The sequence below is a fragment of the Gluconacetobacter asukensis genome (genome assembly GCF_014174375.1).
Classification (GTDB): domain Bacteria; phylum Pseudomonadota; class Alphaproteobacteria; order Acetobacterales; family Acetobacteraceae; genus Gluconacetobacter; species Gluconacetobacter asukensis.
The window spans coordinates 1-55325 of record NZ_JABEQE010000019.1 but is presented as its reverse complement, the minus strand read 5'-3'; the positions used below and the strand labels follow the sequence as shown (position 1 = coordinate 55325).

58 protein-coding genes, 1 tRNA gene and 1 pseudogene (1 of these 60 running past the window's edge) are annotated in these 55325 nt (G+C 63.9%); 28 read left to right on the top strand and 32 right to left on the bottom strand.

Annotated elements, in window-relative coordinates; translation table 11 throughout:
• The 5 genes and pseudogenes from HLH35_RS16765 to HLH35_RS16745 all read left to right on the top strand — a co-directional run.
• A pseudogene (locus tag HLH35_RS16765) lies at positions 1 to 444 on the top strand (retropepsin-like aspartic protease) (its annotated part extends 453 nt beyond the left edge of the window); the annotation flags it as partial.
• A gap of 265 nt (positions 445 to 709) precedes the next feature.
• Positions 710 to 898, top strand: coding sequence for a hypothetical protein (locus tag HLH35_RS16760; protein WP_182980229.1), 189 nt, complete (start codon positions 710 to 712; stop codon positions 896 to 898).
• Between the two features lie 74 nt (positions 899 to 972).
• Positions 973 to 1605, top strand: coding sequence for a YitT family protein (locus tag HLH35_RS16755; RefSeq protein ID WP_246385177.1), 633 nt, complete (start codon positions 973 to 975; stop codon positions 1603 to 1605).
• A gap of 204 nt (positions 1606 to 1809) precedes the next feature.
• Positions 1810 to 2052, top strand: a complete 243-nt coding sequence (locus HLH35_RS16750; protein ID WP_182980228.1) for a type II toxin-antitoxin system Phd/YefM family antitoxin — start codon at positions 1810 to 1812, stop codon at positions 2050 to 2052.
• Positions 2049 to 2474 carry a type II toxin-antitoxin system VapC family toxin gene (locus HLH35_RS16745; RefSeq protein WP_182980227.1) on the top strand — a complete coding sequence of 142 codons (426 nt, stop codon included), beginning with the start codon at positions 2049 to 2051 and terminating at the stop codon, positions 2472 to 2474. Before HLH35_RS16750 ends, HLH35_RS16745 begins: the two co-directional genes overlap by 4 nt.
• 112 nt (positions 2475 to 2586) lie before the next feature.
• Here the strand turns inward: HLH35_RS16745 and HLH35_RS16740 are convergent, their stop codons facing one another.
• The 4 genes from HLH35_RS16740 to HLH35_RS16725 all read right to left on the bottom strand — a co-directional run bounded on the left by HLH35_RS16740 (position 2587) and on the right by HLH35_RS16725 (position 7922).
• The gene (locus tag HLH35_RS16740; RefSeq protein WP_182980226.1) at positions 2587 to 3222 is read right to left on the bottom strand and encodes a hypothetical protein; all 636 of its coding nucleotides are present in this window, start codon (positions 3220 to 3222) and stop codon (positions 2587 to 2589) included.
• A gap of 243 nt (positions 3223 to 3465) precedes the next feature.
• Entirely contained in the window at positions 3466 to 5892 is a 2427-nt protein-coding gene (locus HLH35_RS16735) for a TonB-dependent receptor (RefSeq protein WP_182980225.1), read from the bottom strand.
• A 289-nt stretch (positions 5893 to 6181) separates the two neighbouring features.
• Positions 6182 to 6898 carry an MgtC/SapB family protein gene (locus HLH35_RS16730; RefSeq protein WP_182980224.1) on the bottom strand — a complete coding sequence of 239 codons (717 nt, stop codon included), beginning with the start codon at positions 6896 to 6898 and terminating at the stop codon, positions 6182 to 6184.
• Positions 6899 to 6923: 25 nt separating this feature from the next.
• Positions 6924 to 7922 carry a sulfite exporter TauE/SafE family protein gene (locus HLH35_RS16725; RefSeq protein WP_182980223.1) on the bottom strand — a complete coding sequence of 333 codons (999 nt, stop codon included), beginning with the start codon at positions 7920 to 7922 and terminating at the stop codon, positions 6924 to 6926.
• A gap of 386 nt (positions 7923 to 8308) precedes the next feature.
• Here HLH35_RS16725 and HLH35_RS16720 point away from each other — a divergent pair, with 386 nt between their 5' ends.
• Together HLH35_RS16720 and HLH35_RS16715 are read left to right on the top strand one after the other, a co-directional pair.
• On the top strand, positions 8309 to 8668 hold the full coding sequence (locus HLH35_RS16720) for an antitoxin Xre-like helix-turn-helix domain-containing protein (RefSeq protein WP_338029381.1): 360 nt from the start codon (positions 8309 to 8311) through the stop codon (positions 8666 to 8668).
• Positions 8665 to 9357, top strand: a complete 693-nt coding sequence (locus HLH35_RS16715) for an RES family NAD+ phosphorylase (protein ID WP_182980221.1) — start codon at positions 8665 to 8667, stop codon at positions 9355 to 9357. Before HLH35_RS16720 ends, HLH35_RS16715 begins: the two co-directional genes overlap by 4 nt.
• 141 nt (positions 9358 to 9498) lie before the next feature.
• On the opposite strand, the gene HLH35_RS16710 is transcribed toward HLH35_RS16715, so the two are convergent.
• The 4 genes from HLH35_RS16710 to HLH35_RS16695 form a co-directional block, all read right to left on the bottom strand.
• Positions 9499 to 10230: a pirin family protein gene (locus HLH35_RS16710; RefSeq protein ID WP_182980220.1), complete on the bottom strand. Its 732-nt coding sequence runs from the start codon at positions 10228 to 10230 to the stop codon at positions 9499 to 9501.
• Positions 10231 to 10414: 184 nt separating this feature from the next.
• Positions 10415 to 11959: an efflux transporter outer membrane subunit gene (locus HLH35_RS16705; protein ID WP_246385183.1), complete on the bottom strand. Its 1545-nt coding sequence runs from the start codon at positions 11957 to 11959 to the stop codon at positions 10415 to 10417.
• 13 nt (positions 11960 to 11972) lie between these two features.
• Positions 11973 to 13049 carry an HlyD family secretion protein gene (locus tag HLH35_RS16700; RefSeq protein WP_182980218.1) on the bottom strand — a complete coding sequence of 359 codons (1077 nt, stop codon included), beginning with the start codon at positions 13047 to 13049 and terminating at the stop codon, positions 11973 to 11975.
• 19 nt (positions 13050 to 13068) lie between these two features.
• Complete coding sequence (locus HLH35_RS16695) at positions 13069 to 14745, bottom strand: MFS transporter (RefSeq protein WP_220790741.1); 1677 nt, start codon at positions 14743 to 14745, stop codon at positions 13069 to 13071.
• 27 nt (positions 14746 to 14772) lie between these two features.
• On the opposite strand from HLH35_RS16695, the gene HLH35_RS16690 reads away from it, so the two are divergent.
• Together HLH35_RS16690 and HLH35_RS16685 are read left to right on the top strand one after the other, a co-directional pair.
• A complete protein-coding gene (locus tag HLH35_RS16690) occupies positions 14773 to 14934 on the top strand; it encodes a hypothetical protein (RefSeq protein ID WP_182980216.1) in 162 nt (53 codons plus the stop codon).
• Complete coding sequence (locus HLH35_RS16685; RefSeq protein ID WP_182980215.1) at positions 14885 to 15805, top strand: LysR family transcriptional regulator; 921 nt, start codon at positions 14885 to 14887, stop codon at positions 15803 to 15805. The genes HLH35_RS16690 and HLH35_RS16685 overlap by 50 nt, the downstream gene beginning before the upstream one ends.
• Before the next feature lie 53 nt (positions 15806 to 15858).
• On the opposite strand, the gene HLH35_RS16680 is transcribed toward HLH35_RS16685, so the two are convergent.
• From HLH35_RS16680 to HLH35_RS16665, 4 genes are all read right to left on the bottom strand, one after another.
• Positions 15859 to 16587, bottom strand: a complete 729-nt coding sequence (locus HLH35_RS16680) for a GntR family transcriptional regulator (protein ID WP_220790736.1) — start codon at positions 16585 to 16587, stop codon at positions 15859 to 15861.
• Between the two features lie 241 nt (positions 16588 to 16828).
• Positions 16829 to 17392 (bottom strand): Rid family hydrolase, encoded by a 564-nt coding sequence (locus HLH35_RS16675; protein WP_338029380.1) that lies wholly within the window; start codon positions 17390 to 17392, stop codon positions 16829 to 16831.
• A gap of 37 nt (positions 17393 to 17429) precedes the next feature.
• The gene (locus tag HLH35_RS16670) at positions 17430 to 18188 is read right to left on the bottom strand and encodes an SDR family NAD(P)-dependent oxidoreductase (protein ID WP_182980251.1); all 759 of its coding nucleotides are present in this window, start codon (positions 18186 to 18188) and stop codon (positions 17430 to 17432) included.
• A gap of 116 nt (positions 18189 to 18304) precedes the next feature.
• Positions 18305 to 19399 (bottom strand): LLM class flavin-dependent oxidoreductase, encoded by a 1095-nt coding sequence (locus HLH35_RS16665; RefSeq protein WP_182980214.1) that lies wholly within the window; start codon positions 19397 to 19399, stop codon positions 18305 to 18307.
• 503 nt (positions 19400 to 19902) lie between these two features.
• On the opposite strand from HLH35_RS16665, the gene HLH35_RS16660 reads away from it, so the two are divergent.
• The 6 genes from HLH35_RS16660 to HLH35_RS16635 all read left to right on the top strand — a co-directional run bounded on the left by HLH35_RS16660 (position 19903) and on the right by HLH35_RS16635 (position 26355).
• Positions 19903 to 20730: a transporter substrate-binding domain-containing protein gene (locus HLH35_RS16660; protein ID WP_182980213.1), complete on the top strand. Its 828-nt coding sequence runs from the start codon at positions 19903 to 19905 to the stop codon at positions 20728 to 20730.
• A 54-nt stretch (positions 20731 to 20784) separates the two neighbouring features.
• Positions 20785 to 21450 (top strand): amino acid ABC transporter permease, encoded by a 666-nt coding sequence (locus HLH35_RS16655; protein ID WP_182980212.1) that lies wholly within the window; start codon positions 20785 to 20787, stop codon positions 21448 to 21450.
• Positions 21451 to 21452: 2 nt separating this feature from the next.
• Positions 21453 to 22109 carry an amino acid ABC transporter permease gene (locus tag HLH35_RS16650; protein ID WP_182980211.1) on the top strand — a complete coding sequence of 219 codons (657 nt, stop codon included), beginning with the start codon at positions 21453 to 21455 and terminating at the stop codon, positions 22107 to 22109.
• On the top strand, positions 22106 to 22834 hold the full coding sequence (locus HLH35_RS16645) for an ATP-binding cassette domain-containing protein (protein WP_182980210.1): 729 nt from the start codon (positions 22106 to 22108) through the stop codon (positions 22832 to 22834). The genes HLH35_RS16650 and HLH35_RS16645 overlap by 4 nt, the downstream gene beginning before the upstream one ends.
• A 360-nt stretch (positions 22835 to 23194) precedes the next feature.
• A complete protein-coding gene (locus HLH35_RS16640; protein WP_246385175.1) occupies positions 23195 to 25786 on the top strand; it encodes a TonB-dependent receptor plug domain-containing protein in 2592 nt (863 codons plus the stop codon).
• Positions 25786 to 26355 (top strand): flavin reductase family protein, encoded by a 570-nt coding sequence (locus HLH35_RS16635; protein ID WP_182980209.1) that lies wholly within the window; start codon positions 25786 to 25788, stop codon positions 26353 to 26355. Before HLH35_RS16640 ends, HLH35_RS16635 begins: the two co-directional genes overlap by 1 nt.
• A 253-nt stretch (positions 26356 to 26608) precedes the next feature.
• On the opposite strand, the gene HLH35_RS16630 is transcribed toward HLH35_RS16635, so the two are convergent.
• From HLH35_RS16630 to HLH35_RS16620, 3 genes are all read right to left on the bottom strand, one after another.
• Positions 26609 to 26953, bottom strand: coding sequence for an acyl-CoA thioesterase (locus HLH35_RS16630; RefSeq protein ID WP_182980249.1), 345 nt, complete (start codon positions 26951 to 26953; stop codon positions 26609 to 26611).
• A 107-nt stretch (positions 26954 to 27060) separates the two neighbouring features.
• Positions 27061 to 28518: an AMP nucleosidase gene (locus HLH35_RS16625; RefSeq protein ID WP_182980208.1), complete on the bottom strand. Its 1458-nt coding sequence runs from the start codon at positions 28516 to 28518 to the stop codon at positions 27061 to 27063.
• Positions 28519 to 28570: 52 nt separating this feature from the next.
• Entirely contained in the window at positions 28571 to 29716 is a 1146-nt protein-coding gene (locus tag HLH35_RS16620) for an energy transducer TonB (RefSeq protein ID WP_182980207.1), read from the bottom strand.
• Between the two features lie 182 nt (positions 29717 to 29898).
• Here HLH35_RS16620 and HLH35_RS16615 point away from each other — a divergent pair, with 182 nt between their 5' ends.
• Positions 29899 to 30543: a DNA-3-methyladenine glycosylase family protein gene (locus tag HLH35_RS16615; protein WP_182980206.1), complete on the top strand. Its 645-nt coding sequence runs from the start codon at positions 29899 to 29901 to the stop codon at positions 30541 to 30543.
• A 165-nt stretch (positions 30544 to 30708) separates the two neighbouring features.
• Here the strand turns inward: HLH35_RS16615 and HLH35_RS16610 are convergent, their stop codons facing one another.
• Positions 30709 to 31500, bottom strand: coding sequence for an alpha/beta fold hydrolase (locus HLH35_RS16610; protein ID WP_182980248.1), 792 nt, complete (start codon positions 31498 to 31500; stop codon positions 30709 to 30711).
• A 75-nt stretch (positions 31501 to 31575) separates the two neighbouring features.
• The gene (locus HLH35_RS16605) at positions 31576 to 32562 is read right to left on the bottom strand and encodes an NAD(P)H-quinone oxidoreductase (protein WP_182980247.1); all 987 of its coding nucleotides are present in this window, start codon (positions 32560 to 32562) and stop codon (positions 31576 to 31578) included.
• A 183-nt stretch (positions 32563 to 32745) separates the two neighbouring features.
• On the opposite strand from HLH35_RS16605, the gene HLH35_RS16600 reads away from it, so the two are divergent.
• Complete coding sequence (locus tag HLH35_RS16600) at positions 32746 to 34596, top strand: chloride channel protein (RefSeq protein ID WP_408870136.1); 1851 nt, start codon at positions 32746 to 32748, stop codon at positions 34594 to 34596.
• 195 nt (positions 34597 to 34791) lie between these two features.
• Here the strand turns inward: HLH35_RS16600 and glnA are convergent, their stop codons facing one another.
• Entirely contained in the window at positions 34792 to 36252 is a 1461-nt protein-coding gene (gene glnA, locus HLH35_RS16595) for a type I glutamate--ammonia ligase (RefSeq protein WP_182980205.1), read from the bottom strand.
• Between the two features lie 144 nt (positions 36253 to 36396).
• Entirely contained in the window at positions 36397 to 36735 is a 339-nt protein-coding gene (locus HLH35_RS16590; protein ID WP_182949944.1) for a P-II family nitrogen regulator, read from the bottom strand.
• 221 nt (positions 36736 to 36956) lie between these two features.
• Between HLH35_RS16590 and HLH35_RS16585 the strand changes: the two genes are divergently transcribed.
• The 4 genes from HLH35_RS16585 (at position 36957) to HLH35_RS16570 (ending at position 39217) form a co-directional block, all read left to right on the top strand.
• The gene (locus HLH35_RS16585) at positions 36957 to 38129 is read left to right on the top strand and encodes an aminotransferase (RefSeq protein WP_182980204.1); all 1173 of its coding nucleotides are present in this window, start codon (positions 36957 to 36959) and stop codon (positions 38127 to 38129) included.
• 96 nt (positions 38130 to 38225) lie between these two features.
• Positions 38226 to 38301 (top strand) — tRNA-His (locus HLH35_RS16580).
• Positions 38302 to 38480: 179 nt separating this feature from the next.
• On the top strand, positions 38481 to 38888 hold the full coding sequence (locus HLH35_RS16575; protein WP_246385174.1) for a type II toxin-antitoxin system RelE/ParE family toxin: 408 nt from the start codon (positions 38481 to 38483) through the stop codon (positions 38886 to 38888).
• A 5-nt stretch (positions 38889 to 38893) separates the two neighbouring features.
• A complete protein-coding gene (locus HLH35_RS16570) occupies positions 38894 to 39217 on the top strand; it encodes a helix-turn-helix domain-containing protein (RefSeq protein WP_182980203.1) in 324 nt (107 codons plus the stop codon).
• A gap of 190 nt (positions 39218 to 39407) precedes the next feature.
• Here the strand turns inward: HLH35_RS16570 and HLH35_RS16565 are convergent, their stop codons facing one another.
• Complete coding sequence (locus HLH35_RS16565) at positions 39408 to 40283, bottom strand: NAD(P)H-binding protein (RefSeq protein WP_182980202.1); 876 nt, start codon at positions 40281 to 40283, stop codon at positions 39408 to 39410.
• Complete coding sequence (locus tag HLH35_RS16560) at positions 40280 to 41623, bottom strand: hypothetical protein (RefSeq protein WP_182980201.1); 1344 nt, start codon at positions 41621 to 41623, stop codon at positions 40280 to 40282. Before HLH35_RS16560 ends, HLH35_RS16565 begins: the two co-directional genes overlap by 4 nt.
• A gap of 215 nt (positions 41624 to 41838) precedes the next feature.
• Between HLH35_RS16560 and rplM the strand changes: the two genes are divergently transcribed.
• The 5 genes from rplM to HLH35_RS16535 all read left to right on the top strand — a co-directional run bounded on the left by rplM (position 41839) and on the right by HLH35_RS16535 (position 45085).
• Positions 41839 to 42321 carry a 50S ribosomal protein L13 gene (gene rplM / locus HLH35_RS16555; RefSeq protein ID WP_182966751.1) on the top strand — a complete coding sequence of 161 codons (483 nt, stop codon included), beginning with the start codon at positions 41839 to 41841 and terminating at the stop codon, positions 42319 to 42321.
• A gap of 4 nt (positions 42322 to 42325) precedes the next feature.
• Complete coding sequence (rpsI, locus tag HLH35_RS16550; RefSeq protein ID WP_182949950.1) at positions 42326 to 42826, top strand: 30S ribosomal protein S9; 501 nt, start codon at positions 42326 to 42328, stop codon at positions 42824 to 42826.
• A 217-nt stretch (positions 42827 to 43043) separates the two neighbouring features.
• A complete protein-coding gene (locus HLH35_RS16545) occupies positions 43044 to 44267 on the top strand; it encodes an MFS transporter (RefSeq protein WP_182980200.1) in 1224 nt (407 codons plus the stop codon).
• A 254-nt stretch (positions 44268 to 44521) separates the two neighbouring features.
• Positions 44522 to 44800, top strand: coding sequence for a CopG family ribbon-helix-helix protein (locus HLH35_RS16540; RefSeq protein WP_182980199.1), 279 nt, complete (start codon positions 44522 to 44524; stop codon positions 44798 to 44800).
• The gene (locus HLH35_RS16535) at positions 44801 to 45085 is read left to right on the top strand and encodes a type II toxin-antitoxin system RelE/ParE family toxin (protein ID WP_182980198.1); all 285 of its coding nucleotides are present in this window, start codon (positions 44801 to 44803) and stop codon (positions 45083 to 45085) included.
• A 133-nt stretch (positions 45086 to 45218) separates the two neighbouring features.
• Here HLH35_RS16535 and HLH35_RS16530 read toward each other — a convergent pair whose 3' ends face one another.
• Both HLH35_RS16530 and HLH35_RS16525 read right to left on the bottom strand, forming a co-directional pair.
• The gene (locus HLH35_RS16530; protein WP_182980197.1) at positions 45219 to 45725 is read right to left on the bottom strand and encodes a lipocalin-like domain-containing protein; all 507 of its coding nucleotides are present in this window, start codon (positions 45723 to 45725) and stop codon (positions 45219 to 45221) included.
• Positions 45726 to 45747: 22 nt separating this feature from the next.
• Entirely contained in the window at positions 45748 to 46707 is a 960-nt protein-coding gene (locus HLH35_RS16525; RefSeq protein ID WP_182980196.1) for a quinone oxidoreductase family protein, read from the bottom strand.
• A gap of 17 nt (positions 46708 to 46724) precedes the next feature.
• Between HLH35_RS16525 and HLH35_RS16520 the strand changes: the two genes are divergently transcribed.
• On the top strand, positions 46725 to 47690 hold the full coding sequence (locus HLH35_RS16520) for a LysR substrate-binding domain-containing protein (protein WP_246385178.1): 966 nt from the start codon (positions 46725 to 46727) through the stop codon (positions 47688 to 47690).
• A gap of 19 nt (positions 47691 to 47709) precedes the next feature.
• On the opposite strand, the gene HLH35_RS16515 is transcribed toward HLH35_RS16520, so the two are convergent.
• The 4 genes from HLH35_RS16515 to HLH35_RS16500 form a co-directional block, all read right to left on the bottom strand.
• On the bottom strand, positions 47710 to 48597 hold the full coding sequence (locus HLH35_RS16515) for an aminotransferase class I/II-fold pyridoxal phosphate-dependent enzyme (protein WP_182980195.1): 888 nt from the start codon (positions 48595 to 48597) through the stop codon (positions 47710 to 47712).
• Positions 48598 to 49043: 446 nt separating this feature from the next.
• Positions 49044 to 49310, bottom strand: a complete 267-nt coding sequence (locus HLH35_RS16510) for a 2OG-Fe(II) oxygenase (protein WP_246385173.1) — start codon at positions 49308 to 49310, stop codon at positions 49044 to 49046.
• Positions 49300 to 49908, bottom strand: coding sequence for an FMN-dependent NADH-azoreductase (locus tag HLH35_RS16505; protein ID WP_182980193.1), 609 nt, complete (start codon positions 49906 to 49908; stop codon positions 49300 to 49302). The genes HLH35_RS16510 and HLH35_RS16505 overlap by 11 nt, the downstream gene beginning before the upstream one ends.
• Positions 49909 to 49912: 4 nt before the next feature.
• Positions 49913 to 50350: a nuclear transport factor 2 family protein gene (locus HLH35_RS16500; protein WP_182980192.1), complete on the bottom strand. Its 438-nt coding sequence runs from the start codon at positions 50348 to 50350 to the stop codon at positions 49913 to 49915.
• A gap of 115 nt (positions 50351 to 50465) precedes the next feature.
• Between HLH35_RS16500 and HLH35_RS16495 the strand changes: the two genes are divergently transcribed.
• Positions 50466 to 50861: a winged helix-turn-helix transcriptional regulator gene (locus tag HLH35_RS16495; RefSeq protein ID WP_182980191.1), complete on the top strand. Its 396-nt coding sequence runs from the start codon at positions 50466 to 50468 to the stop codon at positions 50859 to 50861.
• A 37-nt stretch (positions 50862 to 50898) separates the two neighbouring features.
• Here HLH35_RS16495 and HLH35_RS16490 read toward each other — a convergent pair whose 3' ends face one another.
• The 5 genes from HLH35_RS16490 to ada form a co-directional block, all read right to left on the bottom strand.
• Positions 50899 to 52194 (bottom strand): arsenic transporter, encoded by a 1296-nt coding sequence (locus tag HLH35_RS16490; RefSeq protein WP_275944256.1) that lies wholly within the window; start codon positions 52192 to 52194, stop codon positions 50899 to 50901.
• A complete protein-coding gene (gene arsC / locus HLH35_RS16485) occupies positions 52194 to 52616 on the bottom strand; it encodes an arsenate reductase (glutaredoxin) (protein WP_182980190.1) in 423 nt (140 codons plus the stop codon). The genes HLH35_RS16490 and arsC overlap by 1 nt, the downstream gene beginning before the upstream one ends.
• Positions 52613 to 52966, bottom strand: coding sequence for an ArsR/SmtB family transcription factor (locus tag HLH35_RS16480; protein ID WP_182980189.1), 354 nt, complete (start codon positions 52964 to 52966; stop codon positions 52613 to 52615). Before HLH35_RS16480 ends, arsC begins: the two co-directional genes overlap by 4 nt.
• A 215-nt stretch (positions 52967 to 53181) precedes the next feature.
• The gene (locus tag HLH35_RS16475) at positions 53182 to 53886 is read right to left on the bottom strand and encodes a 2OG-Fe(II) oxygenase (protein ID WP_182980188.1); all 705 of its coding nucleotides are present in this window, start codon (positions 53884 to 53886) and stop codon (positions 53182 to 53184) included.
• Positions 53886 to 55073 (bottom strand): bifunctional DNA-binding transcriptional regulator/O6-methylguanine-DNA methyltransferase Ada, encoded by a 1188-nt coding sequence (gene ada, locus HLH35_RS16470; RefSeq protein WP_408870135.1) that lies wholly within the window; start codon positions 55071 to 55073, stop codon positions 53886 to 53888. Before ada ends, HLH35_RS16475 begins: the two co-directional genes overlap by 1 nt.
• Between the last annotated feature and the right edge of the window lie 252 nt (positions 55074 to 55325).

Sequence of the window (55325 nt, the reverse complement as noted above, 5' to 3'; positions counted from 1 at the left end):
GGCCAGCCGGTGCTGGGCGTGGTGGGCTACGATATCCTGGGCAATTACGACGTGCTGATGGATTTCCCCGGCCAGACCGTCACCCTGTTCAAGGAAACCGGGGCCGCCGCCTGTCCACCCTTGCCGGCGCTGGTGGGCGCGCACGCCTATACCGCCCTGCTGATGCCCAACCCGTTGGGCATGGCCGTCACGGTCCAGGTTGCGATCGACGGCGCGCCGATCGGCATGCAGGTCGAACCCGGCTCCAACGCCTCGATCGTGCGCGCGGCCGATGCCGCCGATATCGGGGTAGGGGAGGCAGCATTGGCCGACGACCCGCGCTCGCGCACCGAGGCCGGAAACGCCATCATCGGCCATCGGCACCGCTTCACCCATCCCGTCATCGGCACCTGGCACGGCGACACGCTGGCCGCCGATGTCACCGACGCGCAGTTCAATATCCTGGGCATGGATTTCTTCCGCGGGCGCCGGGTGCTGTTCGCATTCCCCACCCGCATGTTCTATTTTTCCGATGTCCAGCCGGATGCCGGCCCCCCGGCCTCGGCCGCCCTCAGCCTCGCCCAGTCGCGCCTGGCCGATGTCGAGGTGCAGGAGCAGGACGATACACCACCCGCACCACCCCCCGCCGCCACGCCCGGCCCCTGACCGGGGCCCGGAAACTTCGGCGGCCGAAGACGTTGTATCCTCACGAAAAACAAGGGGATTTCGTATGCGTTTGTTCGCCCGCGCCGCACTTGCCACCGCCCTGTGCTGCGTCGTCCTGACCGGGTGCAAGAAGAAGCCCGAGACACTGGGCCAGAAGATCGACAATCTGGGCAACAAGGTGCAGGACACCGTGGACCCGCCGAAGGGACCGGCCGAAAAACTGGGCCGCGAGATCGATCGCGCCACGCATTGAGGGCTGCCGTGCGGCCGCCCTTTACAGGCCGAAGCGGGCTTTCTAGGAAAAGCCCCTTCCCCTGATCCTGACCCATGGCCGCCATGCCCAGCCCGTCCTCCCGCGAGTCCACCGCCCTCCGCCACTCTTTGTTCGAGGACGCCTACGCGCTCGTGATCGGCTGCTCGCTGATCGTGCTGGGCCTGGCCTGCCTGCATCGCGCCGGGCTGGTCACCGGCGGCGTGGCCGGGGTGGCGCTGCTGCTTTCCTACGTCCTGCCGCTCTCGGCGGGCACATTGTTCACGCTGATCAACATCCCCTTCCTCATCTTCGCCAGCCGCACGATGGGCTGGGCCTTCACGGTCAAGACCTTCCTCGTCAGCAGCAGCGTCACCCTGTTCGCCCTGCTGTTCCCCCACATCATGACACTCGGCTTCATCGCCCCCCTCTGGGCCGCCTTCTTCGGCGGCACCGTCATCGGCATGGGCATCCTCTCCCTCGCCCGCCACCAGGCCGGCGTCGGCGGCACCGGCGTCGTCACTTTGTGGCTCTACAAGAACCGGGGCTGGAACGTCGGCAAGGTCCAACTCGCGATCGACTGCCTCATCCTGGCGATGTCGACCCTCAAGATCGACCTCCCCCATGTCGGCCTGTCCGCCATCAGCGCCATCGCCATCAGCGGCGTCGTCGCCACCTTCCACCGCCCGGGCCGCTATACCGGCTATTGAAAACATGACCGGACCGGCGGGTTTCTCGGGGCGTTGCCCCGAACCCCACCAAAGGCCGGCGGCCTTTGGAAACCGGCTTTTCTTAAGGCAGTTTGATGGGGGCAGACATTGATTTGACGGGTTTGCGCTTCACTATCAAATCTTGATGCGCCGAAAAGGCCGCCCGTGCTATCAAGTGACCAGTTTAATGGTCAGGAGCGGGCGATGCAGACTGTGAATCTGGTGGACGCCAAGGCCCATCTGAGCCGCCTGGTCGAGCAGGCGATGGAGGGCGAGCCCGTCCGCATCAAGCGTCGTGGCAAGGTCGTTGCACAGATCACCAGGGTCGTGCCCGACCGCAAACCTGTTGATCTGAATGCTTTACGCTCATTGACGGAAAACATGACCCGGCAAGCCGAGTCAGCCGCTGAAACAGTGCGGACCATGCGTGACGAAGCACGCTATTGAGCCTCTATATTGACACATCGGTGCTGGTCGCAGCGTTGACCAACGAGTCACAGACCGCCCGTATGCAATCGTGGCTCGCGGGACAGGCGCCGGAGGATTTGTTCATCAGTGACTGGGTCTTTACGGAGTTTTCCTCGGCACTGTCGATAAAGCTGCGAACCGGCCAGATCACGGTGACGGACCGCGCGAATGCTCTGGCATTGTTTACGCGCCTTTCCACCGAAAGCTTCGAGACACTGCCCATAACAGGCCAGCAATTCAGGACGGCAGCCCGGTTTTCAGACCAATATGCTCTGGGCCTGCGGGCAGGGGATGCACTGCATCTCGCCATCTGCGCGGACCACGGAACGACACTCTGCACCCTGGACCGCCGCCTTGCGGAGGCTGGACCGCATATTGGTGTCAGGACGGAGTTACTGTAGTTCGTCGGCCGCTTGGCCGGAATCTTCCAAATGCGCTGGGTATAAAGCTCCTGCGCCGATACTTTCGGGCATCGGCAACGCTTCTGGCTCTTCCATACATGGGGAAGTCAAATCAAGGATAGGCAGGGTCACTATCCAGAAAAGATTGGATGACAGGGCTCCAGTAATCGGATTTTTTTCCTTGGCGCGTCCAGGAAGACGGATGATGAACGGCAAGGCAGTCGACGGAAAAAGATAATGCGTCAGACGCATAAAAATAGGTATCTGCCTTTTTCCCATCAGGGCACATCATTGTTACGCCTGGCCCATGCCGGGAAACCGCTGGAATATCGTTGGTATATTTCGTCCATGCTCTTTTGGAAAAGAGTAGAAATTTTCTCGGTTTGAGCAGGGACAGAATGACAGGCAGGGCCAGTTCACCTGCGCGAAACATATCGGGAGAGGCTTGCTGAAGCGCTTCACCAGCATGCCGGACAACCGCCCCCTGGCAGAAATTGGCAAAGGCAAACTGACCCCAGAACTGCCCCGCTGGCGTGTTTGCGGACGTGGCACCTAGTACAGCGTCCTTTACCTTATCAAAGAATGACGACGGCAATGTTCCATTTATTGCCTCCTGAACAGCGCGGGTGGTCAAATCAATGGAGTATTCATCTCCCATGTCACAATGATGGCTTTCCCCCATGATTAAAACTCTGTTTTCTCTATACAGCGGCCCGATCCACGGAAGCCTTACAGGCCGATCAATCAAGGGGATATTCTCCAGAAGTGGCAAGACATAGTGCCGGAACACTATATTCCACGTCGGATAATATTCTGTTTTTCTGAAAGGAAACTTAAAAGAAGACGAACCGACCCGTCCTCAAACGGCACACTTGCCAAACGAATGGGGGTGAAGGGGGCCACGCCCCCTTCCGGGTACAGGGCAGAGCCCTGCGCACTACGCCACGACTGAAAATCGTACCGGCCCCCCACAGGAGGGCCGGCCGGATCATCAGAAAGCAGTCGAGACAGTGCCCGTCATGGTAAAGCGCGGCTCGACCATGAAGGAGTTGCCGTAGCCCAGCGTGGGCGCCGCGCTGCCGCTATAGACATAGTGGCTGTTCAGATCGCTGCCGCGATACACCACGCCCATCGCCCCGGTGCGAACGATCGAGCCGGTCAGGTTCGTGAAGTTCAGGCGGAAGGTCGGCGATTTCGCGAACAGGAACGCCGGGAAGTGATAGCCCAGCGACAGCGTGTCCGTCACATAACCCGGCATGCGCTGGTCGCCGGCGATGCTGACCGATTGCGGGCCGGTGTAATGCACGCTGCCATTGGCGAAAAAGCCCTTGTAGGTATAGGTCAGGCCGAAATTCGCCATGATGTGCGGTGCCATCACCGCCTGCGTGCCCTTGGAATGGATCAGCGTGTTGGTATACGGGTCCATCACGTTGCTGTCCTGCGTCGCGTGCAGGTACTCGAACGACGCATAGGGGCTGAAGCCGTGGATGGAACGGCCCGAAATCATCGCGTCGAAGCCGCGCATCGTCTGGCTGCCGATCGACATGGGCGAGAAGCTGTTCATGCCCACATACTGGTTCACGATGCGGTTCGTGACGTTGTAGTTGAACAGCGACAGGTCGGCGATGATGTATTTGTCGTGATAACGGTAGCCCAGCTCTTCCTTGATGGAATACTGGTTTTTCAGGAAGTTCGGGCCTGACGGCAGCCAGCCCATATCCACCGCGCTGGGCTGACGATAATCACCCTCGGCGTTGACATAGATCTGGTGATGCTCGTTGAACGTGTAGCCGATCGACAACTGCGGCAGCGGCTCGGTGCGGTTATTGCTGCAATGCTGGAAGTTGTCGCTATTGTCGCAGACCGAACCCTTCACCTTGGTGCCGTCGATGTTGGCGAAACTGGCAGTCCAGCTATTGATCATGGCGAACTTGAAGCCCGCATGGATCACCAGCCGGTCATGCAGGTATTTCGCGGTATCCTGAATGAACAGCGAATGGATCTCGTATCCGGCGTTCTGGCCGAAGGTGAAGCCACCGGTCTTGTACAGGTTCCACGGGCTGGGCGGCGTGCCGTCGGCATTGGTGTTGCCGCTGGGATAGGACTGGTTCGTATAGGTGTTTTCGTACCAGTAGCCGACCGAGAACGCGTTATGCGGGTCGATCTGGTAACCCAGCTTGGCCACCGTGCCCACCTGCCGGGTGTCATTCTGCAGGAAGAAGCCGGTCAGGTTCGGGCCGCTATAGGGCGTGCCGTCATCGTTGGAGATCGGATTGGCGGGCGAGGCATCCCAACCCTGGCCGAAGCTGAAATAGGGTTGCAGATCCAGGCTGAAGCGCGCGGGCAGGACAAGGTGCAGCGGCGCGGTCAGGAAGACCTGGTTCCAATGGTCCTTGCTGTTCTGCCAGTAATTGTCGTTCTTGGGATTGTCCGACCGACCCCAGCCCTGACCGGTATGCTTGTACTGGTAGAATTCCTGCGCAGTCGGGTAATTGTCGATCGTGAAGTTCTCATTGTTCCACGACACGAACACCTTGGCGGTCGAACCGTTCTGCCAGTCCTTCTGGATGCCGAAATCCAGATGGTGGCGTTCGTTGATGCCCGATCCCATCCACGACCGGCTGTGGGTGTTGGAGAAGGAGAGATAGCTGCGCACGCCGCTATTGCCGATCTCACCCGATTCCAGGCGCAGGAATTCGCGCGACAGATTGTTGGTGCCGTAGGAGAAATCCATCAGCCCGCCGAACTTCTGCGCCGCCGTGTGGCTGCGCTCGTCCATCACGCCGCCGGCGGCGGACATGACGGGCAGGTCGGTCCCCGAACTGCCGGGCGTGATGTTGACCTCTTCCAGGTTCTCGGAATCGATGTCCTCGGCCATGTATTTGGCCGCCGCCGCCGGGGCGCCGTCCACCATCAGCCCCATGTCCAGGTCGGTCAGGCCGCGCACCTGGATCATGCCGCCCTGCATGCCGGCCGTGTCGGGGGTCGAGACACTGAGGCTGGGCAGGTTCTTGATCAGGTCCAGCGCCGTGCTGGTCGGCGCGCGCATGTCGATATATTCCTTGGCGACGGTCTGCACGGCGTGCGGCGCCGTCTCCAGCCGCATCATGCCGCCGCCGCCATTCAGCGCCTGCCGGGACGAGGTGACCGAGATATCTTCCGCCGTCGCGGCGCGCGGGGCGGCGGCGCGGACCGGGGTGCGCGCGGCCGGAACGGCGCGGGCAGGGGCCTGCGGCGCGGCGGCCGGGGCCGCGCCGGCTGTCGCCGGGTGGGTGGTCGAGGCATGACGATGATGCTGCTGGCCGGTTGCGGCGCGCGCGCCCTGTTGCGGCGCAGTGGCGATACAGAACACGCCGGCCAGGCAGGTCATGGCCTGCAACCGGCCCCGCAGTCCCGGCATGCGGGAGAGATACGTCATTCCTCGATCCTTTTCACTTCGTCTTTCGCGCGTCCGGTTCGTGCCGGGCGCGTTCGCGCCACGCATGATCCCGAGACGGGCGAGCCTGATAGCCCGTCTTACTACGAAAGACGAATGATCGCCTCCCGGATCGGTTCGGAGTCGAAATTACGGAGGCGCCGCAGGCACCTCAAGGATAAAAGAAACATCAGTCTGTTGCCGTTTTGAGCACGCCTGCCGGCCACCGATCCGCCGCCCGGGTCCCTGCCCGCCGGGCCTGCTCGCCGATTCGCGCGCCCGCCCGGCCCGGTCAGGATTCAGGCGTGACCAGCCAGCTTGCGTGCGCCACCGCGTGCGTGGTGCCCAGATGGGCGATGACGCGCTGCAGCTCGGCCCTGTCGACGGCGGTGCTGGTCAGGGTGGCCGCGATTTCCACCTGGTCCGCGCCCCGGTCGGTCAGCTCCACGTCGGCGACGGGGAAGCGGGCCTGTTCCAGATGCGCCACCAGCAGGTCGCGCAGCGTGTCGACATGCGCGCGGTCCGTCAGCAGGCTGACGGTATAGCTCGCCTCCACCCCGCGCCCCTGCAGCGGAATACGGTCGATGGCATTGACCAGCGGCCGCAGCAGCGTGTTGCCGGCAATGACGAAGACCGTCAGCAACCCGCCCTCGGCCACCATGTCGCACCCGGTGCAGGCCCCCACCGCCGCCGAACACCACAGGGTGGCGGCGGTGTTCAGCCCCTGCACATTGGTCCCGTCCTTCATGATCACGCCGGCCCCCAGAAAGCCGATGCCCGACACCACGTAGGAAATCACCCGCACGGCCTCCACATCGCCGGCAATCCGCTGGGCCAGGTCCACGAAGGCCGCCGCCCCCACCGCGACCAGCACATTGGTCCGCAGCCCCGCCGTGCGCTGCCGGTACTGGCGCTCGGCACCGATCAGCGTGCCGAACAGAAAGGCGGAGAGGTAGCTGACGATCGTGTCGAGAAAGGCCGGCCCGTTGAAGGTCTGGATGAAATGCATTGCGGCAGGGTCTCCGGCGGATCGTTCAGGCCGGCCGCGCGCGCGACAGGCGGCGCGTGATGAAGATGCCCTGGGCCGGCGACAGATGCAGGACCGAGGTGCGATACCACCCCTCGCCCTGTCGCGGCACCCGCCCCGACCCGAATGCCGGGTGGACATGGCGGAATTCGATATCCCCCGGATTCTCGAGCTCGACCGAGAAGACATGCTGGCGCCAGCTCAGCATGGCCACCGCCTCGCCCGCATGCGTGGCATAGCGGGCTTCCATATGGTCCTGCCGCACGATCTGCTGCCCGGCCTGAAACAGCATCGCCACCCCGGCGGCGCAGGCGGCGGCCTGGCCGACATGGCGGAACAGATCGTCATGCAGCCGATGGATCAGCACGCGCATCAGCAGCGTGGCGGCAATCGCGGCGGCCGCGACCACCAGGCCGGCCCGCAGCGCCGGCCCGGTCAGCATGCCATAGGAAAGGTACAGCCACAGCTTGGTCAGATGCAGCAACACGTCATTGGCTGCCCGCGTGGCGACGATCTGCTCCTTCCGCAGGCCCATCCGGTGATAGAACCCGTTGAACAGCAGCCCGACCGCCCCGGTAAAGCCCGATATGAAACCGGCCGCCGCCCCCAGCACGGGCAGCAGCGCGGGACGGACCGGCCGCACGACGCCCGACCCCCGCGTCCCCCGGCGCAGCAGGAACGGCAGATTGCCGATCAGGAACAGGCCGAGCAGCAGGTCCAGATAGACCGGCTGCAACCGGCTGAGCGCCCACACCCCACCCCACGCGGCCGGCAGCGCCAGCGGCACGAAGCGGACCACCACCCCCCAGCATATGGAGCGGAAGAAGGAGGCGATGCGCGAGAACGAACTCAGCGCCGTGCCGACCGACAGCGCCGCCGGCACCTGTGCCGGCGCCAGCAGCAGCCCCAGCACCGGCATGACCATCAGCCCGGCCCCACCGCCCGACACCGCGCTCAGGGCAAAGGCGGCGACAGCGACCACGAACAGCAGCACGGCAACGGCCATGGACCGGTCCTTTCCCGGCGCGATGATGCGCCGGCGCGATCATAGGGTGCTTTGCCGCCGGTTTCCACGCGAGATGGAACGATACGGGCTGGCCGTCAGGCGGCGGCCTTCTCGGTCTCGAACACCAGCATGCCTTCCACCCCCCGAAGGGCATGGCATTGGCATAGCAGCGCACCAGGGAATGGCCCTTGAGCAGGATGCTGTTCAGAAGGCTCCAGAACCGGGATATGCAATGCGATGCAGATTCTCACCAACGAAGCCTGGACGTTTTGGGGGCGGGGTTAGTTCATATGGACTTGTAAACACGACCATATGACCATATCTTATGTTTCCAATATAAGGGGGCACAGATGCACGCCGTACTAGAAAGCACCCGCGCAGACGGGGTGAGCGAGACGGCCGTTGCGCTCAAGGCCGTAGATCGCATCATGACCAGATGGAACGTGCCCGTTCCGCAGGCCGCACGCCTGTGCGACATGTCCGAAAGCACCTGGAAGCGCGCCCGGAAGCCGGGCTTCTCCGGCACGCTTACGCATGACCAGATGCTTCGGCTCAGCGCCCTGGTGGGCATATACAAGTCGCTGGTCCTCTATTTTGATGCGGACATCGCGGCAAGATGGCCGACGCTGCCTAACAACGGCCCGCTGTTCAAAGGAATGCGCCCGGTCGATGCATTGATTGAATACGGGCTTCCCCACTTCCTCGATACGCGCCGCTATCTCGACGCGTTGCGGGGGGGCGCATGAAGCGCACCGTCATTCAAGACAGGGCGCTCATACGTCTCATTTCAGCGACATACCATAAGCCGCCAGCCCTACGCGGTCTTGTCGATAGCGACGCGGAGATGGAAGTCCTGGCGCGGATTGAAGGATTGACCAGTGCACGGCAACGCGCCGAAGAGGGACATAGTCTCAGCCTCGATAATCGCGAGCTTTCCTGGCAACGAAGAAATAACGGACTGACAGTCTACGGCAACAGCCACATAAATGCGGCCTTTACATATGCAAGAACGGGCGGAAGCCGGTTTAATACCGAGCAGAGAGGGGCATGGTATTGCGTGTGGTCGGTCGAGACTGCATTGGCAGAAGTGGCATTCCATAGAACACGTGAACTTGAATATATCGGAATATTCAACAACACTGCCAGATACGTGGAAATGCACGCCGATTTCATCGGAGAATTCCCTGACATTACGGACGAACCCGATCATCCGTGCCTTCATCCTGATCCCGCAATCGGATATCTGGCTGGCCAGAAGCTGGCGACAGAACTCCAGCATGCTGGCGAGCGCGGCCTGATCTATCCGTCCGTGCGGCAGCCCGGCGGCCGATGCTTCGTCGTTTTCGATCCTTCGGCGATCCAGAACGTGCGCCCCGGCGCAAGCTGGGACCTGACATGGGCCGGATCGCGCGACTATGTCGTGAACGGCGTATAATATCGCGTCCTGCCGTCGGCTGCCCACAAGGGGCTTATCGCAACCGGCATCTGATGGAAAATCTCTGGACCCGCCTGAAGGAGTGGCGCGCTGTCGCAATGCGATACGAAAAAAGCTGCCGCCTCCTTCCTCGCTATCCCTTCACCTCGCCGTATCAGCCAGCAGGATCACGGCATCTTCGCCCGCCATGACGATGAATTGCTGCTCGTCGTCCATCCGCGCGGCATCGCCGGGGCCGAGGCACGCGCTCTCCAGCGTAACGGTGCCCCGCACCACCACCAGATAGAGCGCACGGCCCGGCGTCGTCCGGTAACACGCCCCTTCACCCTGCGGGATCGCCGCATGCAGCAGGCGGGCGCGGGCGCGCAGCACCACTGGCGCGCCATCGGTGATGGTGCCCGTCTCCTCCGGGTCATCCTCGGGAAAGCCGGAGGCGAGAATGCGGAAACCACCCTCTTCCAGCCCGGCAAAGGCCGGGCGCGCCTCCTGCACCGGCGTGCCCCCTTCATCATCGGGCAAGAACCAGAATTGCACGAACGTCGCCCCGCCCACCCCCGCGCGCCAGCCCATCGACAGGCACCCGGCGGCGGTCGAGATCAGATGCAGCCCCCCGGTCCCGATGCTTTCGTCCGCAAACAGGTCGCTACGCACCGTCAGCGTGCCGTCCGCCACCCAGGTCGCGATATCGACATTCCGTTCGGGCCCCAGCACATACTCCGCATCGGCGGGCAGATGCCCCGCATTGACCGCGCGCAGCCGGCCGTCATGCACATGCTGCGGGTCCTCATAGGCCCCGAAGGCGAAATGGCAGTGCAACAGAACGTCGCCCCACTGCACCTGGCCCAGAGCGTTCGCACGCCGGATCGTGATCATCGGGTCCTGATCCTTTCTTCAGAGTCTGTCTGGAAATGTGGGCTGGCGAGCGAGAGCGGCCCGTCAGGGCCGCGCCCGTCGTGTGTTTCCGAGCATCGGAGCAGAGCGGCCTTTGGGGCCGTGAGCACCGAAGCGCAGGAAACGCGCGTCGGATCGCCGCCAGCGCGCATGTCCAGACAGACTCTCAGCCATGCGCTGTCGCCGGGGCCGCGTCAGGGTAAGTCGCCTCCCACCCGCCGCCCAGCGCGCGATAAAGCTGCGTCACCGCGCGCGAAATCTCCGTCGTCGCATCCACGAACCGGGCCTGCGATGCCAGAAGCTGGTTCTGCACCGTCAGCACGGTCAGGAAATCCGAAGACCCCGCCTTGTATTGCGCCCGCGCGGTGTCCACGGCGATCTCGTTCTCCCGCACCGCCTCGCGCAGCCGGTCGCGTTCGGCTTGCGCGGTCGCCAGGTCGGTCATCGCATCGTCGACCTCCTGCCACGCCTTCAGCACCGTCCGGCGCAGCATGATCGCGGCCTCCTTCTGCTGGGCCTTGCGCAGACGCAACTGCCCGGTCAGCCGCCCGCCCTCGAACAGCGGCAGGGTAGCCGTCGGCCCGAACCCGTACTGGCGCGACGCCCAGGACCCCAGCCCGCTGAATTGCAGCGCCTGGATATCGAGGCTGCCCGACAGCGTGATGCGCGGGAAGAAATCGGCCACCGCGACACCAACGCTGGCGGTGGCGACATGCAGCCGCTCCTCCGCCATGCGAATGTCCGGCCGCCGCTCGGCCAATTGCGACGGCAGCCCGACCGGCAGCTCGGCCGGCACCGGCGGAATGGGCGCGGGCTTGCCAAGCTGCGCATTCAGCGCGCCGGGCGCGCGCGCCACCAGAAAGCTCAACGCATTGAGCAGATGCACCTGCTGGCGCTCCAGCGGCGACCGCTGGGCCTCGAACCCGCGCAACTGGCCCGTCGAATCCGCCACATCCAGCCGCGTCGCCGCCCCGTGGTCGAAGCGCATCGTCGTCAGCCGCACGCTATCGCGGGCAATGGCGATGTTATGGTCCAGAATGGCCAGCCGCGCCTGCACGCCCCGCAGGTCGATATAATCCTGCGCGGTCTCGGCCATCAGCGACACCAGCACGTCGCGGCGCATATCCTCGCTGGCCTGCATGGCCGCCGTGGCCGCTTCCACCTGCCGCCGCACATGCCCCCACAGATCGACTTCCCACGAGGCATTCATGCCATATTGCGGCAGGTTGAACGACGGATTGCCCACACTGCCCGGCAGCGCGGTCGGGCCGAAACCCTGCGTGCCGCTGGCCACCGTCCCGGCCTGCTCGCGCTCCATGGTCCCCAGCAGGCCGAGGATGCCGTTGGTGCTGGCGCGCTCGCGCGCATAGGACGCATTGGCCTCGGCATGCGGAAACTGCGCCGCACTGGCAATCCGCCGCTCGGCCGCGCTTTCCATCAGCCGCAGCGATGCCGCCTGAAGGTCCAGATTCGCCGCCGCGACATCCTGCTCCAGCGCCGTCAGCACCGGGTCGTTGAACTGCCGCCACCATTGCGGATCGGTCGAGGCCATGACCGGGTGGCTGGGTGCGGGCGCCACGCTCTGATGCCACGCGCGCGGACTGTCGGCCACCGGCTTATGATAGTCGGGGCCGACCGTGCAGGCGGTCAGGGCCGAGAGGCAGAGGGCGGGGGCGAGAGATCGGCGGACGGTTCGTCTGGCACGATGCATGGCCGACAGAGCCCTAACGCCAGACATAGCGCGCATCATCGGCATGAGGCCCGGAGGGCTGGGACGCAGTATCGATGCTGACTTCCACCGACATGCCGACACGGACCCTGGCCGCCAGAGGCTGGCCGGGGTCGAAGGTCAGCTTGACCGGAACACGCTGCACCACCTTGGTGAAATTGCCGGTCGCATTGTCCGGCTGGATCGGCGCGAAGGCCACGCCGGTCGCGGGCGCCAGCGAATCCACATGCGCCTTCAGCGGATGGCCGGGAAAGGTATCGACCCATATGGTCGCACTCTGCCCCGTCTGCACATGCGTCAATTGCGTTTCCTGGTAATTCGCCAGCACATAGGCCGCCTGCGTGGGCACCACGGCCAGGATCGCAGTGCCCGGATGCACATAGGCACCGACACGCACCCCGCGCTCGCCGACAATGCCGCTCACCGGCGCCGGAATGGTGCAGTAGGACAGGTTCAATTCCGCCTGCCGCGCGTCCCCCTGTGCCTGCAACAACTCCCCCTGCGCTCGCGCCAACTGCGCCTTCAGCACATCGACCTGCCGGATGGCACTGTCGGTCGCGGCCTCGTCCCGCGCCACGGCGGCCTCGGTCTCCCTCTCGCGCGCCTCGGTGGCCTGCTTCTGCTCCACCGTGCCCGCCCCACCCGATGACAGGTCGCGATAGCGCGCCATGTTCTGGCGCGCGAACAGCAACGTGGCCTGGTCGGCCTGCACCGCCGCCCGCGCGCCCGCAATCACCGAATCCTGCCGCGCCAGCTCCGCTTCCAGGTTCCCCACCGCCCCCTGTGCGGCCAGCAGCCGGCCGCGCGCGGCATCCAGCGCCGCGTGGTAATCGTCATCCTCGATATGGGCCAGCTCGTCGCCCGCATGCACGGCCTCGTTATCCTCGGCCAGCACGCGGTCGATCCGGCCCGCCACCTTGGGGGCGACGGCGGTGAAATCGGCGGTGACATAAGCATCGTTCGTGTATTGGTCGACACCATTGCCCAGCACCAGCCGACTGCCGCCCCACGCGGCGAGTGCAAGCACGATGGCGGTACTGCCAGCATAAAGCAGGGGTTTTCTGTAAATCATTCGATGGAGTCCGCAGGAATCAGTGGGCAGGAGCCGTCGCCGACGGCGGGCGGGGCGGATAGACGCGGCGAGGCAGGACGACGTTCAGCACGGCGTAGAACAGGCAGACCCAGATCAGGATGAAATAGATGTCCGCCAGCCCGAGAACGAGCGCCTGCTCGCGTATGTAAGTGTGAAAGACTTCCAGCGCGTTGCGCGCGACATGCGCGGCATCGGGCGAGGTCCCGGCAAGCTGCTGGCCGATCGGGTCGCCCAGCCCCTGCAACGCCAGCCCGTGCGTGCCGTGATGGTCGAGCAGCATGGTGGAATGATACTGCTCCCGCCGCCGCGTCAGTGCGGCGAACAGCGCGAAGGCCACGGCATTGGCCAGCCCCTTGAGCATGTTGACCATGCCCGAGATGAACGGCCCGTCCGCCGGCCCCAGCGCCAGCGTCGCCAGCATCAGGGTCGGGATCACCGTCATCGGCTGGCCGAATACCTGAAGAATCTGGATGAGGTAGAAATTCTCCCGCACCCAGTCGGGCGTCAGCCAGGTGCCGCACCACGCAGCCGCCGCCAGGCACAGCATGCCGCCGGCCAGCACATAGCGGCAATCGACACGACGGCTGTTGCAGATGGCCGCGATCAGCGGAAGCATGATCAATTGCGGCAGCGCCACCACCAGCGAGACCGGCGCGGTCTGGATCGGCCGGTAGCCCCGCACCTCCTCCAGATACAGCGCCGGCAATTCGGCCATCAGCCCGCAGATCGCCAGAATCCCCACCAGCGACAGCAGCGAGGCCTGGATATTGCGCGACAGCCAATAATGAATCTTGAAATACGGGCTGGGATGAAACGATTCGTTGATCAGGAACACGACGAACGCGGCCCCGCCCCACAACGCCAGATGCGTGATGACGGGCGAGCGGAACCAGTCCAGCCGGTCGCCCTGATACAGCACGATCACCAGCGAACAGATCGCCGGCAGCCCGACCAGCAACCCGAACCAGTTGAATTTCTCGAACCGCTCCAGATGCATCGGGTCGCGCGGCAGCCCATAGGCCAGCATCGCCACCGACAGCGCGGCCAGGGGAATGATCTCCCAATACAGCCAGTGCCAGCCGACATGTTCGAACCAGAACGCTTCCAGCGGCAGGCCCAGATTGGGGCCGAAGGTCGCACTCATGGCATAGCCGCCAATGCCGAACACCCGAATTTCCGCCGGCAGATATTTCAGCATCACGGTCATCAGCACCGGCGGCAGGCACCCCGCCGTCAGCCCCTGGAACGCCCGCAGTACGCAAAGCGACGTGATGTCGGGCATGAAGGGTGCTGGAATGGCCAGCAGCGCCATCGTCGCGGTGATGAAGATCGAAAAACGATAGATCGAAAACGTCATGTAGAACCACGGCGTGAACGCCATGGACGCGATGTTGAACGCCTCGTAGATCGTGGTGAACCAGGTGCCCTCATCGTGGCCGATATGCATGGCACCACGAATGTCGGACAGGCCGATTTCCGTCACATGCTCGTTGAACCCCGCCACATGCACCGCCAGCAGCATGCCCAGACAGCCGATGATCGTGCGCAGCCCGAAGGGCGGAATGTACGACGGCACCGGCGGCGCGGCATGGATCACCGGCGCCGCCGGGGCAGCCGCCGCCGGCGGAGGGGCCGGTATGGTCAGCCCATCCGGGGCCGCCGCGCCGCCGCGCATATCATGGGGGTCGGAAATCATGGCCGGATGATCATCGAAATCGAAACGCCGAAAACCTCCATTCCGATTATGTCAGGCTTCCACTTTCCGGAAGCGTTTCCGCTGGCCTTTCCCCTGCGCGAAAAGATAGGCTGCCCGGATGCGTGGATACGATCTCGACCTGTTGCGCTTCCTGCAGGTGCTGATTGAAGAGCAGAGCGTCTCCATCGCCGCGCGGCGCATGCATGTCAGCGAACCGGCGATGAGCCGCCACCTGGCCAAATTACGCGGCGTCTTCGGCGACCCGATCCTGGTGCCCTCGGGCCGGCACCTCATCGCCTCGGCCTTCGCGCTGGGCATCCGTGACCGGGTGCAGGCGGTGGTACGCGCCGCCGACGGGCTGATCGAAACCCAGGTCCTGGCCGACCTGCGCAACATGGCGCCCAAATTCACCATCCGCGCCAACGATGTCGTCATCGCCCCGCTGGCGCTGCCGCTGTTGCGGGCACTCCGGCACGATTGCCCGAACTGCGAACTGGTCTTCGCGCCCGAAGTCGACGACGCCGCCAACCAGGCCCTGCGCGAGGACGCGATCGACCTCTATATCGGCGCGACCGACATGCTGAAGCCGGAAATCCGCCGCCAGACCATCTTCTACAACATCATGAAGGCGCTGGTGCGAAAGGACCACCCGATCTTCGCCGAGGGCATCACGCCCGAAGCCCTGACCCGTTACGACCATATCAGCGTCTCGCGCCGCGGCCGCGCCCACGGCCCGATCGACCGCATCCTGCGCGACCAGCACGGCCTGTCCCGCCGCATCGTCCTGGTCGTCCCGCATTACAAGGCCATGATCGACAGCATGCGCGACACGGACCTCATCGTGACCCTGCCCGACATGGCCCTCTACCGCGTGCCGCTGGCCGAACGCGGACTGGCCCTGTTCGACTACCCGTTCCCGCTCCCCCGCGTCGAAGCCTTCCAGGCCTGGCACCCCAGGCGCGACAACGACCCGGTCCACCGCTGGCTACGCGAAACCATCTTCCGCGTCGCCCGCCAGATCCAGAGCGAACTGAACTGACACTGAGGAAACGCGCGTCAGATCGCTCCAGGCCGAATATCAATCGGGCGACATCAACCCTTCGCTTCCGTGGCGATACCATCGGAACCGACATCCTTGATAAGCGCCAGATATCTCTCAACGGCCTTGGCGAATTTCGCCTGCCAGATGCGCTGCGCGGCCGCCAGGTCCTTGTCGCGGATCGCGTGAAAAAGCGCGACAACATAGCGTTCGGCGTCGGTCAGACGATCAGTATAGACCGCGCCGAGCATGCAGTTGAAACGGCGAACATCGCCTGTCAGTTCAGAAAAGCAACGGATGGTTCTCTGCAACCCGGTCGCGTCTATGATCGCCTGCTGGAATTTGAGATCGTTCTGGATGGTTTCCTCCTGCTTCTCCATCTGCGCGAAGCGGATCGCGTTCTGGCTAAGCTTCTCGAGGGCACGCAGATTGCGCGCATCCATCCCTCCAAGTTCCTCGATAAGATATGTCAGGGCAATTTTGCCGAGTGCCATGCGGATCTTGTAGACTTCAAGAACATCCGCCGCATCGACGGCGCTGACGACGGCACCGCGATTACGCCGAAGCTCGACGAAGCCTTCCCGAGCGAGCACGCGCAGGGCCTCGCGGATCGGATGGCGCGACACGTCAAGCATCTCGGTAAGCTGCTGCTCAACAAGGCGATCGCCCGGCTGGAATTCGCCCGAGATGATCGCGTTCCTGATCTGTTCAGAAGCGAATTCCGAGCTTTCCAGCGTCTTGATGGGTACTAGCGGCGTCTTGGCTTTCCCCAGCACGGCCACGTTTCTCTCCTCCAGGCAAGCTTTCGAAGAGACATATTACATCCTTAAACCCCTGTCGACGCATCGGCGGCGGGGAAGGGATGGACCGATCTGGTAAAGGGCACTTGAACGCGCTGCCGTGACACCAGATTGAACCCGACGGACCTGGCAGGATGGCGCGAGGCGCCGGCGGGTGGCCGGCACCCTGCAGGTACCGGCGGTTCCCCCACACCATCGGGCCCGGGCGGAAGGGCACCCGGCTCTACAACGAGATCTGGATGTGTTTTTTCTCCAGTGATCCCGCGCCGCGATAGGCGGTGATCTCGATCTCGAACAGATATTCCGGCCCGCCGAGAGGGGAGCACGTGACACAGCTTGTGGGATCGATGCCGCGATATTTCTCGCCGATCAATTCCATGACATCCTTCACGTCTTCCTGGCGAGGAATAAAAACGCGCGAACGGATAACGTCAGCCAACGAAGACCCGACCGCCGCCAGAGCGCCCTCGACATTCCTGAACGCCTGCTCGGCCTGCGCCCGAGCCGTCTCCGGCATCCGGCGCGTCTTGTAGTCGCGCCCTGCCGTCAAAGACATGAAAATCCATTCGCCGAGCACCGTAACGCGCGAATAGCTCTCCTTGTCTTCAAGGATGCTACCCGATTTTACTTTGATGATTTCCGTGATCATATTCATATCCTCACAGTCGGCCGCCAGATGCAGGCGTGCCAGGCCCATGGATGCTGCCTGGCACGGCGCGTGGCCGGCCGGACGCGCCCGATCACGCCATGACGCCCTAAAATGAAATACCGGCGTGTATTCACTCACATGATTTCAAGTCATGCGGGATGGATCCGGTACGCGATTACATGAAAACGCCGCCATCGATTGCGACCGTCTGGCCGGTAATCATCCGGCCGCCGAACCCCAGGAACACGATCAATTCGGCCACGTCGCGCGTCGAGCAGATCCGCCGCAACGGGGTGGCCTCGATCGTGCTCTCGCTGCGTTCCTTCGACCATTCGATGCTCCAGGAGCTTTCGACGCAGCCAGGTGCCACCGCATTCACACGCACGTCGGGTGCCAGCGCCCGGGCGAGATTCTTCGTCAGATTGATGACAGCCGCCTTCGATGCGCTGTAGGCGATGGAACTCGCGACCGCGCCGAACCCCGCGATCGATGCGGTATTGACGATAGCCCCTCCACTTTCCTTCAGCGCGCCAGCGGCAGCCTTGGAGCACCGAAATACGCTCATGAGGTTGACGTTCAGCAAAGTCGCCCAAAGCTCTTCGGTAATTCCGTCCAGATCGTTGATCGGCACCGGGCGGGTCAGGCCGGGCGTGCCCGCATTATTGACAAGCAGGTCCAGCCGCCCGAGATCGCTGACGGCCTTGCGCACCATCTCGGCGGCCTGCTCGGCATCGCCCAGGTCGGCTGGCGCGCCGACCACGTCATACCCTTCGGCTTTCAGGGCCGCGAGCGCCTCCGCCCCGCGCGGGTCGCCCGGCAGATAGTTGATCGCGATCTTCGCGCCAAATTCGCCCAACATCCTGGCTGTCTCGAGGCCAATGCCCGAGGCGCCCCCGGTGATGAGGGCCGTACGATCGTGAAGAGAAAAAACCATCGACATGCTCGTGATCCTCCTGATCTTTCTGCCTGAATAACCCGACATGCCACGCGATATGCGTGCCACCCATTACAATAACGATCCAGGGATGCGGCTTCCCGCGCAGGATCGCGTCAGTTGCCTGCCGGCACGCTTCCGCGCCGCGCTGCGCCGATCGCGTCAATCGGGCCGACCTCCCGTTCCACGAGCGGCAGCACCTCGCTCCGGAAACGGTGCAGGGATTTCATCGCACTCTCCAGAGGCATGCAGCCAAACTGGAAATTGCAGGTATAATTGGTCGGGTTCAGGCGCTTGATATCGGCCACCATCTTCTCCGCGACCACATGCGGGTCCCCGACGACCATGTTGTTCGCGAAACCCTCCAGCGTATTTTCTCCGGGGAAGGCCTCGTTGCGTATAAAGCCGTCCTGATCGAGCGGCAGTTCCGCCTGCCGCAGGAAGTGCGCCATCCGGCCGACGTAACGCGCGCGCTCGGCCGCCGCGAGGGCTTCGGCATGCGTATCGACGATATGGACATATTGCATGATCGCAAGCGGTCTTGTCGCCGGATCTTCGTCGATTGCCTGCCAGCCCGCGTCCAGGGCGTCGGCCATCTTGTACAGTACGGGCGAGCCCAGGGTGCTGGCGGCGATAAACGGCGCGCCGTGCCAGCGTTTGAAACGCTCCAGCAGTCTGGGATGCGAAGACGTGACATAAAGCTCCGGCAGGGGCTTCTGTTGCGTCGAAATCGCGAACGTCGTCTTGGGTACCGAAAAATGCTGGCCCTTGTACTCGACAACACCCTGTGTCAGGGCCGTCTCGATCACGTCCCAGTATTCCAGGAAAACGTCAACCTTGTCTTCCAGCCGTGTACCGTAGCGGTCGAATTCATATTGCTGGTATCCGGTGCCCAGTCCCACGACCAGCCGCCCTTCCGACTGAACGTCGGCCACCGCGATCTCCTGGGCGACCCGCAGCGGGTTGTAGAGCGGTAAAACGATCACTCCCGGCCCAAGCTTGATCTTCTTGGTCCATCCCGAAGCGTAGGATACCATCATGAGCGGCGACGGGGAGCTCGAATAGTTCGCAAAATGATGCTCGGCAAACCAGGCGATGTCAAAGCCCAGTTCCTCCGCCGCTTCGACCATCTTGCGGGTATCGGACATCACGCCGGCCGCGCCGTTCGGATGATCCCGCAACGTCATCAGACTAAAGAGACCCAGTTCCACGATCTTGCTCCCATTGATAAAGACACGATTCCCGAATTCACGTCTGTGGCGCGGGCACGACAGCCGGTCTCATCAGGATCGTTCTCGACACGTCCGCCAGGTCGTCGATTGCCCATTGACGGAATATTTCCGAACGAAAGACGTCCCTTATGCCCAGAGCCTCATTCTGCGCGCATCCGATCCGTCGCTACGCGTATAAAATTGGCGATTGTCTACAATCTGTCAAGCGCGGAAATGTCCCGGCTTTCGGGATTTCATGACGTAAGAGTGAGGGATATCCGTGGTAAGTCAATGAAACCATCCGTTGCGAAACAAGATCGTTCCGATGTTGACTGATCGTAGACAATCTGCAATCACTGTGGGGCACCACGACGGTTTTCGTGGTTTGAAATGCGTCTGTCCTTGCGTTGTAAACAGGTTGTGCGGGTTGTTATGATACCCGGAGCCGCTCCGTTTCGCGAAGTATTGGCGGCGGAATTGAAGTCCGCACATGCAGGTGGTTCATGCTCAAAAGAATTCTGGCGGCCGGCGTTGGTGTTTGGGTGGGGGCGATAAACGTGCCCGCGTCCCATGCTGCGGAGTCCGCGCTCGACACCGTGGTCGATAGGGGGGTGCTGCGGTGCGGGGTCGTCCTGGACTCGCCTCCGTCCGGCTATCGTAACGCCCGTAACGAACCGGATGGTTTCGACGTGGCCTATTGCCGGGATATGGCACAGGTCATGGGCGTCAAGGCCGACATCATCGAGACACCCGCCAGCAACCGGATTCCCGCCCTGGTGGCCAAGCGCATCGATGTGCTGATCGCGTCCACGACGGGAACGCCGCAGCGTGGTCTCACCATCGCCTTCAGCCGCCCTTACATGAGTTACGCGACGATCATCATCTCTCGCCGCGGAAGCGGGATAAGCGCTTTCGCCGATCTTGCGGATAAAAGACTCGGTGGCGTCGCCGGCACGACCAACGAAGCTCTGCTGAAAAAGGAAATGGCCGGGTCCTGGAAAGGAAAAGGCGCGACCTATACAGCCTATGGCGGAGACAACGAGGCCTTCCTGGCGCTGGAAGAAGGGAAGGTCGATGCGATATTGCAGGCGGTCGGCGTCTTCAAGACCCTCCAGGACAGCGGCATGTTTCCGGACTTCGTGAATGCCGGCTCCGTGCCGCTGAACGATCTGGTGTCCATCGGCGTTAGGCGTGACGACGTACAGTTCCTGAATTGGGTCAATCAATTTATCTGGAGCCAGAACGTCAGCGGCAGGTTCGCGCAATTGTACCGGACCTATTTCGGTGATGGCCCACTCCCTGATCTGTCAACCAATACCGTTTCGCCCTGACGCGCCTTCGCGCCCTGATACAGGTGGGAATATTGTGATGGATTTTCTTCTTTGATGTCAGACTACCATTTTCACTGGGTCATGGCGCTGCGGGACCTGCCCTCGTTATTGCAGGGGGCCGTGGTCACGCTCCAGCTCACCATATTGTCCATGATCATCGGCGTGGGTGTGTCCGTCCCGCTGGCGGTCATGCGATGGCAGGGCCGCGGTGTATGGTCCGGTGTGGCTGGCGCTTGGGTAGACGTCGCGCGCAATACGCCCGTCCTGCTGCAGGTCTATGCCGTATATTTCGGCCTGGGCGCATATGGTTTCAACATATCGAGCTACGCGGCCACTCTGCTGGCGATCTCCTTCAACAATATCGGCTATCTGATCGAAATATTCCGTGGCGGTCTGGCAACGGTGCCCCGCTATCAATATATTTCAGGCCGTTCACTCGGTATGTCGGCGACACAGGCCTACGCCTATATCGTGTGGCCCCAGTTGCTGCGTATCGTCTTCTATTCGGTCATGACCCAGATGATATGGGCCATGCTCAACACATCCCTGGGCCTGCTGATCGGCCTGCGGGAACTGGCCGGCGCGGCGGAACAGGCTCAATCGGTCAATTACCGCACGCTCGAGACGTTCGCCATGGCGGCGTTGCTGTATTACCTGATGGCCAAATTATTGATTCTGGGCGCGGAACTTCTGTATGCGCGTCTGTATGGGCGGAGATAGCCATGCATTATACCGCGGCGTGGCAGCAGCTCCATTGGAGCGACGCGCTATACGTCCTGGTGGCGTCGTTGCGAACGCTCCAACTGACCTTCATGTCTGTCCTGCTCGGCACTCTTCTGGGCATTCCGCTGGGGGTGTTGCGGGCACTCAGTCCGGTCGTGAGGGTATTGAGCTCACCCCTGGTCGATGTGGTGCGCAGCGTGCCCATGATCATTCAGCTCATTATCCTCGATACATGTCTTTCAATTTCAGGATGGCCGCTGTCCGCCTTTCAGCTCGGCACACTGGCGCTGGGCGCCTGGATGACGATGGTGACGGCGGAGATCGTCCGGGGCGCCTATGAGGCTGTAGCACCCGGCCTGCGGCGAGTCGCGCGGTCGCTCGGCATGTCGTCCTGGCAGGAGTTGCGGGTGGTGTCGCTGCCGCTCGCCCTTCGCGGCGGCTTCCCTGCGTGGGTGGGGGCGGCGCTTTGCCTCGTCAAGGACAGCGCTCTGGTGGGGATTTTCGGATATGTCGAACTGACGAAGGCCGGTCAGATTCTCAATGCCAGAACCCACCACACCTTCCTGGTGTTGGGCGGCATAGGCGCCACGTATTTCTTCATCTGTCACGTCATCACGTTCTGCACACGCAGAATAGAGCGGAGGATGGCCGAGTGATCGAAATTAGAAACGTCAGAAAATCGTTCGGCGAGACGATGATTCTGAACGGTATCAGTCTGGACGTTCATCAGGGGGAACTGCTCTGCCTGATCGGCGGAAGCGGTTCGGGTAAATCGACCCTCCTTCAATGTATCAATGGTCTGGAGCCGATACAGGGTGGTGAGATTCTCGTTGACGGTGTCGATATCTGTTCAAAGTCAGTCAGCATCAATCATCTCCGACGCAAGGTCGGCATGGTGTTCCAGCAATACGAGGCCTTTCCGCATCTGACCGCGCTCGAAAACGTCGCCCTGGCGCCAAGGGTCGTGGCCAAGGTTCCCAGGCGCGAGGCGCTTGCGAACGCGCACAGGCATCTCACGCATGTCGGCCTCGGCGATAAAGCCTCCTTCTATCCAAGGAATCTGTCGGGTGGCCAGCAGCAGCGCCTCGCGATCGCGCGCGCGCTGGCCATGGAACCGCGCTACATGCTCTTCGACGAGGTCACATCCGCGCTGGACCCGGAACTGGTCGCCGAGGTGCTGGATACAATGCGAACCCTGAGGCGCGAAGGGATGACCATGGTCGTGGTCACGCATGACATGGATTTCGTTCGTGAATCGGCGGATCGCGTGGCGTTTCTGAGTGCGGGAGAGATTTGTGAAATCGGTAGTGTGAAACAGGTCATGATGAATCCTCAAACCGAGATCGTTCAGAAGTTCCTCGGCCGCCGTTCATCATCCTGATCTCATGCATGGATGCCTGCGGCGTCGCAGGCGGTCTCCCATTGCATGTCCCGGCCGTCGCCATGGCCCCTTTCTGTGACGAATGAATGTCGATTATCAACAATTTTGCATGGAATCATATTGCGACTCCAAAAAGACAAAGTTATAAGCGGATATGTCATTCCGATAACGGAATCACATATAGAAGAATTCGCAAAAAGCGCTGGATATGAATCGGCTTTCGTTCCGTCGTCCGGGCGCCTGTTTTTCGGTTTGCGGTTCATGAAGCCGGCCCGGCTTCAGGACCAACGATAACAATGAGAATCCGGCCCGGGGTAGCCAGGGCGTCTTACACTGCCCTCCTGGATACCTGACGGATTTATGGCAATTTGGGGTAATATCATGCTATCGCAAAAGAAGTATGTGGCTGCCGTCATCCTGGTTCTGCCGTTTGGATCTCCCATTGCCGGTGCCCAGACCATCAAGACGGCGGACGGATCCGTTTCTTCACCAGATGCCGTTCATGGCGTCAAATATAAAACGAAGACGGATCGGACCGCGAATCCGAAAATGATTCCGGCTCCATCTGTCTCGTCTGCGGGGCAGAAGGCGAATCTTTCGGCCGGAACGGCGGGCGAAGCGGTCATCGTCACCGGCACGCATGCCTTCAACAAGCATGCGCGCGATTCCACGGCGCCGATCTCGGTGGTTACCGCAGCCACGCTGATGCGATCCGGGCAGGTGAATATTGCCGATGCGCTGGTGCGCAGCGATCCGTCGATCACCGAACAGGCGCTGGGAACCGATACGGGCGCGCTGACGTCATCGATTCGTATGCGTGGCCTCAATCCCAACGAAGTTCTCGTTCTGGTCGATGGCAAACGGCGGCATACGACCGCCAACATCGCGACCAATACCGGACCGCAGGAAGGTTCCACCCCGGTCGACCTGAATATGATCCCGGCAAATGCCATCGACCACATCGAGATTCTCCGCGACGGCGCGGCAGCGATGTACGGGTCGGATGCGATTGCAGGCGTGGTCAATATCATTACGAAAAAGACGGACCACGGATTGAATATCACGGGCCAGACCGGAGCCAATGCCTATAATGGGGATGGCTGGCAGTATCAGGTCGGCATCGATGGGGGATTCCATTTCGGCGACGACGGCTACGTCCATATTGCCGGGCAGGAGACACATAGCGACCACATGGTGGTCAAGACTACGGATATTCGGGCCGTGCGCGGAAGTTCGGAGTATACGCCGGGCGTCGATTTTCCGAAGAATTCGAATCAGATCATGAGCTCGCCGGAAGAAACACGAGAAAATCTCAGTATCGATTTCGGAAAAACCCTGACGGAGGGCGTGGCCGGATATGGTCTGATCACCTATGCGCATCGCCATTCGGAAGGGTATGAAAACTATCGTACCCCTACCCGGTTGCCCGCGATCTATCCGGCAGGCTTCTCGCCCCTGGAGACGATCGAGGAAAATGACTATGCAGCCACGCTTGGCCTCAAGGGCGATAATTTCTTCGGCTTCCACTGGGATCTGAGCACGACGTACGGCGCCGACGAAGATGATATGGGGAACAAGAACACCGCCAACGTCGATCTGTACGATGCCACCGGATACACGCCGACCAGCGCCTTTCTCGGCTCCTACCGGCTGGCCCAATGGACCAATAATCTCGACCTTCGTCGGGCATGGAAGATTGCCAACACGGTGCCGGTGACGTTCGCCTTCGGTGCCGAGCACAGGCTGGAGACCTATCAGATCAAGGCCGGTGAAGCAGAGTCATATGAACTGGGTGGAACCCAGGCCCGCGCGGGCATGATGCCCGAGAATGCCGGAAACTGGGGCCGCGACGTGTGGGCCGGATACATGGATGGCGATTTCCATATTCTTCCGAAATGGGATCTCGATTTTGCCGGCCGGTTCGAGCACTACACCGATGCGGGCAATACTGAGAACGGCAAGGTTTCGACACGCTACGATGTTTCGAAGCGTTTTGCGGTCCGTGCCACGATCAGCAACGGTTTCCGCGCGCCGACCCTTCCCGAAGAGCATTTCAGTGCCCTCAATGTCGGACCGACCAATGCGGTCGGCCTGCTTGCGACGACGAGCGCGGCGGGCCGGTCCGTCGGCGCGCAGAACCTGTCTCCGGAACGCTCGACCAGTGTGGAAGGCGGGTTTGTGATGGAGCCAGTCGATGGGTTTCACGTATCCGTCGACGCATACCAGATCGATATCCGCGATCGGATCGCGGGCGGCGGTTCGGTAAACGGGCAGGCCGCGATCGACGCCATCGGCCTGACAGGCGCGACCCTTCCATCAGGTCTGACGACCGACGCCGTCAGCGTCAATTATTTCGCGAATGTAGGGTCGACCCGGACGCAGGGTCTCGACATCATGGCAGATTACATGGTGAAGCTGCATCGGTACGGAAGTCTGGCCCTGAGCATGGGGCTGAATCTCAACCGGACGCGCGTGACCCATATCAATACGACGGCGCAGGGCCTGCCGGACCTGAATCAGCAAACCGCGAACTATCTCACGGCCGGGGCCCCACGCAGCAAGATCATCCTCAATGCCTATTGGACGGTCGGACAGTGGGACGTGAACGTGCGCGAAACACGGTATGGCGAGACCACGTCAATGCTCACCTATCAGGATCAGACGCCCGCGAACCTGGTCTGTTCGCTCGACGGCAACGCCCTTCAATATTCGAACACATGTTTCGGTGAGTTCAAGAATACGCCGCTCTGGGTTACGGATCTCGAAGTCGGATATCGCTTGAACAGGCACTGGCATTTCGCGGTCGGAGCAAACAATGTGTTCAATGTGCGCCCTCGGCGGGTCCCGGCGGAGTTCGCCTATCTCGGGTCCCAGAATTATTATGACACCAATGCCGCCGGTGTCAGTTTCACCGGGGCTTACTATTACGGCCGCGTGAACGCCTCGTTCTAATGGATGTCGGGCATCCGGCGAGCCTGTCTGGACTCTTCCGTCTCAAGACCGGCCGCCCGGATGTTCAGGGAGTGAAGAACATTATGAACACTGTCGGGTTTGATGATTTTCGCCGGAGCATGAGAAGGCTGGCGGCAGGCGTTTCGGTCATTACATGCGGGCATCAGGGGGGGAGGTTCGGAATTACGATAACGTCAATGATATCGGTCAGTTTCGATCCTCCATCCATTCTTGTCAGCCTTAACAAGAAATCTTCCGTCCTTCAGCCGATACTCGCAAACTCTCCATTCTGCGTGAATATACTGTCGGCGTCGCACGAGGATGTGTCGCGGGAATTCAGCGGCGCGAATCCCGGCGCGGATCGATTCGCTACCGGCAACTGGGCGGTCAACGCTGAAGGTACACCCTATCTGGTTGATGCCGAGGCCAACATCTTCTGCACGTTGCACGACGTTCTGGACGGTTTTACACACCAGGTCCTTGTCGGAACGGTGACGAACGCCTGGCACGGCGAGGCGGTAAACCCTCTGGTCTATTGCAATGGGGGGTATGGGTTGGGCGTTGGATAATGCCCACCGGCTCCGCATGACCATCCCGGGGCCGTCTTCCTTCGCATGAAGACAGTCCCGGAAGAATCCATGGGAGATGCCGCCAGACGATGGCGGCAAATGCGCTGCCTGGGCCATGGGATGGGGGTTCTCGGCTTCTGGCAGATCGCCCCGAGACCGATCCGCTTGTGGCGACCTCACGGTCCGGTCAGCGCCGAGGCCGCACCATTCGCCGGTCCGTCCAGCGGCGCATCGGCATCAGGTTAACCCGCCCTCAGCGCGGCGTCTCCGGCGGCAGCGGTCTCGGGCGGCGCTCATCGTCGATGGCGACGAAGGTGAACACACCCTCCGTCACCTTCACCGTCTCATGCGAATGGCGCGCCCGGCGCCAGGTCTGCACATGGATCGACATCGAGGTCCGGCCGGTGCGGATGATGTCGGTATACAGGCTCACCTCATCGCCGATCAGCACCGGCTGGTGCAGGATCACCTTGTCGATCGCCACCGTCACGCAGCGCCCCCGGGCACGCAGGGCGGCGGCGGTGCCGGCGGCCAGATCCATCTGCGACATCAGCCAGCCGCCGAAAATATCGCCCGCCGCATTGGCATCGGCCGGCATCGCCACCACGCGGATGGTTGGCTGGCCGGATGGGGGCACGGGGGCGGCGGATTGCTGGTCTGGATCGGTCACGCACTATTTTCCTTGCTTTGCCCGGGGCGACGCTTTCAACGGAACGGGGGCTCGTCGAACCCGCGTAGCTTGCGCGAATGCAGGCGGTCCACCCCCTGCGCGCGCAATTGGCGCATCGTCTCGATCCCCACCGTCAGATGCTGGCTGACGCGCTCGCGATAGAAGGCATTGGCCATGCCGCGCAGTTTCAGTTCGCCATGCAGCGGTTTGTCCGACACGCACAGCAACGTGCCGTACGGCACGCGGAAGCGGAATCCGTTGGCGGCAATGGTCGCGGACTCCATGTCCACCGCAATGGATCGCGACATGTTGATCTGCGTGAACAGTGCGCGAAGCCGCAATTCCCAGTTCCGGTTGTCGGTCGTCATCACCGTGCCGGTGCGCAGCCGCGTCTTCAGTTCGGAGTCGTGCAGCCCGGTCACCCGCGCCGTCACATCCTGCAACGCCACCTGCACCTCGGCGATCGGCGGCACCGGCACCCAGGGCGGCAGATCGTCGTCCAGCACATGGTCGTCGCGCACATAGCCATGCGCCAGCACATAATCGCCCAGCCGCTGCGTCCGCCGCAGCCCTGCGCAATGGCCCACCATCAGCCAGCAATGCGGCCGCAACACCGCCAGATGGTCGGTAATGGTCTTCGCATTGGCCGGCCCGACGCCGATATTGACCAGCGTGATCCCGTCACCATCCGGCCGGCACAGATGATAGGCCGGCATCTGCGGCAGCGATCCGGCCATCGGCGGCCGGGCCGCATCGCCGCGCCGATGCACCTGGTCGCCAGGCTCCACGAAGCGGTCATATTCGCCCCCCAGATCCACCTGCGCGCGGCCATAATCGCGAAACGCGTCCACATAGCGCTGATAGTTGGTCAGCAGGATAAACCGCTGAACATGGCGCGGCGCGGTGCCGGTGTAATGATGCAGCCGCGCCAGCGAATAATCGGTGCGCTCGGCGGTGAACAGCGACAGCGGCCGCGGCTCGTCCGGGCGTGGGATCAGCGCGCAATTGGCAATGCTGTCGTCGGTGGCGTGCAGGTCGGGCAGGGCGTAATGGCGCTGCAACAGGCGCAGGTCATCCTCGGTGATGGCGGTCACCGCCTCTTCCATCACATAAGGCAGCGGGATCGGCCGGCGCGACCGCCCCACCAGCACCGGCTGGCGGTAATGATGCAGCAGGATGCCGATCTGCTCGCGCCAGTAATCGCGGAACAGTTCCGGGCGGGTCAGGGTGGTGCCGTAGAATCCCGGCTCCAGCACCACGTCGAAGGGCGGCCGCGTATCCTCGGCCAGCGGCGCGCTGCTGACGGCAAAGGCCAGGTAAGGATAGGTCGGCACCACCGGCCCGGCCGACTGCCGCCGGCCGAAGGCCGCGTGCAATTCATGCACGGCCGATTCATAGAGTTCGGCAATGCGCCGCACCGCCGCGTCGGCATCGTCGAACGTTTCGAAATCCGTGCCCACCCGGTCGCGGATCGCGGCAAAATCGTCAGTCATGCGCCATTCCTTCCGCTGCGGGCGCCCCGACCGGCACCCCCTTCGTGCAGGGTCAGCGCCGGATCAGGATATAGTTGATCGTCACGTCGATATCGAAATGGTCACCCGCCATGTCCGGCGGCACCGGGGGCAGCTCGGCCCCATGGAACATGCCGGTGGTCGCGGCATCCAGATAGTACGAGCCCGACTGGCCGGTCAGGCGTACTCCACGCACGCGCCCGCTGCGGTCCAGCACCACATGCACGGTCGAGGCCCCGTCGTCGCCCGCACGGGCGGCCTCCTCGGGATAATACATGTGGCTGCGGATCCAGCGGTCGATTTCCTCGCCATAATCCTCGCTGACGCCCCGCACCTGCGTCTGGCTCGAATAGGGGGCGTTCAACTGCCCGTTGCGCACCACCGGCCCCACCGACAGGTCGATCGGCCCGCCGGAACCGCCCGCCCGCCCGCGCCGCTGGCGCACCGGCCCCGGCGACGGCGCGAAGGACAGATCCATCGGATGATCGAACGGCGAGGGCGCACGGCTGGGCGTGCGCTGCCGGGCGGTCTGCGTGTGGCGCGGCGTGGGGTGCGCCGTCGGGTGCTCGGCCTGGCCAGGGCTCTGCATCGCCGGGTTGGGCGGCGCGGTCGAGGGCTGGTCGGGCAGCGTCTGGTCCGAGGGCGTACGCGGCAGCGGCGGGGCCGCCGGCGTCTGCGGCGACGGCACGCTGGGCGAGGGCGAGGAATCGCTGGGCTGCGGCTGGTCCGGCTGCGGCGTGGTCGGCGTGGGCTTGGCCTGCGACCCGCTGCCTCCCGCCTGGTCGGGCGAATTGCGCCCCTGCAGCCCGCTGGAGGCCGGCGGGGTGAACATCATCTCGACCGATTGCGATTCGGGCGCGGCCGATCCCCCGGCATGGTGGCGCGCCGCCTGCAGAATGATCGCCAGCAACACCAGATGCAGCGCGGCAGACACCGCCAGAACCGTGGTCACCCCCGGTTCGGCCACCGTATCCGGCCGGATCATCGGCGCGCCGCTCTGCTTCAGCGGGCGATAGCCCTCCGGGCGGCCGACCAGCTCGGGGCGCAGGCCCTCGCGTCCGTCGGGCCGTTCGGGCGGCTCGGGCAGGCGTGCCACACGCCCCCGAACATCCCCGCGCGGGATCAGGACGGGCTCCTCGGCCTGGCGATGGCGGGAGGAAGGACTGAGTGTCACCGTCATGAAGTGCCGGGAGTCTCCGCGTATTCGCCTGCGGCGCGTGGTCTCTCGGGACCCTAGCCGCTGGCGGCCCCGTTGTCATGATACCATGCCGTCATGAGATCGTATCATGTTGTCACCGCCGTCACGGCGGCGCCACGCCGATTTAACGGTCGGCCCCTCTCTGCACTAAGCTCCCGGCCATCATGACATCCTCCATTCCCTCTCCGGCGCAGGACCGCGCCATCCGCGCCCACCTCTCCGCCGCCGATCCCGACCTCGCGGCCCTGGTGGCGCGGGTGGGGCCATGCGGCCTGCGGGTCGAGGCCGGCCGCGCACCCTACGAGGCCCTGGTCAACGCCATCGCCCACCAGCAGCTTCACGGCCGGGCGGCTCTGGCCATCCTCGGGCGGCTGGTGGCCCTGGCCGGCGGCACCTTCCCCGATCCGGAGACGCTGCTGGCCTTCTCCGAAGCCGACCTGCGCGCCTGCGGCCTGTCCGGCACCAAGATCCGGGCGATCCAGGGCGTGGCCCAGGCCCGGCTCGACGGCACCGTCCCCTCCCGGCAAGAGGCCGAGTCGATGAACGACGACGACCTGATCGCCCGCCTGACCACCCTGCGCGGAGTCGGGCGCTGGACGGTGGAAATGCTGCTGATCTTCTCGCTGGGGCGCACGGATGTGATGCCGGTCGACGATTTCGGCGTGCGCGAGGGCTGGCGGGTGATCAAGGGGCTGGATACCCAGCCCCGCCCGGCCGCCCTGGCAGCCATCGCCCGCGACTGGAGCCCCTACCGCTCCGCCGCCGCCTGGTATCTATGGCGCGCCGCCGAGGCCGCGAAGGCCGCGTAGCAGACCCTGATTGAAAATGCGCGCTGGCGGCGATCCGACGCGTGTTTCCTGTGCTCCGATGCGCACGGCCATCAAGGCCGCTCCGCTTCGGTGCTCGGAAACCCACGCCGGGCGCGGCCCTGACGGGCCGCTCTCGCTCACCAGCCCACATTTTCAATCAGGGTCTTAGTACCGGTTCGTGAAATCTTCTACCAGCGCGGCGAACCGGGTGGGGTTTTCGACATGCAGCCAGTGGCCGGCATGCTCGATCAGTTCCAGATGGTAGTTGGGGAACAGCCGGCGCATCACCCCATAATGCTCCCGCCGGATATAGGGTGAATTCCCACCGGCCAGGAACAGCGTCGGCCCGGGATAGGTGTAGCCCTCGGGGATATAGGGCCAGCTTTCGATATTGGTCATCGAGCCCACGATATCCTTCAGGCCGATGACCCATCCCGGATTCTCGCCCAGCCGGATATTCTGCAGCATCAGCGCCCGCACATCGGCATTCGGGATTTCGGGCAGCAGGAGCGCATCGGCCTCCGCCCGGTTCAGATAATGCGGAAACCGAACCCGCAGCATCTGCTCGCCCAGCGAGAACTGCCCGTGCCCGGTGCGGGCGGGCGGAATGTCCGCCACCACCAGGCTATGCACCATGCCCGGCCGGGTCAGTGCCAGCGTCATCGCCACCTTGCCGCCCATCGAATGGCCCACCAGCGTCGCGGGTAGGGCTGCGTGATGGGCCAGCGTGTCCAGCAGGTCCCCGGCCATGGTGTTGTAGTCCATCGGCCCGTGCGGGCTGTCGCCATGATTGCGCAGGTCGATCGCCAGAGTCCGCCGCGTGCGGGCCAGCCGTCGCTGGAAGAAGCCCAGATTGCGGGCACGCCCGAACAGGCCGTGCAGCAGAACGATGGGCGGACGGGCGGACGCGGCGTCCGACACATCCTCGGGTCCACGCGCGATGACGTTCAGCAGCACGATGGCATGGTCCTTCACCTTGTTCCGCGCAGGAGTCCGCGATGGGCCGGGATTGGCGCGACCGATGTTATAACACTAACGCAGGTCGAGCACGATCTTGCCGGAATGGCTGCCCGATTCCATCAGCTTATGGGCTTCCACAACCTCGGCAAGCGGAAAGGTCGCGTGGATCAGCGGCGCGATCGTCCCATCCGACAGTCGGGGCCACAGCACCGCGCGCAGGCCATCGGCCACCCGGGCCTTGTACGCTCCGTCGCGCGGGCGCAGCGTGGTGCCGGCCACTGTCAGGTGACGGGTCAGGATACGGCCCACACCGACCTCCTGCGCGCGGGCCCCGCCTTGCAGCGCAATGATCACCAGCCGCCCGCCCGGCGCCAGGCAGCGCAGGTTGCGGTCCAGATACGGGCCGCCGATCACGTCCAGCACCACATCCACGCCCCGCCCGCCGGTCAGTTCGTCGATCCGCGCGACGAAATCCTCGTCCCGGTAGTCGATCGCGGCCTCGGCCCCCAGCTTCAGGCACAGCGCCGCCTTCTCGGTCGACCCCACGGTCACATAAGGCACGGCACCCAGCGCCCGTACGGTCTGGATCGCCGCCGTGCCAATGCCGCCCGCCCCGCCATGGATCAACACGGTTTCGCCGGGGGCGACATGCGCGGTCATGACCAGGTTCGACCATACGGTAAAGAACGTCTCCGGCAGGGCGGCGGCGCGGATGGCGTCGAACCCGTCCGGCCAGGGCAGGCACTGCCCGGCGGGCACGGCGCAATATCCGGCATAACCCCCACCATTGGTCAGCGCGCAGACAGGCGTGCCGATCATGGGCCAGTCCGGCGCGTCCGGCCCCTTCGCCACCACCTCGCCGGCAATTTCCAGCCCCAGGATCGGGCTGGCACCCGGCGGCGGCGGATACTGGCCCTTGCGCTGCATCAGGTCGGGCCGGTTTACCCCCGCCGCCTGCACCCGCACCAGCACCTCGCCCGGTCCGGGCACGGGCAGGGGGATGTCGGCCAGATTCATCGACTCGGGCGCGCCGGGCTCATGCACGATCACCGCGCGCATGGTGGGGGGCAGGGCAGGGGACACGGGCATTTCTCCGCGATCGGGGCCGCGCGGGGCGACGGTCCGGCATGGTAGGGCGGAATTCCGGTTGATCCGACAGGCCCATCACTTCAAATAGTCGCTACGGGCGCCCCGGTACCGCACGTTACCGGCCACCGGGCGCCGCGCGAAAGTGACCTGACCGTGCCGTCCTCCACCCTCGGCCTGCTGAACCATCTGCGCCGCCATCGCGGCGCATTCCTGCCCCCTGACGGGGCAGAAGGCGGCGTACGCGACGAGCGGGTGCCCTATGTCCCCCGCCTGCTGCGCGCCCTGGTGCGGGCCGACGAATTATGGCTGGTGGTGCTGGCGGCCTGTGTCGGCTGCGGCGCAGGCCTGCTGGTCAGCGCCATGATCCACGCCACCCTGCTGGCCCACCGCCTGCTGTTCGCCGCCCCCGGCGAGGGCCGCATCTCGGGCCTGCCCGCCATCATCCCCTTCCGCGCGCTCCTGGTGCCCACATTGGGCGGGCTGGTCCTCGGCCTGCTGGGTGTGCTGGTCGCGCGCTGCATCCCCGGCCGCCCGGTCGACCCGATCGAGGCCAACGCCCTGCATGGCGGCCGGATGTCGATGCGCGACAGCGCCATCGTCGCCCTCCAGACCGTGCTCTCCAACGCCGTCGGCGCCTCGGTGGGGCTGGAGGCCGGCTTTACCCAGATCGGCGCCGCCACCGGCTCGCGCCTGGGCCGCATGTTCCGCGTCCGGCGGGAGGATCTCCGCCTGCTGGTCGGCTGCGGCGCGGCCGGGGCCATCGGGGCGGCGTTCGACGCACCGCTGGCCGGGGCGTTCTATGCGTTCGAACTGGTCATCGGCACCTATTCGCTGGCCAACCTGGCCCCGGTCGCGGCGGCATCGGTCTGCGCCATCGGGGTGACCCGCCTGCTGCACAGCGCAGCCCCCGGCGTCAGCGTGGTCCTGCCCGCCGAATTGCGGGTGGACGACTACCTGCCCATCGCAACGCTCGGCATCGTGGCCGCCCTGCTGGGCGTGGGGCTGATGTATTGCGTCACCCTGGCCGAGGCCCTGTTCCGCCGCTCCGGCCTGCCGGTCTGGATGCGCCCCGCCGTCGGCGGGCTGGTGGTGGGCCTGCTGGCGCTGGTCTCGCCCACGGTCATGTCCTCGGGCCATTGGGCCATGCGCGTGGCGCTGGAGCACGCTTACCCTACCGGCTGGGTCCTGGCGCTGCTGGCCATGAAGGCCCTGGCCTCCTCGGTGTCGATCGGCGCCGGCTTCCGCGGCGGCCTGTTCTTCGCCTCGCTCTATCTCGGCGTGCTGACCGGCGCCGCCTTCGCCGGCGGGCTGGCGCTGATCTCGGCCACACCGCTTTCGGCCGAACTCTGCGCCCTGGTGGGCATGAGCGCCATGGCCGTCGCCGTGGTGGGCGCGCCCATGACCATGGTCTTCCTGGCACTGGAAATGACGGGCAGCCTGCCCCTGACCGCCGCCGTGCTGGTGGCCTCGGTCATCGCCAGCCTGACGGTGCGCCGCACCTTCGGCTATTCCTTCGCCACCTGGCGCTTCCACCTGCGCGGGGAGTCGATCCGCTCGGCGGTCGATGTCGGCTGGATTCGCACCCTGACCGTGGGCCGGATGATGCGCCACGACGTGAAAACACTGTGCCAGGACACAAAAGTGCAGGCCGCCCGCCAGGCCTATCCGCTGGGCTCGGCGCAACGCATCGTGCTGGTCGACCAGTCAGGGCGCTATGTCGGCCTGGTGCTGGTGCCCGACCTGTACGTCGACACCGCCCTGCCGGACGAAACCCTCTCCCGCTTCGCCCAGTATCGCGACCAGATGCTGGTGCCGCAGATGAACCTGCGCGAAGCCATCACCCGCTTCGCCCAGGCCGAAAGCGACGCGCTGGTGGTGGTGGATAGCGAAGAGAGCCGACAGGTGCGCGGCATGCTGACCGAACAGCACGCCCTGCGCCGCTACAGCGAGGAACTGGATCGGTCCCGCAGGGAGCTGGCAGGTGAGAAGCGATCTCGGAGCTAAGCTCTTCTTTTTCTGAAGAAAAAGAAGCAAAAAGACTTTTATCCGGTCGGTAGCCTCGCCACGAGCAAGCAAAAGGCTCCTGAACAAATCAGAAGTTTTTTGGTTCTTTTTTTCAAAAAAGAACAGAACGCCGGCACAAAAAAAGGGCGCCGGCCCTCACGGTCCCGGCGCCCCTTTCTCCAATCCCGAACGGAATCAGACGGAGTAGTACATCTCGAACTCGGCCGGATGCGGCGTGTGCTCGAACTTGAACACTTCCTGCCACTTCAGGTCGACATAGCTCTCGATCTGGTCCTTGGTGAACACGCCACCGGCCAGCAGGAACTCATGGTCGGCCGCCAGGGCCTCCAGCGCCTCGCGCAGCGATCCGCAGACGGTCGGGATCTGCTTCAGCTCGTCGGGCGGCAGGTCGTACAGATCCTTGTCCATGGCGTCGCCGGGGTGGATCTTGTTCTTGATGCCGTCCAGGCCGGCCATCAGCATGGCGGCGAAGGCCAGGTAGGGGTTGGCGGTCGGATCGGGGAAGCGGACCTCGACGCGCTTGGCCTTGGGGCTGGTCGCGTACGGGATACGACACGAGGCCGAGCGGTTGCGTGCCGAATAGGCCAGCAGCACCGGCGCCTCGAAGCCCGGGATCAGGCGCTTGTAGGAGTTGGTGGAGGGGTTGGTGAAGGCGTTCAGCGCCTTGGCATGCTTGATGATGCCGCCGATGTAATACAGCGCCTGGTCCGACAGGTCGGCATAGCCGTTGCCGGCGAAGACGGGCTTGCCGCCCTTCCAGATCGACTGATGCACATGCATGCCCGAGCCGTTGTCGCCATAGATCGGCTTCGGCATGAAGGTCGCGGACTTGCCGTAGGAATGCGCGACGTTGTGCACGCAGTATTTGTAGATCTGCATGAAGTCGGCGGATTCGACCAGGGTGCTGAACTTCGTCCCCAGCTCGTGCTGCGACTGCGCGACCTCATGGTGGTGCTTTTCGATCGGCAGGCCCATCTCGCCCATCGTGGTCAGCATTTCGGCGCGCAGGTCGGCCTCGCTGTCCACCGGCGGCACGGGGAAGTAGCCGCCCTTCACGCCCGGGCGATGGCCCATATTGCCTTCCGGATAATCCTTCAGCGACGCGCCGGGGCCTTCGATGCTGTCGAGCTGGTAGATGCCGAAATTCGGGCCGGTGCCGAACTTGACGTTGTCGAAGATGAAGAACTCGGCTTCCGGGCCGAAGAAGGCGGTGTCGCCCAGGCCGGTCGACTTCAGATAGGCCTCGGCCAGCTTGGCGGTCGAGCGCGGGTCGCGGTTATAGAACTGGCCGGTCGAGGGCTCGATGATGTCGCAGATCAGGATCAGCTGCGGCTTGGCCGAGAACGGGTCCATCACCGCCGTCGTCGGGTCGGGCAGCAGGACCATGTCGCTCTCGTTGATGGCCTTCCAGCCGCCGATCGACGACCCGTCGAACATGAAACCATCGCGGAACGTATCCTGCTCGATGGTCGAGACATGCTGGCAGGTGTGGTGCCACTTGCCGCGCGGGTCGGTGAAGCGCAGGTCCACCAGCTCCACGGAATGTTCCTGGATCAGGCTGAAGACCTTGGCGACAGCCTCAGCGGAAGGGGACGGAAGGGTGGTCGGAGCTGAACTCTGGGCTTTCTTCGCCATCGATATACCTGCCTTGAACTGAAGGTGCCGCACGACACGGCAGTGGAACGGTTACGAAACTAGGGACCCGTTGTCGATAGGATGACGGGGCCCGCCATCGTCCGCCGGCCGGCGCCGGGCAGAGACGGGATGGGTGGCCGGGGGTCAGACGGCATCGTCGCCGCGTTCCCCGGTGCGGATTCGGATCACGTCCTCGACCGGCATGATGAAGATCTTGCCATCGCCGATGCGCCCGGTGCGGGCGGCAGCCACGATCGTCTCGACCGCGCGATCGACCATGTCGTCGGCGCAGACGATCTCCAGCTTCACCTTGGGCAGGAAATCCACGATGTATTCGGCGCCGCGATACAGCTCGGTATGGCCCTTCTGGCGGCCGAAACCCTTGGCTTCGGTCACCGTGATGCCCATCAGGCCGATTTCGTGCAGCGCGTCCTTCACTTCATCCAGCTTGAACGGCTTGATGATGGCCTCGATCTTCTTCATGCCCGCGTCGCCACATGCTGGGGCGGTGCCGGGGGCCGGGACCGCACTGTGCCTGGGCGGACCGGTCCGTTCGGCGCGCAAATCGCCTGGCCGGCCGCCCGCGATACCGTGGCACGGGTCGCGCCCACAGGCAATCGGAGCGGATTGCAAAATGCCGGGATTTTCCGCACATCTGCGCGCGGCCGGCCGCAAGGCAGCCCCGCTGCCAGGAAAGAGCGATCATGAAACCGTTGAACAGCATGCTGTCCGGCCTGCCGACGACCATCTTCACCGTGATGTCCGCCCTGGCGGCGCGGCATGATGCGATCAATCTGGGCCAGGGCTTCCCCGATACCGAAGGCCCGGCCGACCTGATCGAGGCCGCCGCCGCCGCCCTGCGCGACGGCCGCAACCAGTACCCGCCCCTGACCGGCGTGCCCGAACTGCGCGAGGCCGTGGCCCGCTCGAACGCCCGATTCTACGATCTCGCGATCGACCCGGCGAGCGAGGTGATCGTCACCTCCGGCGCCACCGAGGCCCTGGCGTCCTCGCTGATGGCCCTGCTCGATCCGGGCGACGAAATCGTGGTGCTGGAACCGCTCTACGACACTTACGTGCCGATGATCCGCGCGCTGGGCGCAATCCCCCGCCCGGTGCGCCTCACGCCCCCCGACTGGTCGCTGCCCCGCGCGGAGCTGGAGGCGGCCTTCGGGCCGCGCACCAAGGCGATCCTGCTCAATTCGCCGATGAACCCCACCGGCAAGGTCTTCACCCCGGACGAACTTGCGATCATCGCCGAGCTGGTGGCCCGGCACGATGTCTATGCGATCTGCGACGAGGTCTACGAACATCTCACCTTCGGCGCCCGCCACGTGCCGCTGATGACCCTGCCCGACATGCGCCCGCGCTGCGTGCGCATTGGCAGCGCGGGCAAGAGCTTCTCGCTGACCGGGTGGAAGGTCGGCTACATCACTGCTCCGGCCGCGATCGCCGGCTGCATCGCCAAGGCCCACCAGCTCCTCACCTTCACCACGCCCCCCAACCTGCAACGCGCCGTCGCCATGGGGCTGGACAAGGACACCGCGTATTTCGCCACCCTCGCGTCCGACATGCGGGCGAAGCGCGACCTGCTGTCCAACGGGCTGCGCGGCGTGGGGTTCGACGTCCTGCCCTGCGACGGCAGCTATTTCGTGGTGGCCGATATCCGCCCCACGGGCTTCGCGGGCGACGACGTGGCCTTCTGCCGCGCCATGACCGAACATTGCCGCGTAACCGCCATCCCGGTCTCGGCCTTCTACAGCACCGAGAACGCGCCGAACCATCTGGTGCGATTCGCCTTCTGCAAGCGCGAAGAGGTGCTGACCGAGGCCGTGTCGCGCCTGCGCGCCGGGCTGGCGGATCTGCGCGCCGCATAACCCCTCTGCGGCGGGGAGGGGATTTTTTCGTGCCTTCGTGCATGCTGGACGATTGACGGGGCGGAACCAGTTCTCTACATGACAGCCCGCTGTGTGGCGGACGTAGCTCAGTTGGTAGAGCGCCGGTTTGTGGTACCGGTGGTCGCGGGTTCGAGTCCCGTCGTTCGCCCCAGCGATTTCCCGCCATTGAAAATGACTCGCTTGGCTGCCACCGATGTCGTGGCCCTGTAGCTATGCGTCATATGCCTGGCGTCACACCCGTCATGACAGCGGAAGGTGTTGGCGGGCAGAACAGGGCACACCGGACCACAAGCGCGCCCTACAGCCCTTCCAGCACCTGCCGGTCGATGAATGGTTCAGGCACACGCGGAAGCTTCTGACGGCATTGCCGTATATGCGGGTATGCCGTATATGTGGAAACCCATGCACTCGGTCATCGAAACTCCGATCTTCACCCGGCGCGCCGATGCGCTCCTCACCACGGAAGAGCGGGCAGAACTGATCCGGATGCTGGCAGAGAACCCGCGAGTGGGCGACCTGATTCCCGGGTTGGGAGGCATCCGCAAGATGCGCTTTGCCGGGTCAGGGCGAGGAAAGCGGGGTGGCTATCGCGTCATCTGGTATGTCGCCAGCGAGCGGATGCCGGTCATGGCGCTGTTGCTCTACGGGAAGAACGAGCAGGCGGACCTGACGCCTGAACAGAAGAAATCCCTGGCAGCGATGGCCGAGCAGTTGAAGCGAATGGATAGAGGGGGGTGAGTGATATGGCAGATGTGACGAATATCGCAGACGAGCTGATCGCCTCCATGGGGCAGGCTGTCGAGATCGTGGCTGGGCGTATGGAGCCCGGTCGCGTATGGACGCCGCCAGAGATCGACGTTGCGGCCATTCGGGCACGGACAGGCCTGAGCCAGGCGCGATTTGCTGCCCGGTATGGCTTCACGACCGGGGCTGTTCGTGATTGGGAACAGAAGCGACGCCAGCCCGAGAAGGCGGCCAGGACGCTGTTGCTCCTGATCGACAGGGAGCCGAAGGCCGTGGCTCGGGTTTTGGAGGCTGTTTCAAAAGCCCCGCTGGCGGCGGCCTGACGGTGGTTTCCTGCGCTTCGCGGCGGGCAGCCATCAATGAGGATTGAGCCTTCTGACGGCATTTCTACCTGAGATTAGCTTGCCAGTTCGGTAGCCGATGGTCGCGGGTTCGAGGCCCGTCGTTCGCCCCAGCGGCTTCCCGAGCAAGGCTTTTTAAAGCAGACTCGGAAACACACTCAGCAAGACAAGATCAGCTCCTGAACAGCCGGCTCAACCCTTCTTCCAGCCCGATCGGCACCACTCCCAGTTCCCGTTCCATCGGCGCGATCTCGAACGCCTTGTCCTCCAGAAGCCGCCGGATTTCCGCCGTGCCCACGGACGGCAGGCCCGGCACCATCCGCGTGACCCAGGCGGCCGCCATCATCGCCGCCGCCGGCACCGGCAGCACCGGCCGCGGGCGCAGGCCCGACAGGCGCACCACCATGGCGGCAAAATCCCGATAGGACAGCGCGGTCCCGCCCGCGATCACCAGCGCATGCGGCCCGTCCCACGGCCGGGCCAAGGCGGCCAGCACGCTGCGCGTCACGTCGTCCTGATGGATCGGCTGCACCAGCGCGTGCCCGCCGCCGGGCAGGGGCGTGAGCGGCAGCCGGCGCAGCAATGCCGCCAGCCGGCGGACATTGTTCTCGCCCTGCGCGCCATAGATCATGGTGGGGTGCAGGATCACCCCGTTCCGCCCCGATTCCCTCAGCGCGGCCTCGCCGGCCAGCACGCCATTGCCATGCGCGTCGGGCCAGCGGGTGAATTTGCGCGTGCTGCCCAGGCAGACCAGCGTGGCCCCCTCCGGCATCGCCGCCAGCAGGGCCGGCACATGCCGCGCATGCGCGGTGCTGGCCACCCGTGTCGCCCCGGCCAATGCCCGGCGCAGCGCCTCCGGCGGCCCGGTCAGGTCGGCCAGCACGGGCGCGCCCGGCAGGCCGGTGGCCGCCCAGCGCGTGGCGTCGCGCACCACGGGGATGACGGGCACGCCCTGGCCCAGCAGGGCCCGACACAGCGCCAGCCCCGACCGGCCGGAGGCGCCGATGACATGGACCGGCCCATCGCCGGGGGCGGGGGAATGGGTCACGGCGTGCTGATCGACAGGCCCAGCATGCCGGCCGTCGACGGGTCGCCGGCCATCGACAGCGCCACGCCCAGCATCAGCACGCTGATCGGCCGGGGCGGCCGCAGCATCACGCGCAGCCGCTGGTCGGGCTGCACCAGGAAATGGCCCAGCGCCTGCATCGACGGGTCGGGCGACGCCGCCAGCGCGGCCTGCACCTGCTGGCGATAGGGTTCGGCGTCCACCTGCCGCGCACGGGCCAGCCCGTCCAGCACATGGCCGGCCAGCGAGCGGTCCTGCCAGTCGATGGTGGCGGAGACGATCCGTGCGGTCTCGGGCAGGTTGGCCGGGTCATCGACCGGGATCTGGTCCAGATCGGCCATGATGGTCATGTGGCCCATCTCCGGCGCATCGATATCCAGCGGATGCAGGGTCATCGTCCCGGCCTGGCGCTGGATGGTGCTGACGGCATGGATGCGGCCGGCAAAATGGTCATAGCCGATCACCCGCAGCAGCGACTGGTCCTGCGGCGGGGTGGGCCAGGCCGTCAGGTCGGTGATCGTGGTCTCCAGCTCGTCCTGGCTGGCGCTCGCCTCCTGCTCGGCCTCCAGATGCCCGATGCGCAGCAGCGGGCTGGCGGTATCGATGGTCAGCGCCGACACGTCGAACCGGCGGCGCCCGACCGTATGGATCAGATGCCCCGATTGCAGCAGGCTGGCGATCTGCCCGGCAAAATCCGGCCCGTCGATGCGCAGATGGCCGATCCCGATCCGGCGCGTCGGCGTCAGGCGGATCTGCACGGCCAGCGTATCCACATCCAGGTGCGAGGTCCGGCCCAGCCCGTAATCGCGGATGGTGGCGTGGGCAACGGTCAGGTCGGTCTGCCCGGCCGGCACGGCCACATGCAGGTCCGTCAGCTGCGCCGAATCCAGCGTCAGTGAGTCCAGGCGCGGCGGGGTGGGGGCGCGGAACAGGTCGGGGCCGGTATTGGGCAGCACCAGCCCCTTCAGCACCAGCGACGCGATCGAGGCCGTGGCCCCCGGCTCCATGATCTGCACCTGCCGCAGCGTCAGGGTGCCGATATGCTGGCCATCGATCGTGTTGCCGGTCACCCGGCCCACGATCGCTTCCGAGGCCGTCAGGGTCAGCGCCGGGTTGCGATAGGTCACGGCCGTCAGCCGCGCTCCGCGCGCCAGGATGCGCGGGGCGGCCGTGGCATAGGTGAAGCTGGCACCCGGCCCGATCGCCGCCCGCAGGTCGGCAATGGCTGATTCCATTTGGCTCTGGGCCAGATGCCGCAGGCCCAACCCTCCCACGACCACGATGATCAGCAGCAGGATAAGGGCGGAAGTCAGCTTTTTCACGTATGGGTTACCCGTCTATGGCCGGTGCGACAGCTATAACATTCCCATGGGGATGGGCAATCTCCGCATGAAGGCCGGAATGTGGTATGTGGATACCACCCGGCTAGTTCCCCGAAAAATCGGCGCAAAACCCGTTTTTGGCTTGACGCGATGGCCGCCTGCGCGGATAACGCGCCACCCGTTACCGCTCCTATCATCAGACGGAACACAAACAGATGAAGACCACCCTCTCGCTGAAGCCCGCAGAGGTGACGCGAGACTGGATCCTGATCGACGCCGAAGGCCTCGTTCTGGGACGTCTCGCCGCCATTATCGCCCAGCGCCTGCGCGGCAAGCATAAGCCGCAGTTCACCCCGCACGTCGATTGCGGCGACAACATCGTCGTGATCAACGCCGAGAAGATCAGCCTGACCGGCAACAAGGTCGGCCAGAAGCTGTTCCACTACCACACCGGCTATCCGGGTGGCATCAAGCAGCGCACCATCACCCAGCGGCTGGAGGGCAAGAACCCCGGCCATGTGGTGGAGAAGGCGGTCGAGCGCATGATCACCCGCGGCCCGCTGCAGCGCGCGCAGATGAAGCACCTGTATGTCTATGCAGGCGCCGAGCATCCGCACGCCGGCCAGCAGCCCAAGACGCTCGACGTCGCGGCGCTGAACCGCAAGAACACCATCAACACCCAGAAGATCGGGGCCTGACACCATGTCCGAAACCCAAGAGCGTACAGGCACGCTGGCCGACCTGAAGGGTGCCGTCGCGACTGGCCAGGTCGTCTCCACGCAGGACGCCCCGGTCTACGAAGCCAAGCGCGATGCGCAGGGCCGCTCCTACGCCACCGGCCGCCGCAAGGACGCGGTTGCCCGCGTGTGGATCAAGCCGGGCAAGGGCGACATCACCGTCAACGGCCGTCCGGTCGGGACCTATTTCGCCCGTCCGGTGCTGCGGATGCTGATCACCCAGCCGTTCCTGGTGGCCGACCGCTACAACCAGTTCGACGTCTACTGCACGGTCACGGGCGGCGGTCTGTCCGGCCAGGCCGGCGCGGTCCGTCACGGCATCAGCCGCGCGCTGACGCATTACGAGCCCACGCTGCGCGGCATCCTGAAGGCCGCCGGCTTCCTGACCCGCGACTCGCGCGTTGTCGAGCGCAAGAAGTACGGCCGCGCCAAGGCTCGCCGTTCCTTCCAGTTCAGCAAGCGCTGATTGCCCTTCTGGCCGGCGGCGCGGCAACGCGCCCCGGCAGGCGGACATCAAACGGGGGATATCCGGCCCTTGCGGCCGGGTATCCCCCGTTTTTTTATGCCCGTACCGTCTGCCGGCATGGCAGCTTTCGCCGCGCGGGCGGTAGCCGGTTCGTCCGCCACGCGGTTACGATGATCTTTCAACGCCCTGTCGCATGACACGACCCGCGAGATCATCCATGCTGCGCATCCCCCGCGTCTTCCGGTCGCTGCGAAACGTCAATTACCGGATCTGGGCCGTCGGCGCCTTCGTCTCCAATGTCGGCACCTGGGTGCAGCGCACGGCGCAGGACTGGCTGGTCCTGACCGAGCTGACGCATCATGACGCCTCCGCCGTCGGGCTGGTCATGGCCCTTCAGTTCGGGCCGCAGATGCTCCTGCTGCCCTGGACGGGCTTCGCCGCCGATCATTTCAACCAGCGCCGGCTCCTCATGGTCACCCAGGCGGCGATGGGCATCCTCGCCCTGGCGCTGGGCGCGCTGACGGTCAGCGGCATCGTCCAGCTCTGGCACGTCTATGTCTTCGCCTTCCTGTTCGGCTGCGCCGCCGCGTTCGACGCGCCGGTCCGCCAGACCTTCGTGGCCGAACTGGTGGGGGAGAGGGACCTGCACAATGCCGTGGCGCTCAACTCCACCTCGTTCAACGCCGCCCGCCTGATCGGCCCTGCCGTGTCGGGGCTGGTGATCGCCGCAACCGGCACCGGCTGGGCCTTCCTGATCAACGGGGCCTCCTTCGTGGGGGTCCTGATTTCCCTGGCTACGCTGCGCGTCGCCGCCCTGCGCCCGAATGCCCGCGCCCACCGCAGGAAGGGCAATTTCATCGCGGGGTTCCGCTATGCGTGGGGCCGCCCGGACCTCCGCGCGATCCTGGTCATGCTGTTCCTGATCGGCACATTCGGCCTCAACTTCCCGATCTTCATCTCCACCATGGCCGTCACCGTCTTTCATGCCGGTGCCCGGGGCTATGGTGTCCTGTCCTCCATCATGGCGCTGGGCTCGATGGCGGGCGCCTTTCTCGGCGCCGTCCGCACGGCGCCGCGTTTCGAGTCTCTGCTGACCGGCGCCGGCGTCTTCGGGCTCGGCTGCGCGCTGGCCGCCATCGCGCCGGGCTACTGGTCCTTCGCCGCCGCCCTCGTCATCATCGGCGTGGCGGCGCTGACCGTCACCAACACGAGCAACAGCCTGGTGCAGCTTTCCACCCCGCCCGAAATGCGCGGCCGGGTCATGGCGCTGCGCGTCGGCGTGGTCCTCGGCGGCACACCGATCGGGGCGCCGATCGTCGGCTGGGTCGCCAACAGTTTCGGCCCGCGCTGGGCGCTGGCCGTCGGCGCGGCGGCCGGGCTGGCCTCGGCACTCGTCGCCCTGCTCACCCTGCCACGGCGCGAAACGCGCGCGCCATCCTGAGCGGGCATCCGGTTTTCAAAACCTGCCGCGCATTCAGGGGGCGGGGAGTGCCGGTCGCTGCTTGATGGACATCTATACGTTGCTGACACACGTAACCTCGATAACGAAGGCTATCCCATTGATGGCCCGATGCGCAGCATCGGGACGACCGGACGTTCCTGATTTCCTCCTTCCCAGCGTGTCCGCCCATAGTTCTGTGGCGTTTCGCATGCTGATTGACTATGATTGGATTCGATTAAAACCGGAGGACCTCCATGGGACAAGCACCGGAGACCCGCGTGATCACCGCGCATGTGCCAGCCGCGCTCGCCGAGCAGGTCGATCAGATCGCCCACCGGCTCGAACGCTCGCGGGGCTGGATCGTCAAACAGGCGCTAAGCGCCTATCTGGCGCAGGAAGAAGAACGCGACCGCCTGACCCGTGAAGCCCTCGCGGACGTGGATGCCGGGCGTGTCATCGACCACAGCGCCATGCGGGCCTGGGCCGACAGCCTCTCCACGGACCGGCCTTTGCCCTTGCCCATCGTACGATAAATGGACATCCGATGGGCAGGCAAAGCGGCGGGTGACGTCACGCGCCTGCATGATTTTCTTACCCTTTATAATCCGGCGGTGGCGGCGCGAAACGTGCAGGCCCTCATCGCCGCTCCCGAACGTCTGATCGCCTTCCCACGGATCGGCGAAAGCCTGGCGCAATACGATCACCGAGAGGTCCGGCGTCTCCTGATCGGCGACTATGAAGTGCGTTATGAAATCGCCGGGGACAGCATTTACATTCTCCGTATCTGGCACAGCCGCGAGCAACGTCAGGACGACTGAAACCCGTCTTTCATGCGACGGTCTGTCATCCTGTTCCATATGATTTGCGCGGGCTTTTTTGTGCCCCTAATCCGGAAGATTAGGGCAATTTGATTCAGGCAAAGATTGAGATGGGCGTATTCGCGCGTAACGCTTAATTTCCCAGCCGCCGCCACTCCGAAATTGCCGCAGTTCCATCGCCTGTGGATGAAGCAGGCACCTGGTAACTGAGTCGATCACCTTCCAACATATAGTCCCGCACCTGCCGCTTTCCTTCCCAATTCGGGAATACCGCACGCTCGACGTCAAAAATGATATGATGATGCACCGTGTCGAGCATGACATGTCCGTAATGCACGCTGTTACGCATCATCGCGTCGCGAAACTCGGCCTCCGTTCCGGTCGCCTTGTTGCCTGATACGAAGTTCATGCCAGGAACACGGTAGATTTCGATGACATAGCGCCCCGCACCGTCGACCATCATGCGACCTTGCGGGTGCTCGCCGAAACCGTGAACCCGGTGTCCGTCAGCATAAAGGGTGTCGGCGGCAGTTAGCTCCCAAGTGCCGGTGAGTGATGGCATGGGCGTGGCTAGCGCACTTCCGGGCAACAGAGACATAGCCAGCAGAACGGCCGAACGACAATGCAGATGCGTTTTCATTCCAAGAATCCTCCAAAAGAAGTTAGTTCGCGATACGCAGCAGAGTTTTGCCGCTGGTCCGCCGCGCTTCGAGGTCGCGATGAGCCTGCGCCGCGTCCGCAAGCGAGTATTTGTGGGTGATCAGGGGGCGCAGGCTACCGTTGCGAACCCATCCGAACAGGCGATCCACTCGTTCCTGCAAATCGTTCGCCGTGGGAATGAAATCGCCGATCAGAGGGCGCGTCAGAGTGAGCGAGCCGTGCCGCGCCAACAGCATCGGATCGACGGGCGCGACCTTGCCGCTGGCATGGCCGTATAATACAATTGTGCCGCGACGGCGCAGCGATGCCAGGCTCGCCGCCCATGTCGCCTGTCCGACAGAATCATAAACGACGTCCACGCCGTCCGGGTACACGCCTCGTACCGCCGCAGCGACGTCCTCGTGATCGTAACGAACGATTTGACGCGCCCCGGCATCACGGGCCAGAGCAGCCTTCGCGTCCGACGATACAGTCCCGATCACCGCCACGCCCTTCGCGGCCAGCAATTGTGTCAATAACAGCCCGACGCCACCTGCGGCTGCATGCACGAGCGCCACATCTCCTGCCCGCGCGCAATAGCTGTCCTCGATTAGATAATGTGCGGTTATGCCCTGCAACAGAAGTGCGGCCGCCACATCGTCCGAAATGTCGTCCGGCACTGCGACAAGCCGGTGATCGGGCACGACGGCCAATTCCGCGTAGGCACCAGGGTATCCGGCCCAGGCCACTCGCGTTCCGACGGAAAACCGTGCCGAGCGTTCGATCGCGCCGAAACCTTCCGAGCCTGGTATGAAGGGCAATTGCACCTTCGTCACGCCGCTCCGCTGATAGATCTCCGTGTAATTGAGTCCCGCGTAATACAAGCGGACGAGCGACTGTCCCTCACCCGGTTCCGGAGGCGATACATCTTCGAGAATGAGCGCGTCCGGACCGCCAAATTCATGAACCCGAATGGCACGCATGGAAGTCCTCCGTGTTGATGGAACCGATTCCTACCGCCTATGAACAGTTTCGAATAACGCGTTATTCCGAATTGCCGATGAAGGAAATACGAACGATGGCGCGCATCAATCTTGATATGGACGTGCTGCGTACTTTCGTCACCGCCCAGGATCTGGGCGGCTTCAACCGTGCTGCTGTCCATCTCGGTCGTTCGCAATCCGCTATCAGCCAGCAGATGCGCAAGCTGGAAGATCAGACCGGCCAACCAGTCTTCAAACGCGAGGGACGCGGCACCATCCTGACCGGGCAGGGCGAGCGCCTGCTATCCTATGCGCGGCGAATCCTGGAGCTGAACGACGAAACGCTGGAAGCAGTGAACGGCTTTTCCATTTCGGGCAGCGTACGCTTCGGCCTGCCCGGGGATTTTTCGGAATCCTGGCTGCCGGCGCTTCTGGGCATCTTCAAGCGCGCCCACCCCGGCGTGTTGATCGAAGTCTTTGTCGAGCGCAATGGGCTGCTGTTCGAGCAACTGGATCAGGGAGCCTTGGATTTCGTGCTGGCCTTCGGCGGCGGTGGTCGGCCGGATGCCTTACCGCTTGCAATCCTTCCGACGGTCTGGATCGGTCCCTCTCCTGATATAATTCTGGCGTTGACGCCAGAGGCGCCGATCGACCTCGCCCTCTACGGTCATCCATGCCGCTTTCGACGCACCGGACTGGAACTGCTCGACAAGGCGGGAACGCCATGGCGCGTGACTTTTACCAGTCGCAGCCTTCAAGGCTTATGGGCCGCGACAGGTGCGGGATTGGGATTGACCTTCCGTACTCCAGTCGGACTTCCCAATCATTTATCCGTCCTACCGGATCGACCTGGGCTGCCTCGTGGGCCCGGGATTGAAGTTTGCCTGCATGATGGTTGCCGCCCCTTGTCTCCTGCTCGAAAGGAGTTCCGAGACGCCGTCATGGAAACCACACAGGAACATCTACGCCCTATCCGTCTCTGATCGAGGTGACGGCCTTTATTCAGAGACTCATGACCGCAGAGAGAGCATGACGGAAACCCGCCATGTCGTTAGCTGATCCAACGGTAATACGTGATCGCGTCGGCCATATCGGCCAGCTTCGCCCGACCATAATCCCTTGCTGTGCCATCGCAGCCACGAATTCAGCGCCGGGCCGCCTGACATCAAGGAGGAAACAGTTCGAGTCTGACGGAATATAGTCGACACCATGGTCGCGCAAAAACGCGAACGTCTCGTCCCGTGCCAACATATTGGCCTCTTTCCTGCCGGGAACGAGAGCGTTCTGCTGTAAGCTCGCCGTTCCGGCCACCACCGCGTTCATCGACAGGAAGAGTGGACTATCGGGGAATCCATAGGGCAGTAATCGCTCGATGAGATCTGGACGCCCGATCGTGAAGCCCAGCCGCATCCCCGCCATTCCGTATATTTTTGAGAATGTGCGTAACACTATAATATCATGTCCCTGTTCAACTAACGGAATGCAGGACTCTGCGTCGGAAAACTCGATATAAGCCTCGTCGACCAAAACAACGGCATCGCGTGGCTTGTGCTTCAACAGCCATACGATATCCTCGTACGGCGTCAGAGTACCCGTTGGATTGTTGGGATTGCAGATAAAATAGAGACCTGCATGCGGATTGGCCGCGCGCATCGACTTCACATCGTGCGCATAGTCTTGTGTGAGAGGAACCTTATGGACCGGCGCCCTCGTCAGAGGCGCGGATTGGAAGATAAGTTCCCATGAGGGATCGGCCATGACCAACCCTCGCATAGGTCCGGTAAATGCCACGATCGCGCGAAAGGCCGGGTCACTTGATCCGCTCCATGCCTTGATGAAATATGGAGCAATGCCGTAACGTTTCGACGCAGCTTGTCCCAGCAGCGACAATTCATCTCCATGCGGCCAATAATGCTGGAGATGAGGCGTGATGGCGTCTGATACCCGGATGGCTTCGCTGCATGGTCCAGTAGGGCTGGTGTTTTGACTGAGTATCACAGCATATCGCCCCGACGACTGCTGTACACCAGATTCCTTTGCTTGGACGCCAGTTATCAGTCGGGTGGCAAGCAAGGACGTTGCCACTGTCGCCATCCTACCGAGACGCCGACGCGTCGATAAAAACGGACCTGATGCCATCATAGTCTCCACACACATACCGGGAGACTCTGTCATGAAATAATGGAGAAAAATAATTCGTTATGCTGAACGGTCTTTATTTGTTTTCCTGAATATTATAATTTTCCATGCAAAAATCATGCGGTTCGTCCTTCGTCGACCAATTGCCGGCAAGGCACAAATGCCGCCCTAATAGCGAAATCTGGATGGTCAGCGAGTCATGCCAAAAGGGATTGCGAGAGCACGAATTCGCCCCCGGTAAAATCCACCTCCGGTCGTGACAGCAGGATCGCGAGCTGGATCGGGAAGACCTGCGCACCGTACAAATCCTGATGCAGGCAGTTATAATCCTCCGGCCCGCGCTGCGCGCTGGCCGTCGGCGCGGCGGCGGGGCTGGCCTCGGCACTCGTCGCCCTGCCACGGCACGAAACGCGCGCGCCATCCTGAGCCCGCGCGCCCGGTTTCAGACCATCGCTACAGCGCAAGCGCCCCGACAGAATCCTTTGCCTTCCGCACCGCATCGGGCGCCAGGGCCGGAATGTTCATGCCCTCGACCCGAACAACCTGCACATCCGCGATGCCGATAAAGCCCAGGATCTGACGCAGATACGGCTCGACGAAATCCCACGGTCGCCACGGCCCCTCCGTAAAGACGCCACCGGACGCGATGACCAGGATCGCCTTCCTCCCCTTCGCCAGACCATCGACACCATCCGGGCCATATCGAAACGTCCGGCCCGGCCGCACGACCAGGTCGATCCAGGCCTTGAGCGCCGATGGAATGCCAAAATTCCACATGGGCGTCGCGATCACCAGCAGATCGGACGCCAGAAGCTCGTCGGTTAATCGGTCGGACAGGCGGGCATACTCTTCCAACCGTGCCGCTTCCGCCGGGTCCGGCGTCGCAATGGCCCGCAGCGTGGTCCCATCCAGATGCGGCAGATGCGCGGCCGCCAGATCCCGCCGCACCAGCCGCGCCGACGGATAAAGATCGCCAAGCCGGGCCGCGAGCGCATCGACAACCGCCCGGCTGGCCGATTCCTGCCCCCTCGGGCTGATCTCGACCATGAGAACCTGCTTCATGGCCTCACGCCCCCCGCTTCGCCGTCAGGGCGGTCCAGGCCGCGAGCGAGTCCATATAATCGCGCCAATGCACGATCTTGCGGTTCTCGATCCTGATGATCGAGCAGAACCGGTTGTCATATTGCACGCCGCTCGCAAGGATCGTGCCGTGGACTTCATATTCCACAATAAGGACGGCGCCGTCATCCGCCCTGTGTACCACCAGCCGGTCGGCGGAACGCAGCACGATGGCGCTGACATAGCCCTTGAAAGCCGCCATCAGGTCGGCCCGCCCCGTGATGACGCGCGGCCAGCCGGGCACGTCATAGAGCACTTCATAGATCGTCTCGTCGGTGACGACGTCAAAGAAATGCGCGCCATCGACCAGCGCGCCGAGCGCGTTGCGGACGAGATCGAAATAAGGGGCGGCACGTTGGTAGGCTGCGTAATCCCGATCTGGCATCTGGATCTCTCCACGGTTCGCGATATTGCTTACGGAACGAGAGTTCCATATAGAGCGTAAGCCTGTTCAGTATAAGAAGGCACTTTTACGTCAGTCACTTACGTCGAGGTAAGTTATGGGAAAACCAACCCGGACCAAACAGCTCGACCCGGCGGCCGTCTGCCGCAGCTCGGACCCGATGGCAGTCCGGGAACTGCTGACGAAGGTGGGCGACAAATGGACGATCTTCATCGTCCTGTCGCTCGACCTCCTGGGCGGCCGCGCCCGGTTTTCCGAGCTGGAACGCGCGGTCCCGGGCATCTCGCAACGGATGCTCTCCTCCACCCTCAAGACGCTCGAACGCGACGGAATGGTCACCCGCGAGCTCTTCCCCGAAGTCCCCCCGCGCGTCGAATACGAAATGACCGATCTCGGCCGAAGCCTGCTGCGCCCAACGCAGGGGCTGGTCGATTGGGTCAAGGAAAACTGGCAGCAGGTGCGGGACGCGCAATCACGATACGACGAACGATAACCCCGCGCCCGTCACGACGGTCAGCCGCTTGCACCGGTCACAGGTGGCCGATCCGGGGCAGCCACAAAGCCAGCGCCACAAGCGTGACCAGCAGCACGGGCGGCGTGATCGCCAGCCCCACTTTCATATACTGCCCCCATGTGACCCGATGCTTCTTGGACGCCAGCACATGCAGCCACAGCAGCGTGGCAAGACTGCCGATCGGCGTGAATTTGGGGCCGAGATCGCAGCCGATGACATTGGCATAGACCATCAGTTCGCGCGTCAGCGGCGTGATGTCCTGCGCCTGCTGGATCGCCAGCGCGCCCACCAGCACGCTCGGCATGTTGTTCATGACCGACGACAGAATGGCCGCCAGAAAGCCGGTGCCGATCGCGGCGGCAAAAATCCCCCGATGGCCAAGCCAGACCAGCGCCGCCGCCAGATGATCGGTCAGCCCGGCATTGCGCAGCCCATAAACCACCAGATACATGCCCAGCGAGAAGATCACGATCTGCCACGGGGCGCCACGCAGCACGCGGCCGACGGGTATGACCCGTCCATATCCCGCGACCAGCAGCAGCAGCCCGGCGGCCAGGCAGGCCACGATACAGACCGGGATATGGAACGGCGCCGTCAGGAAATAGGCCGCCAGAACCAGCGCCAGCAGCGGAAAAGCCGCCCGGAACACATGCCGGTCCCGAATGGCCGTGGCCGGCGCGGGCAGTTCGGCGACGGGATAGGCCGCCGGCACCTGCCGCCGGTACCATAGCCACAACATGCCAAGCGTCGCCCCCAGCGCCACCAGATCGACCGGGACCATGATCGCGGCATAGCGATCGAACGCGATGCCAAAGAAATTGGCGCTGACGATGTTCACCAGGTTGGAAATCACCAGCGGAAGGCTGGTCGTATCCGCGACAAAGCCGGTCGCGATGATAAAGGCCAGGGCCGCGCCATGGCTCAGGCGCAACTGCGTCAGGATGGCAATGACAATGGGCGTCAGCAGCAGCGCCGCGCCATCATTGGCAAACACGGCCGCAATCGCCGCCCCCAGCAGTACGATCAGCGGAAACAGCCTCCGGCCCCGCCCTTTGCCCCAGCGCACCACATGCAGGGCGGCCCAGTGGAAGAACCCAGCCTCGTCCAGCAACAGCGAGATGACGATCAGCGCAATGAAGGTAAAGGTTGCGTCCCAGACAATGTGCCAGACCACCGGAATATCGTGCCAGTGGATCACGCCTGCCGCCAGGGCAACAGTGGCACCGGCCATCGCACTCCAGCCGATGCCCAGCCCCCTCGGCTGCCAGATGACGAAAACCAGCGTGGCAATGAAAATGGCAAGGGCCAGCATCAGACGATCCGCTTTCCGGCTTCATCCACAATCTTCTCGCCATCCTCCTTGGCAAAGGCGCCCGTCTGCGGCGCGGGAAGAAGGTCCAGAACCTTCTCGGACGGGCGGCAGAGTGCCGCACCCAGCGGGGTGACGACGATGGGCCGGTTGATCAGGATCGGATGCGCCATCATGGCGTCGATCAGGTCATCATCCGTCACGGCCGGGTTATCGAGACCCAGTTCGTGAAAGGGCGTGCCCTTCTCCCGCAGGATCGCGCGCACCGGAACCCCCATGCGGCCGATCAGATCGACCAGTTCGGCCCGGCTCGGCGGCGTCTTCAGATATTCGATAATCCGGGGCTCCTCGCCACTGTTGCGGATCATCGCCAGCACATTGCGCGACGTGCCGCAGGCCGGATTGTGATAGATCGTGATGGTCATGTGCATGTCTCCAGAGTCGGGCAGCAGGCGGACAGGGTCGCGACCAGGGGCGCGCAGAGTTCGGGACTGCCCGCACAGCAATCCCTGACCAGGAAGAGCATCAGCTCCCGCAGGCGCGGCAGACACGCGCGATAGACGATCAGGCGGCTATGGCGCTGCGACGTCAGCAGCCCGGCACGGGTCAGGGCCGCAAGATGGGCCGAAACCGTGTTCTGCGGCACATCGAGATGCCGCGCGACATCCCCGGCCGGCAACCCGTCCGGCTCATGGCGCACCAGCAGGCGGAATATCTCCAGTCGCGTGGCTTGCGCCAGCGCGCTCAGGGCAAGCAGGGCCGATTCGGTATCCATATATCCTTATTCATGGATATATGGTGCCCCGTCAACGCCATTTCGCCCCTCAAAGCCTGACCGGAAATGTGGGCTGGCGAGCGAGAGCGGCCCGCAAGGGTCGCGTCCGGCGTGTGTTTCCGAGCATCGGAGCGGAGTGGCCTTGATGGCCATGAGCACCGAAGCACAGGAAATGCGCGTCGGATCGCCGCCAGCGCGCATTTCCGGTCAGGCTCTCACGCCGCATCATGGAAGATAACCCCCAGCGCATGCCGGCTCCCGCTCCGGATACGGCTGACCCCATGGCGCAGGGTCACGCGATAATCGCCACGCAGGCCCCTTCGGGGGCGTTGATTGACGGCAAACAGCACGCCGTCTCCCTGTTGGAGCGGCACGACCTCCACACGCGACTGCATGCGCGGCCGCTGCTCCGTCAGCACGAATTCGCCCCCGGTAAAATCCGCCTGCGGGCGTGACAGCAGGATCGCGAGCTGGATCGGGAAGACCTGCGCCCCGTACAGATCCTGATGCAGGCAATTATAATCCTCCGGCCCGTAACGGAGCAGCAGCGGAGTGGGCCGGGTCTGTCCAGCCGCATGGCAGCGGGCGAGGAAGGAGGGATGATCATCGGGAAAGCACGCAGCCTGCCCCATCCGTTCGCACCACCGGTTCGCAATCGGCGCCAGATAAGGATACAGCCCCGCCCGCATCTCCGCGACCAGCGGCGGCAGCGGGTAGGAGAAATAGCGATATTCCCCCCGCCCGAACCCATGCCGCGCCATGACGACCCGGCTGCGAAACCCGCTCCCGGCGTCATAAAACCCGGAGATGGACCGGCACTGCGCCGCATCCAGCAATCCGGGCAGCAGGGCCCAGCCATCCTCGTCCAGCCCCCGGGCCAGCCCGCTCCAGTCCAGTTCGGAAAACATGCCAGGACCCATCAGGATTTTTCCCGCGCCAGCAGGCTTTCCTTGCGCGCCACACCCCAGCGATATCCCGAAAGTGCGCCATCATGGCGAATGACGCGATGGCACGGTATGGCAACGGCCAGGGCATTGGCGCCGCAGGCATTCGCCACCGCACGCACCGCGGCGGGCGCACCGATCCGGCGCGCGATCTCGGTATAGGTCACGGTGCTGCCGGCAGGAATCTCCCGCAGGGCGTTCCACACGCGCTGCTGAAACACCGTGCCGCGAATATCCACCGGCAGCGCCAGGCCGATACGCGGCGCCTCGACAAACCCGACCACCTGCGCGACCAGATTCTCATAGTCACGATCCCCACCGACCAGCTCCGCACGCGGAAAACGATCCTGAAGATCGCGCACCAGCCCATCCGGATCATCCCCCAGAAGAATGGCGACAATCCCCCGGTCGCTCGACGCCACCAGGATTGCCCCCAGCGAACAATCGCCGACGGCAAAGCGCAGCCGCTCGGCCTGTGCCCCCGCGCGCAGCGATCGCGGCTTCATGCCCAGCAGCCCGTCGGCCTTTTCATAAAAGCGGCTGCTGGACCCATATCCGGCGGCATAGATCGCCTCCGTCACACTCGGCGCGGCGCGCAGGGCCTCGCGCAGGCGCCCGCTGCGGCAGGCCTCGGCATATTGGCGCGGCGAAAGCCCGGTCGCCTTCGTGAAGACACGCTGAAAATGGCCCGGGCTCAGCCCGATTGCCGCCGCCAGCGCGGCCAGCGTCGGCGGCGCATCGCTGGCCTCGATCAGACGGCACGCCCGGACGATGCGCGCATCACGCCCGGCCCCGGATGACGCCGCATCCGGGTCGCAGCGCCGGCAGGGGCGGGCGCCCGCCGCCCGGGCCCCCGCGATCGTGTCGTGAATCCGCGTATTCTCCGGCCGCGCCAGCCGGGAAGGGCAGGAGGGCCGGCAATAGACATGCGTGCTGGTCACGGAATACCAGAACAGGCCATCCGCACTCCTGTCCCGATCGACGATCCTGCTCCAGCGCGGATCGCACTCGGTGCGCCCGGCCTCCGTCGCCATGATGTGTCCCCCGCAATACCGGCCGCCGCGCGCAGACGGTGAAGAGGTCGCATCATATCGATTATCCGCCCCCACCGGGGCAGCGATCATGCAGCCGGCCGACCCGGCATGGAAGAGAGGGTGCGACATGGCCGCCTCCGATCAGTTGCGATGCCCCCGACCGTATCCGCACCCCCGACGCCGCACACTCCGAACCATGCGATCAAATTCGCGGGGCCCGTCAACAAATGGGGTCAAGGGGCCGACTGGCCCCTTGCGGGTCGAGGGCAGCGCCCCATAGGCGCGAAGTTAATATTTTCTGAGGTCTTGAGCTTGTGAGCTTCGCTTTCTGACGGGTTGTGCCTGTCTTCGTCGAAAGCGCTGGATGACGTCATGTCTGTC

What these genes read in the sequence shown, in the direction of transcription:
- HLH35_RS16760 (WP_182980229.1), top strand. Translation starts at nt 710, where the DNA reads ATGCGTTTGTTCGCCCGCGCCGCACTTGCCACCGCCCTGTGCTGCGTC.
- HLH35_RS16755 (WP_246385177.1), top strand. Translation starts at nt 973, where the DNA reads ATGGCCGCCATGCCCAGCCCGTCCTCCCGCGAGTCCACCGCCCTCCGC.
- HLH35_RS16750 (WP_182980228.1), top strand. Translation starts at nt 1,810, where the DNA reads ATGCAGACTGTGAATCTGGTGGACGCCAAGGCCCATCTGAGCCGCCTG.
- HLH35_RS16735 (WP_182980225.1), bottom strand. Translation starts at nt 5,892, where the DNA reads ATGACGTATCTCTCCCGCATGCCGGGACTGCGGGGCCGGTTGCAGGCC.
- HLH35_RS16730 (WP_182980224.1), bottom strand. Translation starts at nt 6,898, where the DNA reads ATGCATTTCATCCAGACCTTCAACGGGCCGGCCTTTCTCGACACGATC.
- HLH35_RS16725 (WP_182980223.1), bottom strand. Translation starts at nt 7,922, where the DNA reads ATGGCCGTTGCCGTGCTGCTGTTCGTGGTCGCTGTCGCCGCCTTTGCC.
- HLH35_RS16715 (WP_182980221.1), top strand. Translation starts at nt 8,665, where the DNA reads ATGAAGCGCACCGTCATTCAAGACAGGGCGCTCATACGTCTCATTTCA.
- HLH35_RS16710 (WP_182980220.1), bottom strand. Translation starts at nt 10,230, where the DNA reads ATGATCACGATCCGGCGTGCGAACGCTCTGGGCCAGGTGCAGTGGGGC.
- HLH35_RS16705 (WP_246385183.1), bottom strand. Translation starts at nt 11,959, where the DNA reads ATGCATCGTGCCAGACGAACCGTCCGCCGATCTCTCGCCCCCGCCCTC.
- HLH35_RS16700 (WP_182980218.1), bottom strand. Translation starts at nt 13,049, where the DNA reads ATGATTTACAGAAAACCCCTGCTTTATGCTGGCAGTACCGCCATCGTG.
- HLH35_RS16695 (WP_220790741.1), bottom strand. Translation starts at nt 14,745, where the DNA reads ATGCGCGGCGGCGCGGCGGCCCCGGATGGGCTGACCATACCGGCCCCT.
- HLH35_RS16690 (WP_182980216.1), top strand. Translation starts at nt 14,773, where the DNA reads ATGATCATCGAAATCGAAACGCCGAAAACCTCCATTCCGATTATGTCA.
- HLH35_RS16685 (WP_182980215.1), top strand. Translation starts at nt 14,885, where the DNA reads ATGCGTGGATACGATCTCGACCTGTTGCGCTTCCTGCAGGTGCTGATT.
- HLH35_RS16670 (WP_182980251.1), bottom strand. Translation starts at nt 18,188, where the DNA reads ATGGTTTTTTCTCTTCACGATCGTACGGCCCTCATCACCGGGGGCGCC.
- HLH35_RS16660 (WP_182980213.1), top strand. Translation starts at nt 19,903, where the DNA reads ATGCTCAAAAGAATTCTGGCGGCCGGCGTTGGTGTTTGGGTGGGGGCG.
- HLH35_RS16655 (WP_182980212.1), top strand. Translation starts at nt 20,785, where the DNA reads ATGTCAGACTACCATTTTCACTGGGTCATGGCGCTGCGGGACCTGCCC.
- HLH35_RS16650 (WP_182980211.1), top strand. Translation starts at nt 21,453, where the DNA reads ATGCATTATACCGCGGCGTGGCAGCAGCTCCATTGGAGCGACGCGCTA.
- HLH35_RS16640 (WP_246385175.1), top strand. Translation starts at nt 23,195, where the DNA reads ATGGCAATTTGGGGTAATATCATGCTATCGCAAAAGAAGTATGTGGCT.
- HLH35_RS16635 (WP_182980209.1), top strand. Translation starts at nt 25,786, where the DNA reads ATGGATGTCGGGCATCCGGCGAGCCTGTCTGGACTCTTCCGTCTCAAG.
- HLH35_RS16630 (WP_182980249.1), bottom strand. Translation starts at nt 26,953, where the DNA reads ATGCCGGCCGATGCCAATGCGGCGGGCGATATTTTCGGCGGCTGGCTG.
- HLH35_RS16625 (WP_182980208.1), bottom strand. Translation starts at nt 28,518, where the DNA reads ATGACTGACGATTTTGCCGCGATCCGCGACCGGGTGGGCACGGATTTC.
- HLH35_RS16620 (WP_182980207.1), bottom strand. Translation starts at nt 29,716, where the DNA reads ATGACGGTGACACTCAGTCCTTCCTCCCGCCATCGCCAGGCCGAGGAG.
- HLH35_RS16615 (WP_182980206.1), top strand. Translation starts at nt 29,899, where the DNA reads ATGACATCCTCCATTCCCTCTCCGGCGCAGGACCGCGCCATCCGCGCC.
- HLH35_RS16605 (WP_182980247.1), bottom strand. Translation starts at nt 32,562, where the DNA reads ATGCGCGCGGTGATCGTGCATGAGCCCGGCGCGCCCGAGTCGATGAAT.
- glnA (WP_182980205.1), bottom strand. Translation starts at nt 36,252, where the DNA reads ATGGCGAAGAAAGCCCAGAGTTCAGCTCCGACCACCCTTCCGTCCCCT.
- HLH35_RS16590 (WP_182949944.1), bottom strand. Translation starts at nt 36,735, where the DNA reads ATGAAGAAGATCGAGGCCATCATCAAGCCGTTCAAGCTGGATGAAGTG.
- HLH35_RS16585 (WP_182980204.1), top strand. Translation starts at nt 36,957, where the DNA reads ATGAAACCGTTGAACAGCATGCTGTCCGGCCTGCCGACGACCATCTTC.
- HLH35_RS16575 (WP_246385174.1), top strand. Translation starts at nt 38,481, where the DNA reads ATGGTTCAGGCACACGCGGAAGCTTCTGACGGCATTGCCGTATATGCG.
- HLH35_RS16570 (WP_182980203.1), top strand. Translation starts at nt 38,894, where the DNA reads ATGGCAGATGTGACGAATATCGCAGACGAGCTGATCGCCTCCATGGGG.
- rplM (WP_182966751.1), top strand. Translation starts at nt 41,839, where the DNA reads ATGAAGACCACCCTCTCGCTGAAGCCCGCAGAGGTGACGCGAGACTGG.
- rpsI (WP_182949950.1), top strand. Translation starts at nt 42,326, where the DNA reads ATGTCCGAAACCCAAGAGCGTACAGGCACGCTGGCCGACCTGAAGGGT.
- HLH35_RS16545 (WP_182980200.1), top strand. Translation starts at nt 43,044, where the DNA reads ATGCTGCGCATCCCCCGCGTCTTCCGGTCGCTGCGAAACGTCAATTAC.
- HLH35_RS16540 (WP_182980199.1), top strand. Translation starts at nt 44,522, where the DNA reads ATGGGACAAGCACCGGAGACCCGCGTGATCACCGCGCATGTGCCAGCC.
- HLH35_RS16535 (WP_182980198.1), top strand. Translation starts at nt 44,801, where the DNA reads ATGGACATCCGATGGGCAGGCAAAGCGGCGGGTGACGTCACGCGCCTG.
- HLH35_RS16530 (WP_182980197.1), bottom strand. Translation starts at nt 45,725, where the DNA reads ATGAAAACGCATCTGCATTGTCGTTCGGCCGTTCTGCTGGCTATGTCT.
- HLH35_RS16525 (WP_182980196.1), bottom strand. Translation starts at nt 46,707, where the DNA reads ATGCGTGCCATTCGGGTTCATGAATTTGGCGGTCCGGACGCGCTCATT.
- HLH35_RS16520 (WP_246385178.1), top strand. Translation starts at nt 46,725, where the DNA reads ATGGAACCGATTCCTACCGCCTATGAACAGTTTCGAATAACGCGTTAT.
- HLH35_RS16505 (WP_182980193.1), bottom strand. Translation starts at nt 49,908, where the DNA reads ATGAAGCAGGTTCTCATGGTCGAGATCAGCCCGAGGGGGCAGGAATCG.
- HLH35_RS16500 (WP_182980192.1), bottom strand. Translation starts at nt 50,350, where the DNA reads ATGCCAGATCGGGATTACGCAGCCTACCAACGTGCCGCCCCTTATTTC.
- HLH35_RS16495 (WP_182980191.1), top strand. Translation starts at nt 50,466, where the DNA reads ATGGGAAAACCAACCCGGACCAAACAGCTCGACCCGGCGGCCGTCTGC.
- HLH35_RS16490 (WP_275944256.1), bottom strand. Translation starts at nt 52,194, where the DNA reads ATGCTGGCCCTTGCCATTTTCATTGCCACGCTGGTTTTCGTCATCTGG.
- arsC (WP_182980190.1), bottom strand. Translation starts at nt 52,616, where the DNA reads ATGACCATCACGATCTATCACAATCCGGCCTGCGGCACGTCGCGCAAT.
- HLH35_RS16480 (WP_182980189.1), bottom strand. Translation starts at nt 52,966, where the DNA reads ATGGATACCGAATCGGCCCTGCTTGCCCTGAGCGCGCTGGCGCAAGCC.
- HLH35_RS16475 (WP_182980188.1), bottom strand. Translation starts at nt 53,886, where the DNA reads ATGGGTCCTGGCATGTTTTCCGAACTGGACTGGAGCGGGCTGGCCCGG.
- ada (WP_408870135.1), bottom strand. Translation starts at nt 55,073, where the DNA reads ATGTCGCACCCTCTCTTCCATGCCGGGTCGGCCGGCTGCATGATCGCT.